Here is a 56,632-nt window from a genome sequence, read left to right on the forward strand (position 1 = left end):
AAGACTGTCATGGCAGCGACCTCGCCTGTCTGGGGTTATCGAAGGCCGGGGCCGTGCCCCGGCGGTAAGTCATTTGCGCGCCAGCACCTGGTCCAGCGGCTCCGGGGTGAACAGCGGCTTGCGCATCACCAGCTTGATCCACAGCACCGCGATCAGCGCCACCAGGCCCAGCACCACGCCGGCACTGGTGAAGATCGACGCGGTCATCTCCGGCGCCGGCGACACGTAGTAGATCGACACCAGCATGCCGGCGATGCCGAGCAGCTGTGGCAACGGGTAGAAGGGCGTCTTGAACGGCCGCGCCAGCTCGGGATAGCGCCGGCGCAGGGCGATCACGTCCAGGTGGCAGATGATGTAGGCCAGCAGCCAGGCGATCGCCGCGGCCAGCAGCAGCAGGTTGATCGCGTCCGGCCGGTCGCCCATCAGCAGCACCGGCGCGCCGGTGATCAGGGCGACGAACAGCACCGCCACCCAGGGCGTGTTGGTGCGCTGGCTGAGGCGCTTGAACTGCGGGAAGGCCTGGCCGTTGACCGCCATGCCGTAGAGCATGCGCGGGATCGCCGCCAGGGAGGTGTTCAGCGTGCTGCAGGTGGCGGCAGTCGCGGCGATCACCAGAAAGACCTTGCCGCCCTCGCCGAGCAGGGCGGTGGCGAACAGGTAGTGCGGCAGCGCCGCGCCGGCCAGCTCGTCCTGCGGTACATAGAACAGCGCGCCGATGGCATACAGGGCGATGGTGATGAAGATCACCCCGGCGCCGAGCATCATCGACCAGGGAATGCTGCGCTCCGGCTCGCGCGCCTCCTCCACCAGCGGGCAGACGAACTCGGCGCCGACGAAGCCCCAGATGGCCAGCGCCACCAGGGTCAGCACCCCGGCGCCGAGCGGGTTCCAGTCGTGGGTCAGGGCCTGGGTCAGCGCCGGCTGGCTGCCGCTCTCGGTCATGGCGGTCAGGCCCAGGGCCAGCAGCACCACCACCATCACCAGGGCCAGCACCGATTGCAGGCGGGCGAAGATGTCGATGCCCAGCAGGTTGAGCAGGGTGAACAGGACCAGCACGCCGAAGGCGACGCTCATCGGCGGGAACAGCCCCGGATAGACCTCGCCGACGATCAGGTCGAGCAGCAGCAGCTCGGCGGACAGGGCGAACATCGCCACCACCACGTAGCCGGAGAAGGTGGCGAGGATCGCCGGGAAGTGTCCCAGGGCCACCTCGGTGTAGCTGCTCAGGCTGCCGGCGCGGGGGATCATCAGCGCCAGCTCGGAGAAGGAACAGATATAGGTCAGCGCCAGCAGGAAGGCCAGCGCCAGCGGGATGAGGAAGCCCAGGCCGGCGATGCCGGCGCCCTGCAGCATCAGCACCATGACGCCCTGCGACACCACCAGGCCGATGGCCACGGCGAGCAGGGCGCCCAGGCCCAAGCTGGGTTTGCGCCGGGCGGCGAGCGGAGCGCCGTCGGCGAGCGGTGGGGAGAGGCTGATATCGGGATCGTACATGGGGAGTTCTCCTGCGATCTTGTTGTTGTGCCAGGGGGAACGCAAAGGGTCCGTGCGCGGCTCAGCCGCGCAGCTGGACCCAGGTGGTTTTCAGGTGGCTGTACTTGTCGAAGGCCTGCAGCGACAGGTCGCGGCCGAAGCCGGACTGCCTGCAGCCGCCGAACGGCACGCAGACGTCGAGGGCGTCCACCGTGTTCACCGACACGGTGCCGACCCGCAGGCGGCGGGCCACACGGTGGGCGCGGTTGAGGTCGTCGCTCCACAGCGAGGCGGCCAGGCCGTAGACGCTGTCGTTGGCCAGACGCACGGCCTGCTCCTCGCTGTCGAAGGTGCTGACCGCCAGCACCGGGCCGAACACCTCCTCGCGAGCCAGGCGCATGTCCGCGCGCACGCCGGTAAAGATGGTCGGCTGGATGAAGTTGTCGCAGCCGTTGATCGACACCCGCTGGCCGCCGCAGGCCAGGCGCGCGCCCTCACCCTGGGCCTGGTCGATGAAGGCCATGATGCGTTCGCTCTGCCGCGCCTCGACGATGGCGCCCATGGCGCTGGCCGGATCCAGCGGGTCGCCCGGCTGCCAGTCGCGGGCCTTGGCCAGCAGGCGCTCGACGAACGCGTCGTGGATCGAGCGCTCGACCAGCAGCCGCGAGTTGGCCGAGCAGACCTCGCCCTGATTGAAGAAGATGGCGAAGGCGGCCTTCTCCGCCGCCAGGTCCAGGTCCTGGCAGTCGGCGAACACCAGGTTGGGGCTCTTGCCGCCACACTCCAGCCACACCTGCTTCAAGTTCGACTGGGCGGCATAGGCCATAAAGTACTTGCCCACCTCGGTGGAGCCGGTGAAGGCCAGGCAGTCGACGTCCATATGCAGGCCCAGGGCCTTGCCGGCGGTCTCACCCAGGCCCGGCACCACGTTCAGCACCCCGGGCGGCAGGCCGGCCTCCAGGGCCAGCTGGCCCAGGCGCAGGGCGGAGAACGGCGACTGCTCGGCGGGCTTGAGCACCACCGAGTTGCCGGCCGCCAGGGCCGGCGCCAGCTTCCAGGCGGCCAGGTCCAGGGGGAAGTTCCAGGGCACCACCGCGCCGATCACCCCCAGGGGCTCGCGGCGGATGGTCGCCAGGGCGCTGTCGGCGGTGGGCGCCACCTGGTCGTAGAGCTTGTCCAGGCTCTCGGCGTACCAGGCGAACACCTGCGCCGCGCCGGGTACATCGAGGTCGTAGGCGTCACGCACCGGCTTGCCCATGTTCAGCGAGTCGAGCAGGGCCAGCTCCTCACGGTGGGCCAGGACCAGCTCGGCCAGGCGCAGCAGCACCGCCTTGCGCTCACGTGGCGCCATGCGCGGCCAAGGGCCCTGTTCGAAGGCGCGGCGGGCGCTGCGCACTGCTGCGTCGATTTCGAGCTCGCCACAGGCGGCCACCTCGGCCAGGCGCCGGTTGGTGGCCGGATCGATCGCGGCGAAGGTGACGCCGGAGGCCGCCGGGCGCAGCTGGCCGTCGATCAGTGCCTGGGTGATAAAGCCTTGTTGGGCAGCCCGCTGCTGCCAGTCGCTCAGTTGCAACATCGTTCCTCGTCCCGACCGACGCGGCGGTCTCAGTGGTGATCGAGGTCGATGGTGGCCCAGCATCGGGTTCAGGAAAATTAGTAAATATATGCTCGCAGGCCATGAAAAAACTGGGCTGCCCCACGGCCGGCCTGGGGTATGTTGGGGCCTCGAATTCCATGACAAGACGGCTTTGCAGAGCCGCGACCAGAGGTAGCCATGGCGACCTATACCCTGCGCCAGCTCAAGTATTTCGTGACCACGGTGGAGTGCGGCAGCGTGGCCGAGGCCTCGCGCAAGCTGTACATCGCCCAACCGTCGATCTCCACGGCAATCAAGGGCCTGGAGGAAAGCTTCGGCGTGCAGCTGTTCATCCGCCACCATGCCCAGGGCGTATCCCTGACCCCAAGCGGCGCACGCTTCTACCGCAAGGCCCAGGAGCTGCTGCGCATGGCCCACGAGTTCGAGCAGAACGCCCTGGCCGACAACGACGTGGTGGCCGGGCAGATCGACATCGGCTGCTTCGAGACCGTCGCCCCGCTCTACCTGCCGCGGCTGATCGCCGGCTTCAACGCCCTCTACCCCGGGGTGGAGATCCGCCTGCGCGACGGCGAGCAGCAGGAACTGGTGCAGGGCCTGACCGCCGGGCGCTTCGACCTGGCGATCCTCTACGCCCACGACCTCGACGGCACCATCGAGTGCGAGCCGCTGATGACGCCGGCCAAGCCCTACGCCCTGCTGCCCGAGGGCCATCGCTTCACCGGCCAGGCCCAGGTGTCGCTGCGCGACCTGTGCCTGGAGCCGATGATCCTGCTCGACGTGCAGCCCAGTCGCACCTACTTCGTCAGCCTGTTCGAGGAGCTGGGCCTGACGCCGAACATCGTCTTCAGCTCGCCGTCCATCGAGATGGTGCGCGGCATGGTCGGCCAGGGTTTCGGCTTCTCCCTGCTGGTGACCCGCCCGCACTCGGAGTGCACCTACGACGGCAAGAAGGTGGTGGCGGTGGAAGTCGCGGAAGAGGTCACCGGCTCCGGCCTGGTGGCCGCCTGGCTCAAACGCGCCCAGCTGACCAAGCCGGCGCAGCTGTTCGTCGAGTTCTGCAAGGAGCAGTTGGCACCGGCAAGCGCGGGCGGGGCATAGGCGCTGGGGTCAGGCCGTTCCACCCGAGCGGGCTGCCCTCGGCGACTGGCGGATATGGCCCAAGAGCTGCCGGTGGACAACCAAGGGTTGTCCACCTTACATAGCTGGCAAAAAGCCCTGTTCTAAGGGTGATTGAAAGCATTGATCCCGAATTACACTACTCCGGGGCTCTCCCGGTATCAGGATAGTTGTCGCCTGGTCGGATTCATCACTTGGCCGGATCAAGGCCAATAGCTGTTACCCAGGCGTTGACGATTCGAGCGTATTGCCAAGTGGCTCCACTCCCCCTTGCGCACCCGTTCACAAGGCATTCATTTCAGCAATATCACGCACCACCTGATCTGCAGAGCGGTCGAACATCGCCTGCTCCTGCGCATCCAGAGGCAACTCGATCACCCGCGCAACCCCCTCCTCTGCCAGCACACAGGGGACACCCATGGCGATGCCAGTTCGCCCGTACTCGCCCTCGAGAATCGCGACCGCCGGCAGAATGCGGCTTCGCCCATTGGCGATAGCATCCACCATCTGCGCAATGGCCACGCCCGGCGCATCGCAGGCGCTCCCCAGCTTCTTCAAACCCAGAATCTCGCCGCCACCCTGACGGGTGCGCTGCACAATTTGCTCTATCTGCTGGCTGGACAGGAAGTGGGACAGCGGCACCGAACCGACCGTGCAGTAGCGCATCAGCGGCACCATGCTATCGCCATGCCCGCCCAGCACCAGCGCCGAGATATCCCGAGCAGAAAACCCCGTCGCCTCGGCAATGAAAGTCTTCATGCGCGCGGTATCCAGCACCCCCGCCTGCCCGAACACCTTGTCGCGTCCCAGCCCGCTGAGAGACCAGGCCCGATAGGTCAGCACGTCGACCGGGTTCGACACCACCAACACGGTGGCAGCCGGAGCATGCCGCTTAATATCCAGCATGATGCCATCGAGAATTGGCAGATTGGTACTCAGTACATCCTGGCGCGACTGACCGGGCTTGCGCGGCACACCCGCCGTGATCACCACCAGGTCGGAACCCTGCAGCAATTCGGCATTGGACCCGCCGGTAACCCGGGTATCAGAGCCTGACTCAACTGCCGCCTGCCAGACGTCCAGCGCCTTGCCCTGCGCCAACTCGCCCTGCACATCGATCAACGTCAACTCACGACAGAACTCTTCCCGGGCGATGATCTGAGCCGCCGCCTCACCCACCATACCGGCACCCACAATTGATAGCTTGTTCACAAGCACCTCCTCGCGGCGCGAGCCACCAGCACCGCGCCACCTATAGAGAGAAGTATTACCCGCTAATGCAAAAAGGCCACCCGACGGTGGCCCGTAGTTATTCTCTGCCTGTGTTTGAGCGACGTCGTTCGACTCCCGGTGCCTCTGATACTGGCGGGTTCTCCCTTCGCCCGCTGCTCATTTTCGTCTTCGTTCAGGGCGGCGCCCTGGGCTTCGATAGCCTCCGCGAAACCTTGGCCCCTGGTCTTCTTCTGGCCCGGGCCGTGTAAAAGCGTCGGCATCGACCGTGCGGTGATGGATTCGAGATCCGCACGGGGCGCCAATGAAGCGCTCTATCCAGAGCGGACAGCGAGGCCAAGGCGCGCTGCTTCCAGAGAGCCTCGGTGACTACGTGGCGGACACCAGCTCGGTGCCTGTGGTCGATGTTTTCGTCGATGAACCCGACCTTGGTCAGCCGGGTTTCGACGGTGTCGTGCCAGGTGAAGCCGGCAGGCCAGCCTAGCTGCTGACGGTTATCAAGAACTCAAGCCCGATAACAACTGATGGCAGGCCGAAAGAAACAGCACTGCTCAGCCGGGGCGCGGCATCACCAGCAGGCGCAGCGCCAAGCCGCCGAGGACGCCCGCCAGCCCCCAGCGCTGCAGGCTCCGGGCCCGACGCCAACCGCCGAGGGCGCGGCCGAAGGTGCCGCCGAGCAGGCCCAGAGCCAGGTGAAAGAGCAGGGCCAGCAGCGTCAACAGAGCGCCCAGCAACAGGAGTTGTGCGGCCAGCGCTCCGTTTGCCGGGGCCACGAACTGCGGGAGGAACAGGATGAAGAACAGCAGCGCCTTGGGATTGAGCAGGCTGTTGAACATGGCGCGCAGCATCACCGCCCGCAGAGGCGTCCGCTCACCGGCCTGCCCTGCCCCCGATCCTTCGCTACGCAGGGCCCGGTAGGCCATCCATAACAGGTAGGCGGCGCCGCAGTAGCGGATCAGGTCGAAGGATGGCGGCCAGGCCGCCACCAGGCCGGTCACCCCGGCGGCTGTGAGCAGCGAGAGGATCAGGTCGGCCAGGGCGATGCCCAACGCGGCCGCCACTCCGCCACGCCAGCCGTAGTGCATGCCGTGGCTCATGACGAACAACATGTTGGGCCCCGGCACCAGCAACAGCAGGGTCACCGCGCCAACGAACAGCCCCAGTGTGTGCGCTTCCAGCATCGTCCTGTGCTCCCGTCGCTCACCGCCAGCCACCGTGGCTGCGCGTCGAGTTCGACAGTAGCCAATCGAACGGATCTTGGGCCCGCTACAGCTGGGTTGTTTAACGTCGGCACACTTTGCCGCCTGTAAAAAACCTCCTGGCCGAAAGCGGTGGAAAACGCTTTGCGGTTTTCCACCCTACGCCTATTGGCGTCGCGCTATAGGGTGACATGGGTTCAGCGCTGCAACCACTCGGCCAGCCGCACCAGCATGGCATCGCAGCCATCCAGCTGGGCCTGAGTGACGAACTCGTCCGGCTTGTGGCCCTGCTCCATGCTGCCGGGGCCGCAGACCACCGTGGCGATGCCGGCCTCGGCGAACAGGCCGCCCTCGGTGCCGAAAGCCACGGTGCCGAAGTCGCGACGGCCGCTGAGCAGCGCCAGCAGCTCGGCCGCCTCGCCGTCCGGCGCGGTGGCCAGGGACGGGTAGGCGGACAGCGGCTGCAGGTCGATGGCGCTGGCGTCGCTGCGCGCGCGCATCTGCGGCAGCAACTCGGTCTCGGCGTAGTCGCGCAGCGCGTCGGCGACCTCCCGCGGATCGTCCTCCGGCAGGGCGCGCACCTCGAAGTCGAACTGGCAGTCGGCCGGCACTATATTCAGCGCCCGGCCGCCCTGGATCAGCCCGGTCTGCACGGTCGAGAACGGCGGGTCGAAGCGCGCATCCTGACGCTCGGGGGCGGCCAGGCGCTGGCCGATCTCACCCAGCTTGCCGATCAGCCGCGCGGCGTACTCGATGGCGTTGACCCCCAGGGGGGCGTAGGCCGAATGGCAGGCAGCGCCGTGTACCTGGCAGCGCATGGCCAGCTTGCCCTTGTGGCCGAGCACGGGGCGCAGTTCGGTGGGCTCGCCGATCAGGCACAACGCCGGTTTGTCCGGCCGCGCGGCCAGCGCCGCGACCAGGCTACGCACGCCCAGGCAGCCGACCTCCTCGTCGTAGGAGATAGCGATATGCAGCGGCCGGCGCAACGGCCGGGCGAGAAAGCGCGGCAGGCTGGCCAGCACGCAGGCGATGAAACCCTTCATGTCCGCCGTGCCGCGGCCGTACAGGCGGCCGTCGCGCTCGCTCAGGCGGAACGGCTCGACCGTCCAGGCCTGGCCGTCCACCGGCACCACGTCGCTGTGCCCGGACAGCATCACCCCGCTGGGGCCCTCCGGGCCGAGGCGGGCATAGAGGTTGGCCTTGGTCCGCTCGGCGTTGTAGTCCAGCTTGCAGGCCAGCCCCAGGCCCTCGAGGTAGGCGCGAATGAAGGCGATCAACGCCAGGTTGGAGTCGCGGCTGACCGTGGGGAAGGCCACCAGCTCGGCCAGCAGCTCGCGGCTGCTCAGCTCACTCATCCCCGGGCACCCCGTAGCTCGGCGCGCGGGTCGGGTCCAGGGCACGGGTCACGTAGTCGCGCATCTGCGGCCGGTAGGCGCGCCACAGCCTGTCCAGCTCGCCGATGGGATCCTGCTCGGCCCAGTCCACCCGCAGGTCGACCAGCGGCCAGGTCAGGTCGTCGACCACCTGCAGCGCCGCCGAATGCACCGGGCCGGCCTCGCCGCCGGCGGCCATGGCCGCCTGCAGGGCGGCCAGCAGGCGCTCGGCCAGCGGCCCGGAGCCCTGTTCGAAGGCGTGCACCATGGCCTCGACCACCCCGCGCTCGGCCAGCAGGTTGCCGGCGGCCACGCACTGTTCGCCGGCCCGGGCGTTGTGCACGCCCAGGGCCTGGCTGCCGGTGAACAGGGCGCTGCGGCCCTGGCTGTCGAGCAGCGCCACCTGGCGGTACTGGCTGTAGCCGTTACGGGTCAGCGCCTTGTCCAGGGCCGCGGCCGGTTCCAGGCCGCTCTCCAGCGCATCGAGGATCTGCGGGCCGAGGGCCGGCAGGGTGATGTTCTGGCTGGCCACCGCGCCGACCCCGGCGCGCAGCCAGGGACAGCGCGCGCCCACGGCGATGCTCGAGGAGCTGATGGCGATGCCCAACTGGCCGGTTTCGGCGCAGCGGCCGACGATGGAGAAGGTCATGGCGCGCGCCTCATCGTTGCCAGTGGTCGGGAATGACGGCGATCACGTCGATCTCCATCAGCCACTGCGGCTGGCCCAAGGCGCTCACCACCAGGCCGGTGGAGATGGGGAACACGCCCTTGAGCCATTTGCCGACCTCCTGGTAGACCGCCTCGCGGTAGCGCGGGTCGATCAGGTAGGTGGTGGTCTTGACGATATGGCTGAGGTCGCTGCCGGCCTCCTCCAGCAGTTGCTTGACGTTCTTCATGGCCTGCTCGGCCTGGGCCCGGGCATCGCCCAGGCCGACCAGGCGGCCGTCGAAGTCGGTGCCCACCTGGCCGCGTACATAGACGGTGTTGCCGGCGCGCACGGCCTGGCACAGGTCGTTGTCCAGGCTCTGGTTGGGGTAGGTGTCTTGGGTGTTGAACATGCGGATGCGGGTATGGGTCGGCATGGCGGTGCGTCCTTCAAACTGTGGGTGGAGTCAGGCGTTCTGGCGCTGCTCGGCATCGCGGTAGGCGAGGTAACTGCGCTGCGTGGCGATATGCCCGGCGATGTGCTTGGCGTCGTGCCACACGCCCCAGATAAACGAGGAGCCGCGGCGCGACAGCCAGGGCAGACCGAGGAAGTACACCCCCGGCTCGCGGGACACGCCGCGCTGGTGCTGGGGCTTGCCCTGGGCGTCGAAGGCGTCGACCTGCAGCCAGCCGAAGTCCACGGCATAGCCGGTGGCCCAGATGACCGAGCGGATGCCGGCCTCGGCCAGGTGCAACTGGCGAATCGGCTCGCGCACGCATTCGGCATCCGGGTAGCGGCGGCGCGCCTCCGGTTCCTCCGGCAGGTCCAGGCCGTTGCGGGCGACATAGGCGTCGGCCGCATCCAGCAGGGCCAGGTAGTTCTCATCGCCCGCGGCCAGGTTGCCGACCAGGTCGTCCCGGAATGTCACCACGCCGCCCTCGAAGGACTGGGTCAGGCCGACCAGGGTCATGCCCTCGCCCGCCAGGCGGCGGAAGTCGATGGTCTCGCCGCCGCGGGCGCCGCTGACGGCGATGGTCACGTGCTCGCGGCCAGGCTGCACTTCCTCGGCGTCCCACAGGCCGAGCACGCCCAGCCACCAGCAGAAGTCGCGGCCCCGGTAGGTGCGCGGCGGGCGGTCGTGGGGGCCGACCGAGAGGTAGACCCTGCGCCCGGCCCGCATCAGCTCGTCGGCGATCTGCACGCCCGAGGAGCCGGCCCCCACCACCAGCACCGCGCCCTCGGGCAGCTGCTGCGGGTTGAAGTAGGCGGCGGAGTGGATCTGGTACAGCCCCTCATCCTGCGGTGCGATGGCCGGAATCACCGGGCGCTGGAAGGGGCCGGTGGCGGCGACCACCCGCTGGGCGCGGATCACGCCCTGGGAGGTCTCGATGGTGAAACCCGGGCGGTCGGCATTGCGCACCACCCTCCTCACCTCGACGCCGGTGCGAATGGGCGCGGCGAACTTCTCGGCATATGCCTCGAAGTAGGCCGCCACTCGCTCCTTGGAGGCGAAGGCATCGGGGTCGAGGTCGTCGAACTCCAGCCCCGGGAAGCGGTCGTGCCAGGCCGGGCCGTTGGCCACCAGCGAGTCCCAGCGCCCCGTCCGCCAGGCCTCGGCGATGCGGTTCCTCTCCAGCACCAGATGGGGCACGCCGAGCGCACTGAGGTGCTCGCTCATGGCCACGCCGGCCTGGCCGGCGCCGACCACTAGGGTGTCGATATCCAGGGTTTCCAGGGCCTGGCCGGCACACGGCGGCCAGGCTTGGTTGAGATCGGTCATGGCTTGCTTCCTCTGATCCTGATCGGTTGCGGCTATCTGTGGGTGATGGCCGCATTCTGGTCAGGCTCAGGGGTTCGCGAAATTATGATTTTTGTCGTCGCTGGCGAGGAAAAAGCTGCCTGTACTGCAAACTCGGGGCCTGCGGGGCAGAAGACAGTGGCTATAGGTTTTTTAGTTTCAGGGGAGATGATTAAACGAGCTTCGCCGACGGCGCGTCGGGCGCTGAGCCTGAAAAACAAAAGCCCCGGCACTGGGCCAGGGCTTTGGCGTTGCTAAGTGCCGCTTAGAACTGCGACGCGTCCAGCAGGTACAGGCTCTCGCTGCCGGCCTTGACCGAAGCGCTGAGCGAGTGGATGCGCGGCAGCAGGCGGGCGAAGTAGAAGCGCGCGGTGCCGAGCTTGCTGGCGTAGAAGTCGTCCTCGCTCTCCTTGCCCAGGGAAGCCTTGGCCATCAGCGCCCACATGTAGGCGTAGGCGGTGTAGCCGAACACGTGCAGGTACTCCACCGAGGCGGCGCCGATTTCGTTGGCGTTGACCTTGGCCCGCTCCAGCAGGTCGGCGGTCATCTGCTCGAGGTTGGCGATGGCGCCCTTGAGCGGCTCGGTGAACTCGGCCAGGCTGCTGTCGGCCGAGTCGGTGAAGGCCTTGATCTCTTCGGCGAAGTGCTTGTAGAAGGCGCCGCCGCTGCCGATCACCTTGCGCCCGACCAGGTCGAGGGCCTGAATACCGTTGGTGCCCTCGTATATCTGGGTGATGCGGCAATCGCGCACCAGCTGCTCCTGGCCCCACTCGCGGATGAAGCCGTGGCCGCCGAACACCTGCTGGCCGTGGACGGTGGTCTCCAGGCCCATGTCGGTGAGGAAGGCCTTGGCCACCGGGGTCAGCAGGGCCACCAGCTCCTCGGCGCGCTTGCGGGTCGCCGGGTCCTCGCTGAACTTGGCGGTGTCCAGTTGCATGGCCACGTAGCTGGAGAAGGCGCGACCGCCCTCGTTCAGCGCCTTCATGGTCAGCAGCATGCGCCGTACGTCCGGATGGACGATGATCGGGTCGGCAACCTTGTCCTTCTCCTGCGGGCCGGTCGGGGCGCGGCTCTGGATGCGCTCACGGGCGTACTCGATGGCGCTCTGGTAGGAGCGCTCGCCGGTGGCCAGGCCCTGGATGCCGACGCCCAGGCGCTCGTAGTTCATCATGGTGAACATGGCCGCCAGGCCCTTGTTCGGCGCATCGATGATCCAGCCGGTGGCGCCGTCGAAGTTCATCACGCAGGTACTCGAGGCCTTGATGCCCATCTTGTGTTCGATCGAGCCGCAAGACAGGGCGTTCCGCTCGCCCAGGCTGCCATCGGCATTGACCAGGAACTTGGGCACCAGGAACAGCGAGATGCCCTTGGGCCCTGCCGGGGCGTCCGGCAGCTTGGCCAGCACCAGGTGGATGATGTTCTCGGTGAGGTCGTGCTCGCCGCCGGTGATGAAGATCTTGGTGCCGCTGACCTTGTAGCTGCCGTCGGCCTGGGGCTCGGCCTTGGTGCGGATGATGCCCAGGTCGGTGCCGGCGTGCGGCTCGGTCAGGCACATGGAGCCCGCCCAGGTGCCTTCGTACATCTTCGGCAGGTACTGCTGCTTGAGCTCTTCGCTGGCATGGGCATGGATCGACAGGCAGGCGCCCGCGGTCAGCATCGGGTAGAGGCCGAAGGACAGGTTGGCCGAGTTGACCATCTCCTCGACCTGGGCCGAGATCACCTTGGGCATGCCCATGCCGCCGAATACCGGATCGCCGCCGACGCCGACCCAGCCGCCTTCGGCATAGGCCCGGTAGGCTGCGGGGAAGCCGGTCGGGGTGCGCACGGCGCCGTTGTCCCAGGAGCAACCTTCCTCGTCGCCGCTGCGGTTCAGCGGGGCAATCAGCCCGGCGGTGACCTTGCCGGCCTCCTCGAGGATCGCACTAGCGGTGTCTTCATCCACCACCTCGGCCAAGGCCGGCAGTTCGGCCCACAGCTTGGATACTTCGAACACTTCGTTGAGCACGAAGCGCATGTCGCGCAGGGGAGCTTGGTAATCAGCCATGGGAAATCCTCGAACATACCAACGGACTTACAACAGGATTGAGAGCCTACCAAGGATACATTCGATACGCATAAGGTCTTTTTGTGACCAATCGTAATGATCGCGTCACCAGCCCACTTCCACGCCGCCAGATCCAGCCGCTCGACAGTTCGCCCGGATCACAACCAGGCCACCCCCTCCACCCGGCTCAATCGGCACTGTGACTGGCCAGCCAGTCCCATAACTTCTGCGCCGGTTCGCGCAGCTGGCGCCGGCGCGGGCGCACCAGCCAGAAGCGCTCCGGGGTGGCCACGAACAGGTCGAAGACCGGCACCAGGCCGAGGCGCACTTCCCGCTGCCAGCGCATGAACAGGTTGCGGTGCGCCAGGGCGATGCCCATTCCCTGGCGCGCCAGCTCCAGCGCCATCACCTGGGTGTCGCAACTGACCCGATGGGTACGCCGCTCCAACTCCGGGACCCCGGCCGCCGTCAGCCAGGCGCGCCAGCCGACGGCGAAACCCACCGAATGCAGCAGCGTCTCGCCGGCCAGATCCTGGGGACTTTGCAGGCGGGCCGCCAGTTCCGGCGCGGCCAGGGCCATCATCTGCTCTTCGCCTTGGCCCAACGCGATGCACTCGAACTCCTCCCAGTCGCCGCGCCCGTAGCGGATCTCCATGTCGGCGCCCTCGCTGCCGAAGTCATTGATCCAGAAGCCGCTGGCCAGGTGCAGGGCCACCTCGGGATGGGCACGGTGAAAGCCGATCAGCCGCGGCGCCAGCCAGGCCTGCTGGGCCAGGGGCGTGGCGCGCAGCGTGACCGGGGCATCCCGCGACAGGCCGAACACCTCGGCCGTGCTGTCACGCAGACGGGCGAAGGCCGCCTGGATCGACGGCAGCCAGGCCTGCCCGGCCAGGGTCAGGCTCAGGCTGCGCGGATGGCGCACGAACAGTTGCTGGCCGAGGCGGTCCTCCAGCAGACGGATGCGCTGGCTAACGGCCGACTGGGTAATGTTCAGCTCGCGCCCTGCCGCGGTGAAGCTCAGGGTGCGGGCCGCCACCTCGAACGCCTCCAGCCACAACAGTGGCGGCAACTCCTGGGTCGAGCCCGGCAAGCCCGGGAGCAGGCCGCTCGTGACCGAGGCATAGACCAGATCGGAACGATGGGCATCTGGCATGACGAAGACTCCGGGGATACAGACAATGCCGCCAGCATAGCCGCATAAGGCAAAGATAGGTATTAGCTCAGCTTGGCCTTAGTGCACGAATTGATCGTTTGTCAGGCTACCTGGCAAGCCCCACTCTAGAGCCGCACCTGGCCTTGGCCGCAGCGCAATTCCTCGGCTGGCCCAGTTCCCTTTACACGCGATGCGCTCTAGCGGAGACACCCGATGACTGCCAGCCTCACCCCCCCAGCCGCAGCCGCCAATTCACTGAGCAGCCCGGTCGACATGAAGGAGTATGGCCACTACGCCAGCTCGCTGCCGATCATCGCGGCTCGCTACCAGGAGTCGGCCGTCCAGGTCGACTGGCAGGTGCTGGAAACCATCGAGAGTGCGGAGTTCCCGCTGCTGTGGCTGCGCGACCATTGCGCCTGCGATGCCTGCCGCCACCCGCAGACCTACGAGCGTACCCAGTTCATCCTCGACCTCCACCCCAGCGTCGTCGAAGTTGCCCCCGGTATCTGCGTAGCGGACGGTCACCTGACGCTGACCTGGAGCGACGGCCACCTGAGCCGCTTCGACGCCGGCTGGCTGTACCAGCTGCGTCCGCACCAGCAGGCCTGGCAGCCATGCATCGTGCCGGCGAACGTCGCCTGGGCCGAGGACTTCATCCCCCATCGAACCGACTTCGCCGACTACATGGCCGGTGGCAGAGCGCGCCTGGATTGGCTGCATGCGCTGTGCCGCGATGGCTTTGCCATATTGCAGGACGGCCCGCACGAAGGCGGCGAGATCGACCAGGTGGCGGCCACCATAGGTCCGATTCGCGCCACCAACTTCGGCGGTCGCTTCGAGGTCTACAGCAAGCCCAAGCCGAACAACGCGGCCTACACCGCCCTGGGGCTGGAGCTGCACACCGACCTGACCAACTGGAAGAATCCGCCGGACATCCAGATGCTCTACTGCTTGGCCAATAGCGCCCAGGGCGGCGAGTCGATCTTCGCCGACGGCGTCGCCGTGGCCGAGGCCCTGCGCGCCCAGGACCCGGAGGCCTTCCGCCTGCTGGCCGAGACGGCGATCGATTGCCGCTTCGCCGACGAGGAGACCGACATCGTCACCCGCGCGACCGTCATCCATCTCGACGAGAACGACCAGGTCATCGAGGTACGCTTCAATAACTGGCTGCGCGACAGCCTGCGCCTGCCTCCGGCACAGATCATGCCGTGGTACCGCGCCTATCTGGCCTTCTGGAAGATCCTGCGCTCGCCGCGCTACCGCCTCGACCTGCGCCTGGCCGCCGGCGAGATGGTCGCCTTCGACAACCGCCGGGTCATGCACGGGCGCAAGAGCTTCGACCCGCAGACCGGCCATCGCCACCTGCAGGGTTGCTATGTCGATTACGACATGGTCGAGTCGGCCCTGCGGGTCACCGCTCGCCAGTCCGCCGGGGTCCGCGCCGAGTAGGCTGACATGGGCTGAACGACGCCCGCTCCGACAGACAAAGCCCGCCAAATGGCGGGCTTTGTTTTGGGCTGGAGCTATTCAGGGCTCGCTTAGCCAGTCGACACGCCACTGGCCGGACGCGGCCGGCTCAGGCACCCGTCCCGCGCAACCTGACCGCGCCACGCCGTTGACCGTGGCTGCGGATGCAGTTGCGCCCGGCGCCCTTGGCGCTGTACAGGGCCTGATCGGCCGCCTTGATCACCTCTTCCGGGTTGCCTTGCTGCGCGCCGCGCTCGGCCACCCCCATGCTCAGCGTCACCGACACCTCGCCGGCGCCGGTCCGGCCGCGGCGCCGCCGACCCTGCTGGTCATCCTCCGGGCGGCTCTGCTTGTCACGCAGCTGCAGGCGATAGTTTTCCACCGCCTGGCGCACCGCCTCCAGGTGGGGCAGGCACTCATCGAGCGTCCGGCCCGGGAACACCAGGGTGAACTCCTCGCCGCCGTAGCGGTAGGCCTTGCCCCCACCACCGACCTTGCGCAGCTGGCTGGCGACCAGACGCAACACTTGATCGCCGACATCATGACCATGGCTGTCGTTGAATTTCTTGAAGTGATCGACGTCGGCCATGGCGATCACATAGTTGCGACCCAGGCGTTGCAACCGCTCGTTCAGCGCGCGCCGGCCCGGCAAGCCAGTGAGCTCATCGCGAAAGGCCATCTGATAGGCCTCATGGGCCACCGCTGCGACCAGCATCAGCATCACCTGGCTGCTCATCACATTCAGCGCATGGGGCTGGGTGAAGATATTGGGCAACATCCACAACAGTCCGCCCAACCCCAGCAACTGCGCCGCATGCAGCGGGCGCGGAGCGCGCAGGTACTGCACCAGCAGGAGGACGAAGCCCATCAGAAACAACGGGTAAGCCAGCTGGACCAGGCTCATCCACTCGCCGTGCAGGGCCGGCCAGCGGATCACCGCCAGCCACTGCAGCAGCGCCTGCGGATAGCGCTGCGCCAGCGCCAGGGCGACGCTCCCGAGCGCCAGCAACACAGCGGCACGGGCGACCAGGTCCTGCAGCAGATGGGTACGCTCGCGCCACGCCGCGTACAGGCCGTAGAGCAGCGGCAGCAGCACGCTGCAAAGGTGGAAGACCAACGCCGCATCGCCGCGCACCCGGCCCTCGGCGCGGTAGTAGTCGAGCTGGATATCCAGGAGGAAGTAGCCCAGGTAAAGCACCAGCAGCAGGAACAGCTCGCGCTGGCGGCCGTAGACCAGGCAGAAGGTACCGCCCAACAGCAGCAGCAGGGTCGGCAGCACATTGAACAGGGAGGTGAAGAATTCGCTCAGGCTCGGCAGGCCGCCCGCCAGCATGCCGCCACTGAGCAGCAGCAGCGAGGGCAGAAAATGGCTGAGGCGCACGGCAGCGAGGCGCGACAAGGCAAACTCCAGAGACAACACCGACAGCGCTGAGAAGCTGGCATTTTGCCAGATGGCCACGAGCAAATACCTGGCCTGGCGCACAAATTGCGCATTCGGCCGCGCAGGACCTCGTTCGACTCGCGCCTGCGGAGCGCCCAAAAAAAACCGCCACCTTTCGGCAGCGGTTCTTCAGATGAGCTCGCGACCGGCCTCAGTAGCCCAGGGCGAAATCCTCTTCGCTCATGTCCATCAGGTTGCTGGCACCGGACAGCATGGCCTCGACGTGAGTACGGGTCCGCGGCAGGATGCGCGCGAAGTAGAAGCGCGCGGTCTGCAGCTTGGCCTTGTAGAACGCCGCGTCTTCAGTGCCGGCAGCCAGCTTCTCGGCAGCCAGGCGAGCCATGTCGGCCCAGAAGTAGGCCAGGCAGGCATAACCGGAGTACATCAGGTAGTCCACCGATGCGGCGCCAACTTCTTCGCGATCCTTCATCGCGGCCATGCCGACCTTCATGGTCAGCTCGCCCCACTCCTTGTTGAGCTTGGCCAGGGGCTCGACGAACTCCTTGACCGCGTCGTTGCCTTCGTTGCTCTGGCAGAACTTGTGGACGATCTTGGTGAAGCCCTTCAGCGCCTCGCCCTGGGTCATGAGGATCTTGCGACCCAGCAGATCGAGGGCCTGAACGCCGGTGGTGCCTTCGTACATCATGGAGATGCGGCAGTCACGCAGGTTCTGCTCCATGCCCCACTCGCTGATGAAACCGTGGCCACCGTAGATCTGCATGCCGTGGGAGGCGGACTCGAAGCCCACTTCGGTCATGAAGGCCTTGGCGATCGGGGTGAGGAAGGCCAGCAACGCGTCGGCCTGCTTCTTCTCGGCCTCGTCCTGGCTGTACTTGACGATGTCGACCTGCTTGGCGGTGAAGTAGACCATGGCGCGGTTGCCTTCGGCGAACGCCTTCATGGTCAACAGCATGCGGCGCACGTCCGGATGCACGATGATCGGGTCGGCGGCCTTGTCCGGCGCCTTCGGGCCGGTCAGGGAACGCATCTGCAGACGCTCGCGGGCATACTTCAGGCCACCCTGGAAGGCCAGCTCGGCATGGGCCACGCCCTGCAGCGCGGTACCCAGGCGGGCGGTGTTCATGAAGGTGAACATGCAGTTCAGGCCCTTGTTGGCCGGGCCGATCAGGTAGCCAGTAGCGCCGTCGAAGTTCATCACGCAGGTGGCGTTGCCGTGGATACCCATCTTGTGTTCGATCGAGCCGCAGGTCACTGCGTTGCGCTCGCCTACGCCGCCTTCGGCAGTCGGCAGGAACTTCGGCACGATGAACAGGGAAATACCCTTGGTGCCGGCCGGTGCATCGGGCAGGCGGGCCAGGACGATATGGACGATGTTATCGGCCATGTCGTGCTCACCGGCGGAGATGAAGATCTTGGTGCCGCTGACCTTGTAGCTGCCGTCGGCCTGAGGCTCGGCCTTGGTGCGCAGCATGCCCAGGTCGGTGCCGCAGTGCGGCTCGGTCAGGCACATGGTGCCGGTCCACTCGCCGGACACCAGCTTGGTCAGGTAGGTGTGCTTCTGCTCGTCGGTGCCGTGGGCGTCCAGAGTGTTCATCGCACCGTGGGACAGGCCCGGGTACATGCCCCAGGACCAGTTGGCGGTGCCGACCATCTCGCTCAGTACCAGGCCGAGCGACTCCGGCAGGCCCTGGCCGCCATGGTTGACGTCATGGGCCAGGCTCGGCCAGCCACCTTCTACGTACTGCTTGTAGGCTTCCTTGAAACCGGTCGGGGTCTTCACGCCCGACTCGCTCCAGGTGCAGCCCTCGGTATCACCCACACGGTTCAGCGGCGACAGCACCTGCTCGCAGAACTTGGCGCCCTCTTCGAGGATGGCGTCGACCATGTCCGGAGTAGCGTCTTGGCAGCCAGGCAGGCTCTGATAGTGCGCTTCGTAGCCGAGCAGTTCGTCGCGAACGAAACGAATATCACGCAAGGGGGCCTTGTAATCAGGCATAGCGGTTAACCTCTGCGGTGGACTCTGAGTGTGTGGGTGACCGTCAAGACGGTCGCTGCGGGGTCATTCCCGACTGCTTGAGCGACTATAGGTCGGCAAGCAATCAAACGCATGTTTGAAACATACGTTTACCCCCCCCCCTTGTCAAGCACCTGCGCAGCACAGACTACGCCCTGGGCACGACAAACTGCCCCAGCCTCGATGGTTGGTCTTGCTGACGATAGGACCGCAACTCGGCGACTGAGCGGACCCTCTGCAGATGCACCACACGGGTACTGGGCGCATCCAGGAGGGCACAGCGTTCCGCGCAGGGACGTCGTCGACAGCGCTGGAGTCGTGGGAGTGGGTGGGCGAAGCGGGAAGGAGCGGCAGCGGTGCGACTGCGGACAAGAAAGACGCCATTGCGCCGTCGACCTGCATCAGCCTTTCCTCACCACTGGTCGGCTTCAGGACTGCATTGCCGGATCAAGCGGGGGCTGGACGCAACAGGGCCGCGCCCGCCCTGGCGAAAAGGCGCTCAGGCCTTGGTATCGATCAGGGTGCCCAGCACTTCATCGGCGGTCTTCACCAGCCGCGCGCCGACCTGCGCCTCATGCTGGCCGACGCGCAAGGCCACTAGGCTTTCGCTCAGATCGGCGGGAGCGTCGGCACGCGATTCGGGCGTTGCATCGACGCGGCTTTGTTGCGGCGGTGGAGCGGCAAACGCTGCGCCGGCGATCTCGGTCGCCGCCTGATCGATGCGCCGCTGGCCAGACTGAATGGTGCTGATGCCCGCGCTGAAGGCGCTGCCGGAGATTTCCATGAGTTAGCTCCCCTGGGGGAAAGACGCCGTAGACCTGCATTGAAGCAGAAAACATCCGGCCGCCCTACTGGCATTTGGTAATGGCAAAAGGCCGCTTTATAACGCAACCCCGAGCCGGGCGAGGTCGAGATACGCGGCCACGGCCGCCGGCAGCGGCTGGTCCAGGCGCGGCACCCGCCCCAGGCAGGGCGCCGGCAGGCGTTCGGCCAGGGTCGCCAGGTTTTCCTCGAGGCGCGAGGTCTGCGGATCGACCACGTTGGCCACCCAACCGGCCAGCGGCAAGCCGTCACGGGCGATCGCCTCGGCGGTCAGCACCGCCTGGTTGATGCACCCCAGGCGCACGCCCACCACCAGGATCACCGGCAGCTGCAGGCTGATCACCAGATCCGACAGGGACGCCTGGCCATCCAGCGGCACGCGCCAGCCCCCTGCTCCCTCGACCAGGGTGAAGTCGGCGCCCTTGTCCAGGATCCGCTGCACCGGCCCGCGCAAGCTCGCCACGTCCAGCACCGCGCCGACCTCGCGGGCAGCCAGGTGGGGCGCGATGGCCGGCTCGAATGGCAGCGGATTGACCTCCTCGTAGCGCAGATCGAGGCTGCATTCACCCAGCAGGGCCAGGGCATCCTCGTTGCGCAGCCCGTCCGGCGTGCTTACGCAGCCGGAGGCCACCGGCTTGGCCGCTGCGGTGCTGAGCCCGGCGCACTGCGCCGCATGCAGCAGGCCGGCGGCGATGGTGGTCTTGCCGATCTCGGTATCGGTGCCGGTGACGAAGTAGGCGTAGGTCATGTCGATTGTTCCTCTCCGGCCAGCCGTCTGGCGGCGTTCATTTCAAGGCTGTTTCTGCAGCACGCCGTAGACCACCTGATAGGTGGCCGGCAGGCCCTGGGGCTGGCGAAAGCGCTCGTAGGCCTCGACCAGCGCGAGGATGCGCGCGCGGCCGGTCAATCCGCCCGGGCGTCCCGGGTTGAGGTTGTGCGCGCCCAGCGCTTTCAACTCATGGGTGAGACTGCGCAGGTCGGCGTAGTGCAGCGCTTCGGCGCGGGTTTCCAGGGTCGATAGCCGCATGCCGCTGGCGGCGCACAACTGCTGGTAGTCGGCGAAGCGACGGAAGCGGTTGACGTGGACGAAGCCGTCCACCGCCTGCCAGCTGTCGCGCAGTTCCTGCAGGGTGCCCACGCACAGGCTGCTGAACGCCAGCACGCCGCCGGGGCGCAACACCCGCCGGGCCTCGTCCAGCACCGCGCGGAAGTCCGCACACCACTGCAGCGCCAGGCTGGAAAACAGCAGGTCGCAGCATTCGTCGCGCAACGGCAGGCGCTCGGCGTCACCGGCGATGAAGCGCTGCGCGCCCCCCAGTGGCCGAGCATGGCGCAACATGCCTTCGGCGATATCCAGGGCGACGCCCTCGGCCGCCGTGAAGCGTTCGCCGAGGGTGCGACTGAAATGCCCGGTGCCGCAGCCCAGGTCGAGCCAGCGCTGCGGCTCGAGCCGCGCCGGTAGCCGCGCCAGCAACTGATTGCCGACGCTGCGCTGCAGTGCCGCGACGCTGTCGTAGCTGTCGGCGGCGCGGGAAAAGGATGCGGCGACCTGCCGTTTGTCCGGCAGGCCGCTGGCGGATTGGCTCAGGCGCTCAATCATCGCCGGCCTCGTGCAGGAACGCCTGAATCGCCGCCGCCACTTCATGGGGGCGCTCGAGGACGAAGGCGTGGCTGGCCGTGTCGATCAGACCGACCTCGACATCCGGCAACAACTCGAGCAGGGCCGCCGGCGCCTCGGCCGGCACCAGCGCATCGAGGCCGGCGAACAGGTGCAGCTGCGGGCCGACGAAGGCCTGTAGGGCGGCGCGGGTGTCCAGCGCCGCAAGCAGGTCGAGGCCGCTCAGCAAGCGCTGCGCGGACTCTTGCGGGGCTGCACCGAGCAGCTGACGGGACAGCCCGCGGGCATCGCCTGCCCCTTGGGCGCAGAGCAGGGCGAAGCGCTTCAGGGTCGCCGTCGCATCGCGGGCGCAGCCCTGGCGGAACGCGGCGAAGGTTTCCGCCGGCATCGCCGCGGGCCAGCCCACCTCGGCGACGAAACGCAGATTGCTGGCCAGGCAGAGCAGGCCGCTGCAGCGCTCGCCACGCCGCGCCGCCAGTTCCGCCGCGAGCATGCCGCCGAGGGACCAGCCACCCAGCCAGGCGTCCTCGGGCAGGTTGGCATCCAGCTCGTCGAGCCAGGCCTCGGCGTCGCCGCTATCCAGCCGTGGCAGCGGCTCGACCTGCACCCGCAGGCGCGCATCCAGGCCGCGCAGGGCCTCGGCCAGGGGCTCGAGGGGCGCCGTACCCAGGCCCCAGCCGGGCAGCAGGATCAGCCGGTCACGCATCACCGCCCTCCTCTTCCCCGCCAGCCAGTTGCGGCCAGCACTCGGCCAGGGCCTCGAGCAGCAGGTCCAGCTGCTCCACGCTGTGGGCCGCGGACAGGGTCACGCGCAGGCGCGCACTGCCGGCCGGCACGGTCGGCGGGCGGATCGCGGTGACCAGCAGGCCGCGCTCTCGGAGCATCTGCGACAGGCGCAGGGCGCGGGCGCTGTCGCCGACCAGGATCGGCTGAATCGGCGTGGCGCTGTCCATCAGCTGCAGGCCGATGGCCGCGGCGCCAGCGCGAAAGCGCGCGACCAACAGGTCCAGGTGTTCGCGCCGCCAGTGCTCGCTGCGCAACAGCTCCAGGCTCTTCAGGGTGGCGCAGGCCAGCGCCGGTGGCTGGCTGGTGGTGTAGATGTAGGGGCGGGCGAACTGCACCAGGGTCTCGATCAGTTCCTCACTGCCGGCGACGAAGGCGCCGGCGGTGCCGAAGGCCTTGCCCAGGGTGCCGACCAGCACCTGCACATCCTCCGCGCCCAGGCCGAAGTGCTCGACGATGCCGCCGCCGCTGGCGCCGAGCGGGCCGAAGCCGTGGGCATCATCGACCATCACCCAGGCCCCTTTGCGCCGCGCCTCGGCACAGATGGCCGGCAGGTCGGCGAGGTCACCGTCCATGCTGAACACCCCGTCGCTCACCACCAGGGTGTTGCCGGCGGCCTTGTCCAGGCGCGTGGCCAGGCTGGCGGCATCGTTGTGCAGGTAGCGCGAGAAGCGCGCGCCGCTGAGCAGGCCGGCGTCCAGCAGGGAGGCGTGGTTGAGCCGATCCTCCAGCACCGTGTCGCCCTGGCCGAGCAGCGCGGTCACGGCGCCCAGGTTGGCCATGTAGCCGGTGGAGAACAGCAAAGCCCGCGGGCGCCCGCAGAATTCGGCCAGCGCCTCCTCCAGCTCATGGTGCGGCGTGCTGTGGCCGATCACCAGGTGCGAGGCGCCGCCACCGACGCCCCAGCGCCGGGCACCGGCCTGCCAGGCTTCGATCACCTGGGGATGATTGGCCAGGCCGAGGTAGTCGTTGGAACAGAAGGCCAGCAGCTCGCGGCCATCGACCCGCACCTGCGGGCCTTGCGGCGAACCCAGCAGGGGCCGCTGGCGGTAGAGATTGGCCGCCCGGCGTTCGGCGAGGCGTGAGGCGAGATCGAAGCTCATGGCAAAACCCGGTGGATAACCGCAAGCGGGTTATCCACCCTGCAGAGGACTACGTAGGGTGGAGCGCGGCGCGCAGCAGGCGCGTCCCGCTCCACCGCGCGACTTCAGCTTGCGGCGTTGTAGAACAGCTTGGCGTCGCGCTGCTCGACCAGCGCCTGCTCGATGGCCGCCTGGTGCACCTCGTCGCCGTGTTCCTCGCGTTCCTCGGGCTTGATGCCGAGGCGGGCGAACAGCTGCATGTCCTTGTCCGCCTGGGGGTTGGCGGTGGTCAGCAGCTTCTCGCCGTAGAAGATCGAGTTGGCGCCGGCGAAGAAGGCCAGGGCCTGCATCTGCTCGTTCATCTGCTCACGGCCGGCGGACAGGCGCACGTGGGACTGCGGCATCATGATCCGCGCCACCGCGAGCATGCGGATGAAGTCGAAGGGGTCGACGTCCTGCTCGTCGGCCAGCGGCGTGCCCTGGACCTTGACCAGCATGTTGATCGGCACCGACTCCGGGTGCTCCGGCAGGTTGGCCAGCTGGATCAGCAGGCCGGCGCGGTCGTCCAGCGACTCGCCCATGCCGAGGATGCCGCCCGAGCAGATTTTCATCCCCGACTCGCGCACATGGGCCAGGGTCTCCAGGCGCTCGGAATAGGTGCGGGTGGTGATGATGTTGCCGTAGAACTCCGGCGAGGTATCCAGGTTGTGGTTGTAGTAGTCGAGGCCGGCTTCGGCCAGGGCCTGGGTCTGCTCCTTGCTCAGCTTGCCCAGGGTCATGCAGGTTTCCAGGCCCAGGGCCTTGACCCCTTCGACCATCTTCAGCACGTAGGGCATGTCCTTGGCCGAAGGATGTTTCCAGGCCGCGCCCATGCAGAAGCGGGTGGAACCGATGGCCTTGGCCTCGGCCGCCGCCTCCAGCACCTTCTGCACCTCCATCAGCTTTTCCTTGTCCAGGCCGGTGTTGTAGTGGCCGGACTGCGGGCAGTACTTGCAGTCTTCCGGGCAGGCGCCGGTCTTGATCGACAGCAGGGTCGAGACCTGCACGCGGTTGGCATCGAAATGCGCGCGGTGCACGGTTTGCGCCTGGAACAGCAGGTCGTTGAAGGGTTGCTGGAAGAGCGCCTTGACCTCGGCGAGGGTCCAGTCGTGACGCAGTTCGGCGGCTGTAGTAGCGCTCATGATCGATTCCTTGTGGGCGGCAACGGCCTGCTAGAGTCAGCAGGCACGACACGGATGTCCGGCATATTTATGGAAGGCCCATGCGCTGTCAACCTGGCAACAGGCCACCGGTTTACCGATGGTTAGAAAACAAACAGCCCTGCATGCTCTGCGATGAGCCCGCGGACCTGAAACACGCCCTGTGCAGCGACTGCGAGGGCGAGCTGCCCTGGCTGGGCGAGCACTGCCAGGTCTGCGCCCTGCCGCTGCCCGGCGCCGGGCTGACCTGCGGCGACTGCCTGCGCCGGCCGCCGGCGTTCGATCGGGTCACGGCGCCGTGGCGCTACGGCTTCCCGGTGGACAGCCTGATCACCCGCTTCAAGCACCAGGCCCGGTGGCCTCTGGGACGTCTGCTCGGCGAGCTTTTGTCACATCATCTGCGCCACGCCTTCGATGAAGGGCTGCCGCGCCCCGACCTGCTGCTGGCGGTCCCGCTGGCAGCCGCACGCCAGCGCCGACGCGGCTTCAACCAGGCACAGCTGCTCTGCCAATGGCTCAGCCACAGCCTGCAACTGCCGCAGCAGCCACACTGGCTGCTGCGCACCAGCGACACCCAGGCCCAGCAACAACTGGATGCCAGCGCACGCCGGCGCAACCTGCGCCGGGCCTTTGCCCTGGCGCCTGCGAGTCGGGTGCAAGGCTTGCACCTAGCCCTGGTCGACGACGTGCTGACCACCGGCGCCACCGCCGAGAGCCTGGCGCGCCTGTTGAAGCGCGCCGGTGCGGCGCGGGTCGATGTCTACTGCCTGGCCCGCACGCCCAAGCCGGGCGAGCGCTGAACGCGCGCCGCCCCGGTGGCCGCAAGGGGGTACACTGGGCGATCACCGCCGCGGAGTCGCCCATGTCCCATCCCTTTGACGCCCTCACCCCCGACCTGGTCCTGGATGCCGTGGAAAGCCTCGGCTACCTCAGCGATGCACGGATCCTGGCGCTCAACAGCTACGAGAACCGCGTCTACCAGGTGGGCATCGAAGACCAGACGCCGCTGATTGCCAAGTTCTACCGCCCGCAACGCTGGAGCGATGCGGCGATCCGCGAGGAGCACAGCTTCAGCTTCGAGCTGGCCGAGTGCGAAGTGCCGGTGGTGGCGCCCCTGGCCCGCGATGGCGAAACCCTGTTCGAGCACGCCGGCTTTCGCTTCGCCCTGTTCCCCCGGCGCGGCGGCCGCGCCCCGGAGCCGGGCAATCTGGATCAGCTGTACCGCCTCGGCCAGCTGCTCGGCCGCCTGCACGCGGTCGGCTCGACCCGGCCGTTCAGCCACCGCGAGCACCTCGGCGTGGACAACTACGGCCACGCGTCGCTCGCCACCCTGCTGGACGGCGGCTTCATCCCGCGCAGCCTGCTGCCGGCCTACGAGTCGGTGGCCCGCGACCTGCTCAAGCGGCTCGACGGCCTGTTCGCCAACACCCCGGTGCAGGCGATTCGCCTGCACGGCGACTGCCACCCCGGCAACCTGCTGTGCCGCGACGAGACCTTCCACATGGTCGACCTCGACGACTGCCGCATGGGCCCGGCGGTGCAGGACCTGTGGATGATGCTGGCAGGCGAGCGCCACGAGCGCCTCGGCCAGCTGTCCGAGCTGATGGACGGCTACCAGGAGTTCCACGACTTCAACCCACGCGAGTTGCCCCTGATCGAAGGCCTGCGCGCTCTGCGCCTGATGCACTACAGCGCCTGGCTGGCGCGCCGCTGGGACGACCCGGCCTTCCCCCACAGTTTCCCCTGGTTCGGCACGGAGCGTTACTGGGGCGAGCAGGTGCTGATGCTGCGTGAGCAGCTGGCGGCGCTGGACGAGGAGCCGCTTAAGCTGTTTTGAGCCCCCCGATCACGGACGAGCGAGGAACCCTCCGAGCATTTAATCGATCAGTTGCAGAAGAGCGCTGCAAGCCGAGGCGCCAGCAACCGGGCCGTACAGCTAAACAGCACTACAGTTGCGGCCAAGCCGTAAAGCCTGGCTTACACTAATTGCTCGGCAGGCAGCGCCGGCGAAGCTGAACGACCAGACAAGTGCCGGTGCGGCCAACTAGAATCCCTGGCCTTTAGTTAGTAGCCTAAGCAAGGACTCTGCATGGCCACCGTCGACCCGCGCCGCGGGTATATTCTGGGCCTCACCGCCTACATCATCTGGGGCCTGTTCCCCCTCTACTTCAAAGCCATCCAGAGCGTCCCGGCACTGGAGATCATCGTCCACCGGGTGCTCTGGTCGGCGCTGTTCGGCGCCGCCCTGCTGCTGGCCTGGAAGCACCCAGGCTGGTTGCGCGAATTGCGCGAGCACCCCAGGCGCCTCGCGGTGCTGGCCGCCTGCGGCTCACTGATCGCCTGCAACTGGCTGGTGTACGTGTGGGCAGTGAACAACGAACGGATGCTCGAGGCCAGCCTGGGCTACTACATCAACCCGCTGATCAATGTCCTGCTCGGCCTGCTGCTGCTCGGCGAGCGCCTGCGCCGCCTGCAGTGGCTGGCCGTGGGCCTGGCCGCCCTGGGCGTGGCGCAACAGGTGTGGCAACTGGGCAGCCTGCCCTGGGTATCCCTGGTGCTGGCGCTGACGTTCGGTTTCTACGGCTTGATCCGCAAGCAGGCGCCGGTCGCCGCGTTGCCGGGCCTGGTGGTGGAAACCTGGATGCTGCTGCCGGTCGCCCTGGCCTGGCTGCTGCTGCACCCCGCCGCGATGAGCAGCCAGGCCCCCTTCTGGGGCACCAGCGAAGCCCTCTGGCTGATGGCCGCCGGGCCGATCACCCTGGTGCCGCTGGTCTGCTTCAACGCCGCCGCGCGTCATCTGCCCTATACCACCCTGGGTTTTCTGCAATACATCGCCCCGACCCTGGTGCTGCTGCTGGCGGTGCTGGTGTACGGCGAACACTTCGACCCGGCCAAGCTACTGGCCTTCGTCTGCATCTGGGCCGGCCTGGCGCTCTACAGCCTGGACGCCTGGCTGACCCTGCGGCGCCGCGGCCGGGCCTGATCGCCCGGGCTGAACCCTGCGCCTGGGTGAGGACAACCCTCAGCCAGCCGCAGGCATCCATGGGGCGATGTCCGGCGGTCAACTGGACAATAAACGAGCAGCCCGGCGCAACCCGCGCCGGACCTGGCCTGCAGCCAGTCATCCCGACCTTATCCACAGAACGATCCCCGATCTCTGTGCACAAGCCATTGAAATTGCTGGTTTTTTAATCAGAACTCGGCAGACCCCGGGGCACTAGCGCGCGCACCGCCGCCCCCCAGGTTATCCACAGCCCTACGCACATCAGCCGTGGATATCCGCTCTCGGTCACCCCCTCAGTTCTCGGTGCGCAGATTGAGCTCGACCATCAGGTCATCGGCCAGTGCCTCCAGTTTGCCCTGCAACATCTCCAGGGACAGCTCCAGCGGCACCGCCAGCAACGCCTCGGCGTGGAACAACGGCTCGCTGCTCATGGGCGCCGGCATCACCTCGGTGACCAGGCTCTCCAGGTTGACCCCCTGGGCGGTGAGCAGGCTGGTGATGTCACGGACGATGCCCGGCCGGTCGTTGCCGACCAGGTCGAGGAGTATCGGCTTCCAGCTGCACACCGGCTCCGCGCCGCTGTCGGCCAGCAGCACGCGGATGCCCTGGGCACCGAGGCCTTGCAACTCCTCGACCAGTCCGGCTCGCGCCTCGGCCGGCACGGCGATGCGCAGTATCCCGGCGAATTGCCCGGCCATGCGCGACATGCGGCTCTCCAGCCAGTTGCCGCCGTGGTTGGCCACGCATTGGGCGACGCGCTCGACCAGCCCCGGCTGATCCTGGGCGATTACGGTAAGTACCAGGTGCTCCATGGAATGCCTCTCATCGTTTCAGGTGAAGACAGCGCCGGCAGCGTCCGCGCCAGTGGCATCAAGGGTTGCGGCGAGACAGCTGCAGCCAGTAGGTAAAGAACACTTCATCACGTACATAACCGAGGCGCTCGTACAGCGCCTGGGCCTCCAGATTGCCCTTCCCCGTCTCCAGCTGCAATCCGCAGGCGCCGCTCGCCTCGGCCTGCACCCGTGCGGCATTCATCAGCGCGCTGCCGACGCCGCGCCGACGCGCCGCCGGTGCCACGTAGAGATCGCTCAACAGCCAGGCCGGGCGCAGTGCCAGGGACGCGAAGTAGGGATAGAGCTGCACGAAACCGAGGACGGCGCCGGTCGCGTCACGCCCGACCAGCAGGGTCGAGTCGCCGCGGCTCAGGCGCTCGACGAGAAAGGCGCGGACCGCGGCCAGGGATCTGTCCACCTGATAGAAACGCAGATAGGCGGCGAAGAGCTCGGCCAATTCGTCGAGATCCTCTGTAGTGGCCGCGGCTATACGCATCGCTCGGCTCCTTCGGGTGATGATCGCAGTATAGGCAGGCGTCGCTCACGTCGGCCGACGGGCGCCGCACAATAAGTCGTATACCGTTTAGCTAGCTTTATGAAACAATAAACACAGATATTTAAGACAAAGCGCTCATCGCGTGACTGCAAAGCACTTTACGGTCGCAGAACGACGCGACCCCCGCTGATTTTCCGATAATCTTGATGTAGTATGCCGCGCCTCGGACTACAAGACGTAACCCCCGGGTTCCACGCGGCTATTAAGTAGAGCTGAAGAGCTGAGCAGAGTGAGGCAAGTGATGACTGAACGCGTTCAAGTCGGTGGCCTGCAGGTCGCCAAAGTGCTGTTCGACTTCGTTAACAACGAAGCCATCCCCGGGACCGGCATCACCGCCGACAAGTTCTGGAGCGGTGTCGAGGCCGTGATCAACGAACTGGCGCCGAAGAACCGCGCCCTGCTGGCCAAGCGCGACCAGCTGCAGGCGCAGATCGACGCCTGGCACCAGGCCCGCGCTGGCCAGGCCCACGATGCCGCGGCCTACAAGGCCTTCCTCGAGGAGATCGGCTACCTGCTGCCGCAACCGGCCGACTTCAAGATCAGCACGCAGAACGTCGACGACGAGATCGCCCACCTGGCCGGCCCGCAGCTGGTGGTGCCGGTGATGAACGCGCGCTTCGCCCTGAACGCCTCCAACGCCCGCTGGGGCTCGCTGTACGACGCACTGTACGGCACCGACGTGATCAGCGAAGACGGCGGCGCCGAGAAGGGCAAGGGCTACAACAAGGTCCGCGGCGACAAGGTCATTGCCTTCGCCCGCGCCTTCCTCGACCAGGCCGCGCCCCTGGCAGCCGGCTCCCATGTCGACGCCACCGGCTATCGCATCGAAGGCGCCCGCCTGCTGGTCAGCCTCAAGGGCGGCAGCAACACCGGCCTGCGCGACGACGCCCAGCTGGTCGGCTTCCAGGGCGACACCCATGCGCCGTTCGCCATCCTGCTCAAGCACAACGGCCTGCACTTCGAGATCCAGATCGACGCCGACAGCCCGATCGGCAGCACCGATGCGGCCGGGGTCAAGGACGTGCTGATGGAAGCCGCCCTGACCACCATCATGGACTGCGAAGACTCGGTCGCCGCGGTCGACGCCGACGACAAGGTGGTGGTCTACCGCAACTGGCTGGGCCTGATGAAGGGCGACCTCGCCGAGCAGGTGTCCAAGGGCGGCCAGACCTTCACCCGCACCATGAACCCGGACCGCGTCTACACCCAGCCGGACGGCAGCGAGCTGACCCTGCATGGCCGCTCCCTGCTGTTCGTGCGCAACGTCGGCCACCTGATGACCATCGACGCCATCGTCGACAGCCAGGGTTTCGAGGTGCCGGAAGGCATGATGGACGGCCTGATCACCAGCCTGATCGCCATCCACAACCTCAATGGCAACACCAGCCGCCACAACACCCGCACCGGCAGCGTATATATCGTCAAGCCGAAGATGCACGGTCCGGAAGAAGTCGCCTTCACCAACGAGCTGTTCGCCCGCGTCGAGGACGTCCTCGGCCTGCCGCGCAATACCCTCAAGGTCGGCATCATGGACGAGGAGCGCCGCACCACGGTTAACCTCAAGGCCTGCATCCAGGCCGCCAGCGAGCGCGTGGTGTTCATCAACACCGGCTTCCTCGACCGCACCGGTGACGAAATCCACACCTCCATGGAGGCCGGCGCCATGGTGCGCAAGGCGGCCATGAAGGCCGAGAAGTGGATCGGCGCCTACGAGAACAACAACGTCGACGTCGGCCTGGCCTGCGGCCTGCAGGGCCGCGCGCAGATCGGCAAGGGCATGTGGGCCATGCCCGACCTGATGGCCGGCATGCTCGAGCAGAAGGTCGCCCATCCGCTGTCCGGCGCCAACACCGCCTGGGTTCCCTCGCCGACCGCCGCCACCCTGCACGCCCTGCACTACCACCAGGTCGACGTGTTCGCCCGCCAGGCCGAACTGGCCCAGCGTACCCCGGCTTCGGTCGACGATATCCTGAGCATCCCGCTGGCCGCCGACACCAACTGGTCGGCCGAGGAAATCCAGAACGAACTGGACAACAATGCCCAGGGCATCCTCGGCTACGTGGTGCGCTGGGTCGACCAGGGCGTCGGCTGCTCCAAGGTGCCGGACATCAGCGACGTCGGCCTGATGGAAGACCGTGCCACCCTGCGCATCTCCAGCCAGCTGCTGGCCAACTGGCTGCGCCACGGCATCGCCAGCGAGGAGCAGATCGTCGCCAGCCTCAAGCGCATGGCGCCGGTGGTCGACCGGCAGAACGCTAGCGACCCGCTGTACCGGCCAATGGCGCCGGACTTCGACAACAACATCGCCTTCCAGGCCGCCCTGGAACTGGTGGTCGAAGGCGCCAAGCAGCCCAATGGCTACACCGAGCCGGTGCTGCACCGCCGGCGCCGCGAGTTCAAGGCCAGGAACGGCCTGTAACCTGCAGCTGCTGCAATAAGAACCGCCCTCCGGGGCGGTTTTTTTATGCTCTAGACTTACGTCCAATGTGCAGACGGCCGTCCGCGGACGACCATACCCCCTCAGTGAATCGTCGAGACCGGCCATGAGCAAAGCGGACGCCTTCGCCCAGGCGGGCAAGACCGCCGTCATGCAGAACATCCACGGCACCATGGAGTTTCTGCAGAAGTTCCCGCCCTTCAATCAGATGGATACGGCCCACTTGGCCTACCTGGTGGAACACTGCCAGCTGCGCTTCTACGGCGAAGGCGAAACCATCATCAAGCCGGCCGATGGCCCGGTCGAACACTTCTACATCGTCAAGCAGGGCCGCGTGCACGGCGAACGCCCGCACTCGGCGCGGCGCGGCACCGAGACCACCTTCGAGATCACCAGCGGCGAGTGCTTTCCCCTGGCCGCGCTGATCGGCGAGCGCGCCACCCGTACCGAGCACCTGGCCGCCGAAGACACCTTTTGCCTGCTGCTGGGCAAGGCGGCGTTCACCAAGCTGTTCAACGTATCCAACCCGCTGCGCGACTTCGCCCTGCGCGGGGTCAGCAGCCTGCTCGAGCAGGTCAACCAGCAGGTGCAGCTACGCGCGGTGGAGACCCTCGGCGCGCAGTATTCCCTGGATACCCGCCTGGGCGAGCTGGCCATGCGCCAGCCGATCAGCTGCGCGCCGGATACGCCGCTGCGCGAGGCGGTCAAGCTGATGCACGAGCAGCACGTCGGCAGCATCGTCATCGTCGACCCGGCGCTCAAGCCCCTCGGCATCTTCACCCTGCGCGACCTGCGGCGGGTGATCGCCGACGGCGAGTCGCTGGAGCAGCCGATCGAGCGCCTGATGACCGCGAAGCCCTTCCACCTGGCGCCGGATGCCAGCGCCTTCGACGCGGCGATCGCCATGACCGAGCGGCACATCGCCCACGTCTGCCTGGTGGAGCACGAGCGCCTGTGCGGCGTGGTCTCCGAGCGCGACCTGTTCTCCCTGCAGCGGGTCGACCTGGTCCACCTGGCGCGCACCATCCGCCACGCCGGGCGGATCGAGACCCTGAGCGCGCTGCGCGAGGACATCCGCCAGCTGGTCGACCGCATGCTCGCCCACGGCGCCAGCTCGACCCAGATCACCCACATCATCACCCTGCTCAACGATCACACGGTGTGCCGGGTGATCGAGCTGACCCTGGAGGACCTCGGCGATCCCGGGGTGCCCTTCACCTGGCTGTGCTTCGGCAGCGAAGGGCGGCGCGAGCAGACCCTGCACACCGACCAGGACAACGGCATCCTGTTCGAGGCCGCGGACAAGACCGAGGCCGCCGACATGCGCCGGCGCCTGCTGCCGCTGGCCGGCGAGATCAACCAGCGCCTGGCGCAGTGTGGCTTCACCCTGTGCAAGGGCAATATCATGGCCGGCAATCCCGAGCTGTGCCTGTCGCGCCAGGAGTGGACACGGCGCTTCGCCGGCTTCATCGACGAGGCCACCCCGGAGAACCTGCTGGCCTCGAGCATCTATTTCGACATGCGCGTGGTCTGGGGGCCGGACGAGGGCTGCGAGCGGGTTCGCGAGGAGCTGCTGCGGCGGATCGCCGACAACAGCCTGTTCCAGCGCATGATGGCCGAGAACGCCCTGCGCCAGCGCCCGCCGGTCGGGCGTTTCCGCGATTTCGTGGTGGCCCGCAAGGGGGCCGAGAAGGACACCCTGGACCTCAAGGTGCAGGGCCTGACGCCCTTCGTCGACGGCGCCCGCCTGCTCGCCCTGGCCCACGGCATCGAGACCTGCAACACCCTGGAACGCCTGCGCGAGCTGATCGCCAGGCAGGTCATCGCCCCCCTCGACGGTGCCGCCTACGAGGAGGCCTACCACTTCATCCAGCAGACCCGCATGCAGCAGCACCAGCTGCAGGCCCGCGAGCACCAGGCGTACTCCAACCGCCTCGACCCGGACAGCCTCAACCACCTGGACCGGCGCATCCTGCGCGAGTCCTTCCGCCAGGCCAAGCGCCTGCAGAGCAGCCTGGCACTGCGTTATCAACTATGAGTCAGTTCACCTGGCTGACCGGCCGCGGGCCGGCCCTGCTCGAGACACAACTGGATCGCCGGGCGCGCCTCGCGGCCCCGGCGCCACTGGATGAGCGAGCGCTGAACGAACAGCGCCTGGTGGTGCTCGACCTGGAAACCAGCGGCCTGGATCTGCGCCGCGATCAGGTGCTGTCGATCGGCGCGGTGGTGATCGAGGGCGGCGCCATCGACCTGGGCCAGCAGTTCGAGCGCACCCTGCGCTGCCCGGATCGACAGCTGGGCGCCAGCGTGCTGATCCATGGCCTGGCCCCCAGCGCTATCGCCGCCGGCAGCGAGCGCGCCGAGGCGCTACTGGACTTCATGGAGTTTCTCGGCGACAGCCCGCTGCTGGCGTTTCATGCCGGCTTCGACCGACGCATGCTCGGCCGTGCCCTCAAGCAGGCCCTCGGCCACCGCCTGCGCCACCGCTTCTTCGACCTCGCCGAGCTGGCGCCGCTGCTCTGCCCACAGGCGCACATCGCCCGCGGCGGCCTCGACGACTGGGCCCGGCACTTCGGCCTGCAGGCGCAGCAGCGCCACCACGCCAGCGCCGACGCCCTGGTCACCGCCGAGTTGGCGCTGATCCTGTTCAGCCGCGCCCGCCGCCAGCAGCTGGACAGCCTGCAGGCCCTCGAGCAACGCCTGCAGGGCTGGCGCCGACGCCAGCGGGTGCAGGCATTCTGAGGCATCCTCAGACGCCAGTGCCCCCCTTATCCCCCCAGCGCCCCGCGCTCAATATATTTCGCAATATCGGGCCTCCCAGCACCCTGACGGCCATTATAAAAACAACCACATTCCATATAAATCAGTTATTTATTCCAACAAATAGACGATAGATAGCAATTTGCCGTTAAATTGACACGTCGTCACCAGCCAGCTTTATTTATACGGCGAGCACGTGTTAGTTGTCCCCACGCGCCATGCTGGAGGGGCCGCAGCGCAGTTTCGTTCCACAGCCATTCTCCAACGACCTACTCGCCAATGTTCCGCCGCTTCGGTAACCGGGATACAGAGGCTCTATTCATGAAAGAGAATGGCAAACGATCGACTCCGACTCGAGCGGAAGACAACCCTGAGGGCCCGGACAGGCGCTCGTTCCTCAAGCTGTCCGCGACGGCGATGGCGGCCCCCCTGCTGTTGCGCAGCCGAGCGGGCGATGCTGCCGAGTGGGTGACCACGCCCCAACCGGTGTTCCCGCCCAGCCCGCCGACCCGGCCCTGGCAGGAAGAACTGCCCAGAGCAATCGTCCCCGTAAGGCCCTCCGACACCTTGGTCCCGACTGCCGAGGCACAGCCGAAGTTCGACGACAAGGAGGCCGGGCGCGAGCCGCACCAGCGCTACGACGAGATAGTCGCCGCCCTCGGTGCCCCGACCCTCTATGAGCTGACCGCCAAGGAGATCCCCTGGAGTTTTCATCCAGACCTACCCTGGCAGACCGCCTGGACCTACGTCAGCGCAGGCCGCGAGGCAACCCTGCCATCCACCATCCTGGCCCGCTACGGCAAGCCGGTGGTCTGCCGCTTCCACAACGATCTACCCAAGGATCATGTGGGCTTCGGCAGCCCAGAGATCTCCACCCACCTGCACAACCTGCACATGTCCTCCGGCTGCGACGGCTACCCCAGCGACTACTACCGCAAGGACAAGGCCGGGCCGACGCTGAAGGAGCTGGGACCAAACGAAGGCAAAGGCACCTTCAAGGATCACTTCTATCCCAATGTCTACGCCGGCTACGAAGACTGGCGGGCCAAATACGGCGGGGGCTTCGGCGACCCCAAGGAGGCCCTGGGAACCCTATGGTTCCACGATCACACCGAGGACTTCACCGCACCGAACGTCTACCGCGGCCTGGCGGGGTTCTACCTGTTGTTCGACGATCTCGACTCGGGCAATGAGACCGACGCAAGCTCGTCAGCCTTGCGCCTGCCGAGCGGCCGCTACGACTATCCTCTGGCCTTCGGCGACAAGCGCTTCGACCCCGACGGTTACCTGTTCTGGGATGAATTTCATGTCGAGGGCGTGCTCGGCGACAAGGTCACGGTCAACGGCAAGATCGAGCCGGTGCTGCGCGTGGACGCGCGCAAGTACCGCCTGCGCCTGCTCAACAGCGGGCCCAGCCGCTTCTACGAGTTCTACCTGGTCGACGGTCGGGACCGCGAGCAGTCCTTCACCTATATCGCCAACGACGGCAACCTGCTGCCGACGCCGCTGCTCAACCAGCGCAAGGTGCGTATCGCCGTGGCCGAGCGCGCCGACATCGTGGTGGACTTCTCCCGCTATCCGATCAACACCGAACTGTACCTGGTCAACCGCCTGCGCCAGGACAGCACGCGCAAGCCCAAGGACGTCAGGAAGCCGGGCGACCGGGTGCTGAAGTTCATCGTCGACCGCTACCCACCACAACAGGACCTTAGCCAGGTGCCCGCGGCCCTGCGCCCGCTGCCTGAACTGCCCACGGCGGAAGAGCTCGCCACGCTGAAGGTGCGGCGCTGGGAGTTCGACCGCAAGAACGGCCTGTGGATGGTCAACGGTCGGCTGTTCGACCGGGACAACCCCAGGGCCCGGATCGACAAGGGCAGCGCGGAGATCTGGGAGCTGGTGGGCAAGTCCGGTGGCTGGTCCCACCCGATCCACCTGCACCTGGAGGAAGGCCGCATCCTCAGCAAGAGCATCGATGGCGTCGAGGTGCCGATCCCACCCCATGAGCGCGGGCGCAAGGACGTCTTCGAGCTGCACCAGACCATGACCATCAAGGTGCTGGTGCGCTTTCGCGACTTTACCGGCAAGTACGTCATGCACTGCCACAACGTGATCCATGAGGACCACGCGATGATGGTGCGCTGGGATGTCGAGAGCAAGGACGCCTGACCCCCCCTCAGCCAGGAGGTGAACGGCAGATGAACACACGCAGAGAGTTATTGCTGGGCCTGGGTGCCCTAGGTGTCACGGCGCTCGGCTGCCACGCCGGCGCCCGGGGCGGCGACCGGCGCATCCCCAATACCCGGTTGCAGACCCACACGGGCCAGACGGTGCGCTTCTACGACGACCTGGTGCGCGACAAGCTGGTGGTCATCAACATGATGTACGCCGCCTGCACCGGCATCTGCCCCACGGCCACGGCCAATCTGCGCCAGGTGTACAGGCTGCTGGGCGATCGCGCCGGCCGCGAGGTGTTTCTCTATTCGCTGAGCCTGCAACCGCAGCTGGACAGCCCAGAGGTGCTCGGGGAATACGCCAGGCAGCAGCGCATCGGCCCCGGCTGGCTGTTCCTCACCGGCGCCCCCGAGGAGGTGGAGCAGCTGCGCTACAGCCTCGGCTTCTATGACCCCGATCCGGCGCTCGACGCCGACAAGAACAGCCACACCGGCATGCTGCGCATCGGCAACGAGCGCTACCGGCGCTGGACCATGGCCCCTGCCCTGGCCACGCCCCGGCAGATCATGGGCACTATCGAGCACGTCGACATCTGAGCGCGCCACGACACGGGCCTCCTGGGCAAGCCGGACACTGCAGCCCGTTGCCCACAGAAGCGGTGGATAGCGCTGTGGATAAGCTGTACGAACAGGCGCCCGGCCCAGGCGCCGCAACGGCTCCCGGGCCTTGGCTATTTATTGAGCCATTTCAACAAGATAGGTAGGCAGTTAGACACAGTATCTGTGCATCGGCCTGTGGATAAGCTGTGCCCCGAGCGCCACGATCCAGCAGCCGCGGGGCATTGCCAGGGCTGGCTGTTTTTCGTCCAGCACTGCAGCAGCAGATCGGCCGCCGACTGGACGCACCGCGCGGAAACGACAACGCCCCGTTTCCGGGGCGTTGGTGAGTGCGCGCTAGCGCTTAGTGGTCGATGGCGGCTCCGGCACCACGGGGGATGCGGATGTCCTCGATGATGTGCTGGATATGATCCGGTGGCGCGGCGGTGACCTTGGAAACCACCAGCGATACCGCGAAGTTGAACAGCATGCCCAGGGTACCGATGCCCTCAGGAGAGATACCGAACCACCACTCGTTCGGGCCCGCGGTCGGGTTGATGAACTTGTAGTAGACGATATAGCTGAAGGTGAAGGCCAGGCCGACCACCATGCCGGCGATCGCCCCTTCCTTGTTCATCTTCTTGGAGAAGATGCCCATGACGATGGCCGGGAAGAACGAGGCCGCCGCCAGGCCGAAGGCGAACGCCACCACCTGGGCCACGAAGGCCGGCGGGTAGATGCCGAACAGGCCGGCCACCACCACCGCCACACCGGCGGCGATACGCGCGGCGAGCAGTTCACCCTTTTCGCTGATGTTGGGCTTGATCGCGCTCTTCAGCAGGTCGTGGGAGATCGAGGTGGAGATCACCAGCAGCAGGCCGGCCGCGGTCGACAGCGCCGCCGCCAGACCACCGGCAGCGATCAGGGCGATCACCCAGCCCGGCAGGTTGGCGATTTCCGGGTTGGCCAGAACCATGATGTCGCGGTCCACGTACAGCTCGGTGGCGGCATCGGTCGGGGCGTTGGTCACCAGGCGCTGGCCATGCTCGCCGCGTTCCTCGGCGAAGGTCGGCGCACCGGCGAACGGCGCGCCCGGGCCGTACTGGATCTTGCCGTCGCCGTTCTTGTCCAGCCAGGCGATCAGACCGGATTTCTCCCAGTTGCTGATCCACTGCGGCGCCTCCTCGTAGCTGATCCCCGGAATGGTGGTCAGCAGGTTGGTGCGGGCGAACGCGGCCACGGCCGGCGCGGTGGTGTAGAGGATGGCGATGAACAGCAGCGCATAACCGGCGGACTGACGGGCCGCGCGCACGGTCGGGGTGGTGAAGAAGCGCACGATCACGTGGGGCAGGCCGGCGGTACCGACCATCAGCGCCATGGTGATGAAGAACACGTCGATGGTCGACTTGCTGCCGTCGGTGTAGGTGCCGAAGCCCAGCTCGGTGCCCAGGCCGTTGAGGCGCTCGAGCACCGACTGACCGGTACCGGTGACCTCGCTGCCGAAGCCCAGCTGCGGGATCGGGTTGCCGGTGATCAGCATGGAGATGTAAATCGCCGGCACCATGTAGGCGAAGATCATCACGCAGTACTGCGCCACCTGGGTGTAGGTGATGCCCTTCATGCCACCGAGTACCGAGTAGAAGAACACGATACACATGCCGATGACCACGCCGGTGTTGATGTCCACTTCCAGGTAGCGGGAGAAGACGATACCGACGCCGCGCATCTGCCCGGCCACGTAGGTGAAGGAGATGAAGATCACGCACACCACCGCCACCAGGCGCGCGGTCTGCGAGTAGTAACGCTCACCGATAAAGTCCGGCACGGTGAACTTGCCGAACTTGCGCAGGTAGGGCGCCAGGCACATGGCCAGGAGCACGTAGCCACCGGTCCAGCCCATCAGGTAGACGCTACCGTCGAGGCCGACGAAGGAGATGATCCCGGCCATGGAAATGAACGATGCCGCACTCATCCAGTCGGCGCCGGTGGCCATGCCGTTGAGCACCGGGTGTACGCCCTTGCTGGCGACGTAGTACTCGCTGGTGGAGCCGGCACGGGTCCACAGCGCGATGCCGATATAGAGCGCGAATGTCGCGCCGACGAACAGGTAGATCAGGGTTTGGGTATCCATGCTCGGCGCCTTTAGTCTTCGTGGACGTCGTGTTTGCGGTCGTACTGATTCATCTTCCACACGTAGAAGAAGATCATCACCACGAACACGTAGATGGAACCCTGCTGGGCGAACCAGAAGCCCAGGGGGAAGCCGAAGAACTGGATGGCGTTGAGCTGTTCGACGAACAGGATCCCGCAGCCGAACGACACCGTGAACCAGATGGCCAGCAGTATCAGCATCAGCCGCAGGTTGTCTTTCCAATAGGCTTTGGCAGCCTCTTCTTTGCTAGCGGACATGAGGTGCTCCTCAAGGGTTTTTGTTGTTTTACGCATTCAACATAGCAGTCCCCGCGATGACCGATAACGCGACTTTGGTCGAAGGCCATACCGCCGCTCGCTGCACCGGTCACGCCGGTGCCCGGCGCGCCGCCACGGCGCCATGCCCGGCGCAGTCCAAGCTGGGCCGCCGCCGCCCAGGCTGCTAGGCTGGGCCGGCTAGCGAATCGAGGAGCGCCTATGGCCACGCCCAGCATGACCCTGTTCCACTCCCCCGCCTCGCCCTTCGTGCGCAAGGTCCTGGTGCTGCTGCACGAGACCGGCCAGCGCGAACGGGTGCAACTGGAGGAGGTGCAGCTGACCCCGGTCAGCCCCAGCGCGACGCTCAACGCGCACAACCCGGCCGGCAAGATTCCCGCCCTGCGCCTGGCCGACGGCAACGTGCTGTTCGACAGCCGGGTGATCCTCGAGTACCTCGACCAGCAGCACGTCGGCGAGCCGCTGATCCCGCCGTGCGGGGCCGCGCGCTGGCGCCGCCTGACCCTGGCAGCGCTGGCCGATGCCATCCTCGATGCCGCCGTGGGCATGCGCTACGAGAGCTTCCTGCGCCCGGAGGACAAGCGCTGGCCGCAATGGCTCGCGGCCCAGGGCGAGAAGATCGAGCGTTCCCTGCGGCAGTTCGAGGAACAGGGCATCGCCGAGCTGAGCAGCCGCTTCGACATCGCTGCCATCGGCCTGGCCTGCGCCCTCGGCTACCTGGACTTACGCCAGCCCGAGCTGGACTGGCGCCAGCGCTTTCCGCAGCTGGCCGCCTGGTTCGCCGAGGTCAGCCTGCGCCCCTCGATGCAGGCGACCCTGCCGCCGGCCTGAATCGGCAGCCGCACCCCGGCGGCACAAACAGCCGGGCGATGCGCCGCGCCAGCAGGCGTCCCAGCCGCACGTCCTCGCGCAGGCCGACATGCCCGCTCATGGCCGATACCACAGGTGGAAGAAACCCAGGGCCATCAGCAGGGCGCACTGGCCCAGGACGAAGCAGGCGGTAAATTGCAGTACGACACGCATGGCGATTCCCTCCAGCAAGGGCGCGACCTGGGCCGCGCCCGGCTCCTCAGGCCTGGTTGAGCGGACTGCTGCCGACGTTGCGCCCCACGCCGTACCAGTCCAGCTTGCGGGTCAGCACCATCACCCCGCCGAGCACGCCGAACACCAGCAGCGAGCCCATCAGCAGGGCATAGTCCTCGCTGCTGAGCAGCCCGTAGAGCAGGGCATAGAGCGCCGCAAGCAGCGCGCCGAAACCTGTCCCGCGCAGGCGGCTGTGCAGCACATGGCTGACGTAGAAGGCGTTCAGGGCCACGCAGGCCAGCGCCGACAGGCCGTAGGCCAGGGCGAAGCCCAGGTGCTCGGACAGCGACAGCAGCAGCAGGTAGAACAGCGCCAGGGACAGGCCGACCAGGGCGTACTGCACCGGATGCACGGCCAAACGCTTGAGCACCTCGAACAGGAAGAACATCGCGAAGGTCAGGGCGATGAACAGCAGCGCATACTTGATCGCCCGGTCGGTCTTCAGGTAGTGGTCCACCGGATCGACGAAGCTGACCCCGAAGCTGCGGCCGGACAGCGCCTGGCAGTCGCCCTTGCGCACGCAGTCCTGCAGGCCCTGCTCCAGGTTGGTGGCGAAGAAGCTGGTCTGCCACTGCGCCAGGAAGCCCTCGGCGGTCACCTCGCGCCGGCTTGGCAGGTACTCGCCGACGAAGCTCGGATGGGGCCAGTCGGCGCGCAGCTCGACCCGGCTGTCGCGGCCCACCGGGGTGATGTCCAGCTGCTCGGTGCCCTGCAGCTCGAGGTTGAAGGCGAACTCCAGCAGCTGGCCGCCCTGGCTGTCCAGGGCCGGCAAGGGCGCGTGCACGCCGGGGCCGAAGCGCTCGTCGCCGCTGCCCGGCGCGAAGCCAAGGCTCTGGCCATTGAGGCGCAGCTGCAGGTCATTGCCGATACCACGCACATCGCTGATGCCCACCGCGAGAAACGGCCGGGCGAAACTGTACAGGCCCAGATCGTCGCCCAGCCCCAGGCGCGCCGGCAGCTTGAAGGCGCCGCTGATGCGGTTGTCGCTGCGGTACAGCAACGCCTCGTAGATGCCCCGCGCACGTCGCTCGGTGGTCACCTCGCCGTTGAGCACGAAGCGCTCCGGCAGGAAGTACAGACGCCCGCGGGACTGCTGCTGCTCCTGATAGCGCTCCCCGCTTTGTTTGTGGGTTTTCCACTCCAGCCAGGTCTTGGTGTAGGGCAGCACCAGGATCGGCCCGCTGATCCGCTGGCGGTAGCTGGAGCTGCGGGCGATGTCCTGCAGCACGCCGGCGCGCTGGTATTGGCGATCGCCGACCAGGCCATCGATCATCGACAGGGGGATCAGCAACAACAGGATCAGCAGGGCAATGGTGCCCAGTTTGAAAGCCAGGATTCGGTTCATGGCGCAGCGCTCCGCAGTGACTAAGGTAGGCGGAGTCTGGCCAGGCCATGGGGTGGTTTTATGCTGGCACGGTGGAGATTGCGTGGAGATTGTGCGTGCGCCGGGTTACGTGCCCAGGCGCTATTCGCCGCGGATGTACTGCTCCAGCTGCTGGATCAGGCGGGCTTGCTCGGCGATGGTTTCCTTGACCAGGTCGCCGATCGACAGCAGGCCGATCAGCTCGCCCTCGGCCATCACCGGCAGGTGGCGCAGGTGGCGGTCGGTCATCAGCTGCATGCACTCCTGGGCCGTCTGGCTCGGGCCGACGGTGATCACCTCGGCAGTCATGATCTCGCTGACCTGGGCGGAGAAGGCCGAGCGCTCGAGCAGGGCCACCTTGCGCGCGTAATCGCGCTCACTGACGATGCCCGCCAGGCGCCCGTTGTGCAGCACCACCAGGGCGCCGATGCCCTTCTCGGCCATCAGCTTGATGGCGTCGAGCACCGTTGTAGTGGGGCTGACGCTATGGACCGCGGCGGACTGCTTGCTGCGAAGAATCTCGGCGACTGTTTTCATACGTGACTTCCCGGGGCTGTGGAGGGGCGCGCCACGAGGCATGGGCCGCGGTGCGCCGCCTTCAATGATAGCCAATGCAGTGGGCCCTCGAGGTCCTGTTCGCCCGCGCAGAAACTCGGTAGTCTGCCCCCGCCAACGCGCGGGCGGCACGGCGCACAGGCGGCGTTGCCCGCAACCGCCGCAGCCGGGCCATACTTGCAGCGGCGCATGCCGCCCCGCGCCGCACGGGCGGCACCGACCGCCCCCCGGTCTCGGGGCACGAACCTTCTTATGTTTCTAGCGCGAACCTGGGCCTTATGAAGTCGACCGAACCTGACGCTCGCCACAGCAAAGACAGCCGCAGCGACAGCGAACAGATCATCCAGGCGCTGGAGAGCGGCAAGAACAAGCGCGTGCGCAAGCTGCTGGGGCGCATGCACCCGGCCAAGGTAGCCGCCATGCTCGAGTTGCTCGAGGACGAGCCGCGCCTGGCCCTGTGGCAGCAGATCGACCCGGCGCGCGAAGGGCGGGTGCTGCCGCACCTGAGCATCAAGCTGCGCCGGCAGCTGGCCGGGGAGTCGGCCGATGCGCAGCAGGCCAAGCAGGACGCGACCCTGGACAGCGGCCAAGGCGAGATCAACCACCTGGAGGCCATCCGCGACGCCCTGGGCCTGAAGAAGCTCAAGCGGGTCGGCAAGATCCTCCACCGCATGCACCCGGCCAAGGTCGCCGGCCTGCTCGAGGCGCTGCCGCCGGAGGAACGGCGCAGCGTCTGGAGCATGGTCGAGACGGAACGGGCCGGCAAGGTGCTGACCTACCTGCACGACGAGATCCGCATCGCCCTGGCCCTGGAGCTCGACCTCGACGACCTGATCGCCTCGGCCAGTCACCTGGAGCTCGACGATCGCGTCGACCTGATCCAGACCCTGCCCTCCGAGCTGGGCGCCAAGCTGCTGCACGCCAGCAGTGCCAGCCAGCGCAGCCAGCTCGAGTCGATGCTGGCCTACCCGGAGGACTCGGCCGGCGGCCTGATGAACGCCGACGCGATCCAGATCCGCGCCGACGTCAGGGTCAGCACCGTGCTGCGCTACCTGCGCCTACTGGAAACCCTGCCGCCGCAGACCGACCTGCTGATGGTGGTCGACCGCAAGGGCCACTACCAGGGCGGGCTGCGCCTGAGCGTGCTGGTCACCGCGGACCTCGACCGGGCCGTGGCGGAGTTGCTGGACAGCGCCATCGTCGGCATCGCCGCCGACGCCAGTGGCAGCGAGGTCGACCAGGTCTTCAAGGAGCTCAACCTGCTGTCCGCCCCGGTGGTGGACGAACACAACCGGGTGATCGGCCGAATCACCCTGGACGACGTGGCCGACCTTATGCGCGAGGACTCCGAGCGCACCCTGATGCAGATGGCCGGTCTGGACGATGAGGCCGACATCTTCGCCCCGGTGCTGGTCAGCTCGCGCCGCCGCGCGGTCTGGCTGGGCATCAACCTGATCACCGCCTTCAGCGCCGCCTGGGTGATCGGCCTGTTCCAGGCCACCCTCGAACAACTGGTCGCGCTCGCCGTGCTGATGCCCATAGTGGCGAGCATGGGCGGCATCGCCGGCAGCCAGACCCTGACCCTGGTGATCCGCGGCCTGGCCCTGGGCCAGGTGCAGAAGGGCAACTTCCGCATCCTGCTCAACCGCGAGCTGGGCATCTCCATCCTCAATGGCGTGCTCTGGGCCGTGGTCATCGCCCTGCTGGCGGTCGCCTGGTTCGGCCACTGGGGCCTGGGGGCGGTGCTCGGCAGCGCCATCCTGATCAACCTGCTGTGCGCGGCGCTGGCGGGCTGGGGAATCCCCCTGCTGCTCGAGCGCATGGGCATCGACCCGGCCCTGGCCGGCAGCGTAATCCTCACCACCGTGACCGACATCGTCGGCTTCTTCGCCTTCCTCGGCCTGGCCAGCCTGCTGCTGTTGTAAGGCGGAGCTCAGACGCGCGGCAGGCTCAACATGACCTCGACCCCGCCCTCGACATTGCCGATCTGCAGCGCGCCGCCGTGCAGCGTCGCCACCTCCTGCACGAAGTTCAGCCCCAGGCCGCTGCTCTTGCGCCCGCCGCCGGGGCGCGGCAGGGAGTAGAAACGCTCGCACAGGCGCGCCAGGGCGTAGGAAGGAATGGCCTCGGCCTGATTGAACAGGCGCAGTTCGACCTGCCCGTCGCGAACCTCGGCACTGCAACGGATCAAGCCGCCCTCGGGGGTGAAGTCCAGGGCGTTGTCCAGCAGGTTGGCCAGGGCCTGGCGCAGCAGGAAGCGCTCGCCGCGCACCGCCAGGTCGGCCGCAATCCGCTGTTCGATGCGCAGGCCGGCGCGCTGGATACGGGCCTGCTGGGCCTGCAGCAACGCCGCGAACAGCTCGCCCAGCGGCACCCTGACCCGCTCCTCCAGGCCCTGGCGCTGCTCCACCTGAGCCAGGTGCAGCAGGCGCTCGATCAGCTGCTGCATGCGCCCGGCTTCCTGGTCGATGTTGCCGACGAAGCGGCGCCGCTGTTCGGCCGGCATCTCGCCGTCGAGCAGCTCGGCGGCGCCGCGAATCGCCGCCAGCGGGCTCTTCAGCTCGTGGGTCAGGGTGTGCACATAGCGCTCGACGTAGGCCTTGCCCTCCAGTTCGGTGCGCATGCGTTCGAGGGCCTGGGCCAGTTGCGCCAGTTCGCCGCCGTGCAGACTCGGCAGCTCGGCGCGCTGGCCGGCGCTGACGGCCTGGGCGTAGCGGGTCAGCTGGCGCAGCGAGCCGCTCAGCCACCAGGACAGCAACGCGCCGACCAGCAGGCCAAGGCCGATCAGGCCGGCGCCGAGCCAGCCCAGCCGCTGCTGGGAACGGTCGATATAGGGCTGCAGGCTGCGGTTCGGCTTGGCCACCGAGACCACCCCGATGATCCGCTCGCCGTCCCTGATCGGCGCCGCCACGTACATCACCGAGGAGTCCGGGTCGCTCGGGTCCTCGCGGCTGGAGCGGGCGCCGTACTGGCCACGCAGGGTGAGGAACACGTCGTTCCAGCGCGAATAGTCCTGGCCCACGGCGACGCCGCTGGAGTCGAGCAGGACGATGCCGGCGGCGTCGGTGACATAGATGCGGTGATTGACCTGGCTCTTCTCCACGCCCCAGATCTGCGCCTGCGGCCGGCGCCGACCGTAGGCCTCGAGCAGCGCCGGCAGGCGGCTCTGCGCCAGGCTGCCGGCCTTGACCTCGTGGCGCAGGATCTCCGCCAGCAGGTTGGCGGTATCCACCAAGGTCTCCTCGGTGGACTGGCGCACCCCGGGGCGGATCTCGTCCATCACGGTACTGAGCACGAACCAGCCGGCCAGGCCGACGAACAGGAAGTAGACCAGGAAGATGCGCACGCCCAGGGGCATCTCAGCGCTCCGGGCTGCAGCTGTAGCCCAGGCCGCGATGGGTCTGGATCGGTTCGCGGTCGGCGGCGACCTGGCGCAGCTTGGCGCGCAGGCTCTTGATATGGCTGTCGATGCTGCGCTCGTAGCCGGCCTCGCTGGCCACGCCCAGGGCGTCGAGCAGCTGCTCGCGGGAAAACACCCGCTCGGGCTGCGCCAGCAGGGCCTGCAGCAGGCGGAACTCGTGGCGGGTCAGGGCCAGCACCTGGCCCAGGTAGTGGATCTGAAAGCGCTGGGTATCGACCCGAAAGGCACCCTCTGCGAGCGGCGCCGGCTCGACCGCACGCGGCCCGACCGAATGCGGCCCAACCGATCGCGGCCCGACCCGCTTGAGGATGGCCTTGACCCTTGCCGCCACCTCGCGCGGGCTGAAGGGCTTGACCACATAGTCGTCGGCGCCGATCTCCAGCCCCACCACCCGGTCGATCTCGGCGTCGCGCGCGGTGAGGAAGATCACCGGCACCTCGGAGAAGCGCCGCAGGCGCTTGCACGCCTCGAAACCGCTGATGTCCGGCAGGCCGACATCGAGAATCACCAGGTCGAAGGGCTCACAGGCCAGCCGCTCGAGCGCCTCGCCGGCCAGGCTCAGCCAGCTGGTGGCGAAGCCCTCGGCCTGCAGGGCATAGACCAGGGTGTCGGCGATCGCGGCTTCGTCTTCGACGATCAGAATATGCGGCATGGCGTCCTGCTCTCGGGCAACTCGGCGAGGAGCCTGCGGCAGCCGGGCGCAGGCGTCAACCTCGGAACATGCCGGTAGGGTGCGCCGTGCGCACCAGGGCCTAGGCTGCCTGGGTGCGGTTCAGGCGGTGCGCAGGGCGCACCCTACTGATGGCGGCGCGCCGGCTAATCGAGTTTGAAGCGCCCGGTATTCTGCGCCAGCTCCTGGCTGCCGCGGCGCAGCTGCTCGGCGGCACTGCTAACCGCCTGGGCACCATCGAGCAGGGCACTGGCGGCCTGGTCGACCTGCTGAATACTGCCGCTGACCTCGTCGGCGGTGGCCGCCTGCTGCTCGGCGGCGGTGGCGATCTGCGCCAGGCGGTCGCTGACCCGCTGCACCGACTGGACGATGCCGTCGAGGTCCTCGCCCATGGCCAGCACGCTGCCGACATCGCCCTCGGCCTGGCGCACGGCTTCCTCCATCAGGCCCACCGACTGACCGACCACCCGGTGCAGGTCGGCGACGGTCTGGGCGATTTCCGCGGTGGAGTTCTGCGTGCGCTGCGACAGCGAGCGCACCTCGTCGGCGACCACGGCGAAACCGCGGCCCTGATCGCCCGCCCGCGCCGCCTCGATGGCAGCGTTGAGCGCCAGCAGGTTGGTCTGCTCGGCGATGCCCTTGATCACATCCACCACCCGAGTGATCTGCTCGGTCTGCTCGCGCAGCTGCTGCAACGCCGCCGCGCTGTCGCCCAGGCGGCTGCTCAGCTGGCGCATGCTGGCACTGGTGCGGGCGCTGCGCTGGTTGCTCTGATTGGCGATCTCGCGGGTGTGGCCGGCCTCGACCGCCGCCTCCTCGCAGCTCTGCGCGACGCTCTGGGCGGTGGCGGCCATCTGCGTGGCGGCAGTGGCGATCTGGCTCATCTGCCCCTGCTGCTGCTCCACCGCGCTCAGGGCGTTCTGCGCCTGACCGCTGAGCGCCTGCACCGTGCCACCGAGCTGCTCGCTCTCCCGGTTGACCCCCTGCAGCGAACCGCGCAATTGCGCTACCGCGGTGTTCAAGGCCATCGCGATGCCGGCCAGGTCGTCGGCGCCGTGCACCTGCATCTGCACGCGCAGGTCGCCGTCGCGCAGGCCTTGGGCAGCCTGGATGATGCCGGCGGTGCTACGGCGGATCGAGGCGTTCAGGCACAGCAGCACATAGAGCGCCAGCAGGGTCAGCCCGACGAACAGGCCGACCACCTGGAGCATGGCCGCCTGCGCGTCACGCCGATAGTCGCCCAGGCTCGCGGCGAACTGCCGATAGAGCGCCTGCTGCAGCGCCTGCAGGGGCTGGTGCAGTGCCTCGGTGCGCTGCACCAGCTGCTCGGGGCTGAGGCTCATGGGACTGGCTTCGAACATGTCGCGATCGACCTCGGCGAGAAACCGCTCGAGGCCGCTCAGGGCCTGGGCGAAAGGCTCATGAAGCGTGCGCATCAGTTCCGGGGCGCTCTGTTCCAGGGCCTGCTGCGCCTTGACCAGCTGGCTCTGCGACTCCTCCAGGCCACGGCGCAGCTCGCCGATCAGCAGGCGGTTCTGCAGGGTGAAGCGCTGCGACAGCACCGCGCCATAGCCATGGGCGACGAAACTGCCGAGGCGCTCCAGCACGAGCGGCAGGGTCAGGGTCAGCTGCTCGGTGAGCAGCGCCGTGTCGAGGTCAGCGGCGAGAATCAGGCCGCTGTCGGTGGCCAGTTGCTCACGCAGCACGGCCAGTTGCATCAGGGTGCTTTGGTAACGCTCCAGGGCGTCCGGTAACGCCATCTTGCCCAAGGCCTCGGCGCTCAGCTGCGGCCGCGCGCCCTGCACCGCCTTCAACTGGCTGGCCGCCATCTGGCTCGGCCGGCCGGCGGCCTGGGCCCGGGCCGCCTGCTCCAGCGCCTGGTCGAGCGCGCTGGCGTGCTGCCGCAGCAACGGCTCGGCCGACGCGTCGGTGCCCTTCCAGCGCGACAACAGGGTCTGCTGCTCGATCAGTGCCTGCTGCACCGCGGCCAGCCCCTGTACCCCCTGCATGCCCTCGAGCTTGCGGTCGAGCAGCTCCAGGCGCGCCAGATGGTCGCTGCTGATGCCCCATAGCGCATAGGCCAGCGGCAGCACGAACAGGACGAACAACAGCTGAAACTTGCGCGCAAAGCTGAAACGCTCCAGCAGGCGCACACCTGGCTTCAGTACTCCGGTCATAGCGATTTCTCTCCGAATCCAGGCCGCGACCGGCAAGGGCGGCGGCAAAGGCCGACAACGAAGCAATAATTACGCCGGACCGCCGCAACCGACCGCTGTAGAGCCCCGGCCGCGCAGGCGGTCACTAGACATGTCGGAAAACCGGCGGTGGTCACCCGGCTGGGCATCGGCGGGAGGGTCAGCGGCCCGGCAACCCCGTCCACAGCTCGTCCAGGTTGCGAAAGCCCCACTCGGCCGCCGACTCGCGACCGATGATGCGCTCGCGACCGGCCAGCTTGCTCAGGTCGATGACCTCCTGGGGGATCGGCTGCTTGCTCTTGGCCGAGAAGAACACCTTGACCATCGGCGTCAGCAGGGAATGCTCATGCTGCTCCAGCACCACCCCCAGGCGTCCGCTCTGCAGCCGCACCAGCGACCCGGTGGGGTAGATGCCCACGGTCCTGACGAAGGCCTGGAACACCCGCTCGTCGAAGTGACCTTTCCAGCCGGCCATCTTGCGGATCGACTCGGCCGGCTCCCAGCCAGCCTTGTAGGGACGGTCCGAGGTGATCGCATCGTACACGTCGCAGACCGCCCCCATCCGCGCGAGCAGGCTGATCTGCTCGCCCTCCAGGCGGTGCGGGTAGCCACTGCCGTCGACCTTCTCGTGGTGGTGCAGGCAGACGTCGAGCACCAGGGAACCGACCTGCTGGCTGTCCTGCAGGATGCGCGCGCCAGCCTCGGGGTGAGCGCGCACGGTGGCGAACTCGCTGTCGCTCAGCTTGCCCGGTTTGTTTAGCACCTCCGGGGGCAGGCGCATCTTGCCGATATCATGCAGCAGCCCAGCCATGCCGGCCTCGCGCACCTGCTCCTCCGCCAGCTTGAGCTCGCGCGCCAGGGCGATCATCAGCGCACACACCGCCACCGAGTGCATGTAGGTGTACTCGTCGGCGTGCTTGAGCCGCGCCAGGCTGATCAACGCGCTGGGCTGACGCAGGATCGAGGCGGAAATCTCGTCGACCAGCTCGCCCACCTGATCGACCTCCACGGCCCGCCCCATGCGCGCGTCTCCGAACATCGCCATCACCGCGGCCTTGGAGCTGTCGCACAGTTTGGCAGCGCGCTGGATCTCCTCCTCCAGGGCACGTTTGCCGGCTGGCGGCGCCGCCTCGGGTGTGGGCGCGGCGGCCAGCAATACCGCCTCGGTCTCGTCCTGATCCTGCTCCAGCGTCTTACCGCTCGGTAGGTCCAGGCCCCGTCCGGTGTCGATCCACACCTCGCGGATGCCACTGTCGAGGATGCGCTGCAGATCCTTGCCGCTGTTGAGCAGGAACCTGGTCTTCCAGAATGGATGCTCCATCCAGGAGCCGCATAGCTCATGGATGAACATGCCTTGGAGCAATTCGGTGACTGGAATGCGTTTGAGCACGGCAAGATTCCACTGCACGGACCGATGAACGGGGTAAGCATAAGCCATAGATGTGGATGCCTGGCGCCGCGCCGGGGATTTTCTGCCGCCGTTGCCCCGGGCGACTTGGTGGCCGCGCGCGGTCTGCTTATCATGACCTGTCCCAAGCCGCGCACCACAAGGAGTAGCCATGCGCCGCCTGCTGACCGGTCTGAGCGTCACCCTGCTGCTCGTGCTCAATACCCTGGTCCTGATCGGCCCGCTGCTGCTGATCGCCCTGGGCAAGTTCGCCCTGCCCGGCCGCCGGTTGAAGGCCGCCAGTTCGCGCGGGGTGATGTGGGTCGCCGAAACCTGGGCCGAGTTCAACAAGCTGATCTTCGCCAGCCTGCTGCCCACCGTCTGGGATATCCGCGGCGGTGCCGAGCTGCGCCAGGACACCTCCTACCTGGTGATCAGCAACCACCAGTCCTGGGTCGACATTCCCGCCCTGGTGCAGGCGTTCAACCGCAAGACGCCCTATTTCAAGTTCTTCCTCAAGCAGCAGCTGATCTGGGTTCCGCTGCTCGGCCTGGCTTTCTGGGCGCTCGACTATCCCTTCATGAGACGCTACTCCAAGGCCTTCCTGGCCAAGCACCCGGAACTCAAGGGGCAGGACCTGGCCATCACCAGGCGCGCCTGCGAGAAGTTCCGCGAGCTGCCGGTGACCGTGGTCAATTACCTGGAAGGCACCCGCTTCACTCCGGCCAAGCATGCCCAGCAGGGTTCGCCCTACCGCTACCTGCTCAAACCCAAGGCCGGCGGCGTGGCCTTCGTCCTGGCGGCCCTGGGCGAACAGCTGGACGCGGTGCTGGACGTCACCCTGGTCTACCCCGGGCCGCGCATTCCGGGCTTCTGGCAGCTGATCAGCGGCCAGGTGCCCAGGGTCATCGTCGACATCCACATCCGCGCCCTCGACCCGGCGCTGTGGCAGGGCGACTACGAGAACGACGCGGCGTTTCGCCGCCAGGTGCAGGACTGGGTGAGCCTGCTGTGGCGCGAGAAGGACCAGCGCATCGCGCGCCTGCGCGGCGAGACGCTGGACGAGGCGATAGACGCCGTCGAAGCCTAGGGACACCGGGCTTCACGCTGGCCGGGCATTATCGCCAGGCACAAAAAAGGGCGGCCCAAGGCCGCCCTTCCTATCTAGCGCACCTGGACTCAGGCGGCGCTGAACAGCTTGTGCGGGTCGATGACGAATTTCTTCGGCACGCCGGCATCGAACTCGTGGTAGCCGTTCGGTGCCTGATCCAGGCTGATCACCTGCACACCGACGACTTCGGCGATGTTGATGCGGTCCCACATGATCGCCTGCATCAGCTGGCGGTTGTACTTCATCACCGGGGTCTGGCCGGTGTGGAAGCTGTGCGACTTGGCCCAGCCCAGGCCGAAGCGGATGCTCAGGGCACCCTTCTTCGCCGCGGCATCCACCGCGCCCGGATCGTCGGTGACGTACAGGCCCGGAATACCGATCTTGCCGGCCACGCGGACCACGCCCATCAGCGAGTTGAGCACGGTGGCCGGAGCCTCGTGCTGCACGCCTTCGTGACCATGGCCACGGGCCTCGAAGCCCACGGCGTCGATGGCGCAATCGACTTCCGGCTCACCCAGCAGGGCGGCGATCTGCTCGTGCAGCGGGGTGTCCTGGGACAGGTCGGCGATCTCGAAGCCCTGGGCCTTGGCATGCACCAGACGCACCGGGTTGACGTCACCGACGATGACCACGGCGGCGCCAAGCAGGCGTGCCGAGGCGGCAGCGGCCAGGCCGACCGGACCGGCACCGGCGATGTAGACGGTGCTGCCCGGGCCGACGCCGGCGGTTACCGCGCCGTGGTAGCCAGTCGGAAGGATGTCGGACAGGCAGGTCAGGTCGCGGATCTTCTCCATCGCCTTGTCGCGATTCGGCAGCTTGAGCAGGTTGAAGTCGGCGTACGGCACCATGGCGTACTCGGCCTGGCCACCGGTCCAGTCGCCCATGTCGACGTAGCCGTAGGCGCCGCCCGGACGGGCCGGGTTGACCGACAGGCAGACGCCGGTGTGCTGTTCCTTACAGCTGCGGCAACGGCCGCAGGCGACGTTGAATGGCACCGAGACCAGGTCGCCGATCTGCAGGTTCTCGACGTCGCGGCCCTTCTCGATCACCTCGCCGGTGATCTCGTGGCCCAGTACCAGGCCGGTTTGCGCCGTGGTACGACCGCGCACCATGTGCTGGTCGGAACCACAGATGTTGGTGGATACCACGCGCAGGATCACCGCGTGATCGATTTTCTTGCCGCGCGGATCCTGCATCTTCGGATAGTCAATTTTCTGTACCTCGACCTTGCCCGCGCCGAGATAGACGACACCACGATTACCAGACATGCGTTGTTCTCCATTGTTGTTGTGGACACAAAGGCGCAGCCAGCGGCCACGCGGCCTTGCATTTGGAGCGTTGTTCAGCTGCTGGAGAGACCGCCGACAGGCCGTGCGGTACTGCTCTCTCCACTGTGTTGCCCTGCCGCCGGGCCTACCCGGCGCCAGTATTCCTCAGGCGTTCAGCACCACGGTGCGGTTGGCGTTGACGAACACCCGCCGCTCGATGTGGTAGCCGATGGCCTTGGCCAGGGTCAGGCACTCGATGTCGCGGCCCTTGGCGATCAGGTCTTCCGGGTAGTGGGCGTGATCCACCGACTCGACGCCCTGGGCGATGATCGGCCCCTCGTCGAGGTCGTTGTTGATGTAGTGGGCGGTGGCCCCGACCATCTTCACGCCCTTCTGGTAGGCCTGATGGTAGGGCTTGGCGCCCTTGAAGCCGGGCAGCAGCGAGTGGTGGATATTGATCGCCCAGCCATCCAGCTTGCGGCACAGCTCCGGCGACAGCACCTGCATGTAGCGGGCGAGCACCACCAGTTCGGCGCCGCTGTCCTCGATCACCTGCCAGACCTTGCGCTCCTGCGCCGGCTTGTCATTGGGGTCGAGGGGGAAATAGTGGTAGGGAATGTCGTGCCAGCGCGCCAAGGGCTCGAGATCCGGGTGGTTGGACACCACGGCGACCACGTCCATGGCCAGGTGGCCGATGCGCTGACGATAGAGCAGGTCGTTGAGGCAGTGGTCGGCCTTGGAGACCATCAGCACCACCTTGGCCCGATAACCCGGCGGGGTCAGCTCGGTCTGCATGTCGAAGGGCGCCAGGCGCTCGTCGAGGCTGGCGCGGAAGTTCGTCTCGTCGAAGCCGGCCGGGGCGCGGAACTCGACGCGGATGAAGAAGCGTGCGGACAGCCGGTCGTCGAACGAATGGTGCTCGGTGACATAGCACTGCTGCTCGTAGAGCAGGCGGGTCACCGCGTCCACGGTGCCGAGCACGCTCGGGCAGTGGGCGGTGAGAATCCAGGTATCGGGGGCACGGCTCATGTTGATCCTTCCCTTCAATTGACCGGCAGGGGCGGCCACGGCCGCCCCGCTGGGAGGCTAGGCGCGGCTCAGGCCTTGATCGCCAGGCCGTACTCGGCGCTGGCATCCTGCAACCATAGCCAGATGTAGTCGGCGAAGCTGCGGCGCACCAGCAGCTCCCAGGTGTCCTCGGCGGTATGGCGGATCACCAGCTGGGACTTGGCGAAGACGGTGCCGACGGCCTTGCCCACCGGGAAGTTGCTCGGGTGCACGTCGTAGGAGCTGGACTTCATCAGCAGCTCGCGGACCTTCGGACCGCTCAGCTCGACGATGGTCTGGCCACCGCTGACGTTGACGATGGAGAAGTGTTGGCCCTCCAGGGCCGCGCGCAGCTTCTGCTCGGTGGCGAACTCCTCGCCGCTCGGCACGATCAGCAGCCACTCGTCCGGCGCCAGCCACTGCAGCGAGGTCTCGCCGCTGGCCACCAGGGTCAGGGCCACCGGCAGCTCCAGGCCGATGGCCTTGTGCACGGCGCCGGCGAAATTGCTGTCGCTGGCTTCGCCGCGCAGGATCAGGTGGCCGAGCAGTTTCTTCTCGCGCAGGGTCACCCCGGCGCTGCTCTTGCCCTTGCGTGCCAGCTCGTCGAGACCGGCGTGGAACAGCGGGGATTCGGCCTTGGCGGCATCGGGGCGCTGCTTGTAGACGTTGATCGCGGTCATGTTGTTAACCTGTCGCTAATGTCTGATTGACCAGGAGGGGCCGGCTCGCCGGCCCCTCGGGTTGGGTGCCGAAGGCTCAGATGTTCTGCCGCTCGCCTTTCGGGTCGTAGAACACCGGGCTGCAGATCTCCGCCTCGATCACGCTGCCATCGACCAGCGGCGCGTAGACCTTCTCGCCCATGCGCTTGAGGCCGCCCTTGACCAGGGCCATGGCGAAGGAATAACCCATCGCCGCGCTCATGTAGCTGGAGGTCACATGACCGACCATGGTCATCGGGATCGGCTGCTTCGCATCGAACACCAGTTGCGCACCCTCCGGCAGCACCTTGTTCGGGTCGACCGGCTTGAGGCCGACCAGCTGCTTGCGGTCTTCACGCAGGCAGTCCTCGCGGTTCATGCCGCGCCAGCCGATCCAGGAGAACGGCTTGGTGCGACCGACACACCAGCCCATGCCCAGGTCGTCCGGGGTGACCGAGCCGTCGGTGTCCTGACCGACGATGATGAAACCCTTCTCGGCGCGCAGCACGTGCATGGTCTCGGTGCCATAAGGCGTCAGGTTGTACTGCTTGCCCGCCTCGACGATCTGCTCGAGCACGCCCATGGCGTAGTCGGCCTGGACGTTGACCTCGTAGCTCAGCTCGCCGGTGAAGGAGATGCGGAACACCCGGGCCGGCACGCCGCCGACATTGCCTTCCTTCCAGGTCATGAACGGGAAGCCGTCCTTGTCCAGGTCGATGTCGGTCACTTCGGCCAGCAGCTTGCGGCTGTTGGGGCCGGACAGGGTCAGGGTGGCCCAGTGGTCGGTGACCGAGGTGAAGTACACCTTCAGCTCCGGCCATTCGGTCTGGTGGTAGATCTCCAGCCATTCCATGATGCGCGCCGCGCCACCGGTGGTGGTGGTCATCAGGAAGTGGTTGTCGGCCAGACAGGCGGTGACACCGTCGTCGGTGACCATGCCGTCTTCCTTGCACATCAGGCCGTAGCGGGCCTTGCCCACGTCCAGCTTGGTCCAGGCGTTGCTGTAGATGCGGTTGAGGAACTCGCGGGCATCCGGGCCCTGGATATCGATCTTGCCCAGGGTCGAGGCGTCGAGCAGACCGACGCTCTCGCGCACGGCCTTGCACTCGCGGGCCACGGCGGCGTGCAGGTCTTCACCATTCTTGGGGAAGTACCAGGGACGCTTCCACTGGCCGACGTCCTCGAACTCGGCGCCGTTCTTCAGGTGCCAGGCATGCAGCGCGGTGTAGCGCTTGGCGTCGAACAGCTCGCCACAGTTGCGCCCGGCCACGGCACCGAAGGTCACCGGGGTGTAGTTCGGGCGGAACATGGTGGTGCCCATCTCCGGAATGCTGATGCCCAGCGAACGGGCGGCGATGGCCAGACCGTTGATGTTGCCCAGCTTGCCCTGGTCGGTACCGAAGCCCAGCGCGGTGTAGCGCTTGACGTGCTCGACCGACTCGAAGCCCTCGCGGGTGGCCAGCTCGATGCCGGCCGCGGTGACGTCGTTCTGCAGGTCGACGAACTGCTTCGGCGCCCGTGCGGTGGATTTGTCGTGGGGCACCTGGAACAGCGCGACGGCCGGCTCCTCGGTGCGCTTCTCGACCTTCGGCAGGCTGCCGCTGACGGCCTTGAAGCCGGCTTCGGCGGCGGCCGAGGCGCCTGCCTCGAAACCGTCGGCCAGGGCGTCGCCGAGGGCGAACACACCGTTGACCGCGCCGGCGCACAGGCGCTTCTGGAAGCCCTCACCCGGAACGAAGGCGAGGATGTCTTCACGCCACACCGGACGACCACCGAGGTGCGAGGCCAGGTGCACCACCGGGCTGTAGCCGCCGGAGCTGACGATCAGGTCGCAGTCGAGCATCTCGCCCGGGCTGGTGACCTTGTGCTTGTTCAGGTCGATGGCGCAGATGCGCGCACCGGTCACCCGCTTGCTGCCGCGGGCTTCGACCACGGCGCTGCCGGTGAGGACCCGGACACCGCGCTTGCGCGCTTCCTCGACCCAGGTGCCGCGCGGGTTGCTGCGCGCATCGGCGACGGCGACCACCTGCTGGCCGGCGTCGAGCCAGTCCAGGACCACGCGGTAGGCGTAGTCGTTGTTGGTCGACAGCACCAGCTTGCGGCCCGGGGCGACGCCGTAGCGGCGCACATAGGTGGAGACCGCGTCGGCCAGCATGTTGCCCGGCACGTCGTTGTTGGCATACACCTGCGGGCGCTCGTGGGCGCCGGTGGCCAGGACCACGCGCTTGGCGCGCACGCGGTGCATGCGCTGACGCACCTGGCCCATCGGCGCGACTTCACCGAGGTGATCGGTGAGGCGCTGGTGGATGGTGAGGAAGTTGTGGTCGTGGTAGCCGTTGACCGTGGCGCGCGGCAGCAGGGTCACTTCCGGCATTTTTTCCAGTTCGGCGAGGGCCGCGGCGACCCACTCGGCGGCAGGCTTGCCATCCAGGGTCTCGCGGGTCGACAGCAGGCTGCCACCGAACTCTTCCTGTTCGTCGGCGAGGATCACCCGCGCGCCGCTGCGGCCGGCGGCCAAGGCGGCGGCCAGGCCGGCGGGGCCGGAGCCGACCACCAGCACGTCGCAGTGCTGGTTCATGTAGTCATAGCTGTCCGGGTCGTTTTCCCGCGGCGCACGACCGAGGCCGGCGGCCTTGCGGATGTACTTCTCGTAGGTCAGCCAGAGGTTCTGCGGGTACATGAAGGTCTTGTAGTAGAACCCGGGCGGCATCATCTTGCCGCCGACCTTGCCGAGGATACCCATCAGGTCGTTGTTGACGTTCGGCCAGCCGTTGGTGCTGGTCGCCACCAGGCCGCTGTACAGCGCCTGCTGGGTGGCGCGCACGTTGGGGATCTGCGCCGCTTCGGTGGAACCGATCTGCAGCACCGCGTTCGGCTCTTCGGCGCCGGCGGCGACGATGCCGCGCGGACGCGAGTACTTGAAGCTGCGGCCGACGATGTCGACGCCGTTGGCCAGAAGCGCGGCGGCCAGGGTGTCGCCGGCATAGCCCTGGTAGGTCTCGCCGTTGAACTTGAAGGTCAGGGGCTGGCTGC

47 protein-coding genes and 1 pseudogene (2 of these 48 running past the window's edge) are annotated in these 56,632 nt (G+C 67.3%); 15 read left to right on the forward strand and 33 right to left on the reverse strand.

All coding sequences use genetic code 11. From position 1 onward, the window contains the following. The 3 genes from ACSX1D_RS19190 to ACSX1D_RS19200 form a co-directional block, all read right to left on the reverse strand. Positions 1 to 11 carry the beginning of an aspartate aminotransferase family protein gene (locus tag ACSX1D_RS19190; protein ID WP_439859981.1) on the reverse strand. Its footprint begins 1,372 nt before the window's first position, so 11 of the gene's 1,383 nt are visible here — the first part of the coding sequence; its start codon is at positions 9 to 11; its stop codon lies beyond the left edge, outside the window. A gap of 58 nt (positions 12 to 69) precedes the next feature. Then, the gene (locus ACSX1D_RS19195; RefSeq protein WP_439859982.1) at positions 70 to 1,494 is read right to left on the reverse strand and encodes an APC family permease; all 1,425 of its coding nucleotides are present in this window, start codon (positions 1,492 to 1,494) and stop codon (positions 70 to 72) included. A gap of 61 nt (positions 1,495 to 1,555) precedes the next feature. Then, on the reverse strand, positions 1,556 to 3,049 hold the full coding sequence (locus ACSX1D_RS19200) for an aldehyde dehydrogenase (protein WP_439859983.1): 1,494 nt from the start codon (positions 3,047 to 3,049) through the stop codon (positions 1,556 to 1,558). 198 nt (positions 3,050 to 3,247) lie between these two features. Between ACSX1D_RS19200 and ACSX1D_RS19205 the strand changes: the two genes are divergently transcribed. Next, a complete protein-coding gene (locus tag ACSX1D_RS19205; protein WP_439859984.1) occupies positions 3,248 to 4,168 on the forward strand; it encodes a LysR family transcriptional regulator in 921 nt (306 codons plus the stop codon). 300 nt (positions 4,169 to 4,468) lie between these two features. On the opposite strand, the gene ACSX1D_RS19210 is transcribed toward ACSX1D_RS19205, so the two are convergent. Continuing rightward, positions 4,469 to 5,398 carry a malate dehydrogenase gene (locus ACSX1D_RS19210; RefSeq protein ID WP_439859985.1) on the reverse strand — a complete coding sequence of 310 codons (930 nt, stop codon included), beginning with the start codon at positions 5,396 to 5,398 and terminating at the stop codon, positions 4,469 to 4,471. 322 nt (positions 5,399 to 5,720) lie between these two features. Between ACSX1D_RS19210 and ACSX1D_RS19215 the strand changes: the two are divergent. Then, positions 5,721 to 5,897, forward strand: a pseudogene (locus tag ACSX1D_RS19215) (IS5/IS1182 family transposase); the annotation flags it as partial. 70 nt (positions 5,898 to 5,967) lie between these two features. Here ACSX1D_RS19215 and ACSX1D_RS19220 read toward each other — a convergent pair. The 5 genes from ACSX1D_RS19220 to ACSX1D_RS19240 form a co-directional block, all read right to left on the reverse strand. After that, positions 5,968 to 6,597 carry a LysE family translocator gene (locus ACSX1D_RS19220; RefSeq protein WP_439859986.1) on the reverse strand — a complete coding sequence of 210 codons (630 nt, stop codon included), beginning with the start codon at positions 6,595 to 6,597 and terminating at the stop codon, positions 5,968 to 5,970. A 215-nt stretch (positions 6,598 to 6,812) separates the two neighbouring features. Beyond that, entirely contained in the window at positions 6,813 to 7,970 is a 1,158-nt protein-coding gene (argE, locus tag ACSX1D_RS19225) for an acetylornithine deacetylase (RefSeq protein WP_439859987.1), read from the reverse strand. Further along, positions 7,963 to 8,637: a DUF1028 domain-containing protein gene (locus ACSX1D_RS19230; protein ID WP_439859988.1), complete on the reverse strand. Its 675-nt coding sequence runs from the start codon at positions 8,635 to 8,637 to the stop codon at positions 7,963 to 7,965. The genes argE and ACSX1D_RS19230 overlap by 8 nt, the downstream gene beginning before the upstream one ends. A gap of 10 nt (positions 8,638 to 8,647) precedes the next feature. Further along, positions 8,648 to 9,070, reverse strand: coding sequence for a RidA family protein (locus tag ACSX1D_RS19235; protein ID WP_439859989.1), 423 nt, complete (start codon positions 9,068 to 9,070; stop codon positions 8,648 to 8,650). 30 nt (positions 9,071 to 9,100) lie between these two features. After that, positions 9,101 to 10,414 (reverse strand): flavin-containing monooxygenase, encoded by a 1,314-nt coding sequence (locus ACSX1D_RS19240; RefSeq protein WP_439859990.1) that lies wholly within the window; start codon positions 10,412 to 10,414, stop codon positions 9,101 to 9,103. Here ACSX1D_RS19240 and ACSX1D_RS19245 point away from each other — a divergent pair. Continuing rightward, positions 10,397 to 10,690, forward strand: coding sequence for a hypothetical protein (locus tag ACSX1D_RS19245; protein WP_439859991.1), 294 nt, complete (start codon positions 10,397 to 10,399; stop codon positions 10,688 to 10,690). The genes ACSX1D_RS19240 and ACSX1D_RS19245 overlap by 18 nt on opposite strands. 7 nt (positions 10,691 to 10,697) lie before the next feature. On the opposite strand, the gene ACSX1D_RS19250 is transcribed toward ACSX1D_RS19245, so the two are convergent. Beyond that, positions 10,698 to 12,476 (reverse strand): acyl-CoA dehydrogenase C-terminal domain-containing protein, encoded by a 1,779-nt coding sequence (locus ACSX1D_RS19250; RefSeq protein WP_439859992.1) that lies wholly within the window; start codon positions 12,474 to 12,476, stop codon positions 10,698 to 10,700. A gap of 187 nt (positions 12,477 to 12,663) precedes the next feature. Further along, positions 12,664 to 13,629, reverse strand: a complete 966-nt coding sequence (locus tag ACSX1D_RS19255) for a LysR substrate-binding domain-containing protein (RefSeq protein WP_439859993.1) — start codon at positions 13,627 to 13,629, stop codon at positions 12,664 to 12,666. Positions 13,630 to 13,842: 213 nt separating this feature from the next. Here ACSX1D_RS19255 and ACSX1D_RS19260 point away from each other — a divergent pair, with 213 nt between their 5' ends. Next, positions 13,843 to 15,078 (forward strand): TauD/TfdA family dioxygenase, encoded by a 1,236-nt coding sequence (locus ACSX1D_RS19260; RefSeq protein WP_439859994.1) that lies wholly within the window; start codon positions 13,843 to 13,845, stop codon positions 15,076 to 15,078. Positions 15,079 to 15,205: 127 nt separating this feature from the next. Here the strand turns inward: ACSX1D_RS19260 and ACSX1D_RS19265 are convergent, their stop codons facing one another. The 8 genes from ACSX1D_RS19265 to bioB all read right to left on the reverse strand — a co-directional run bounded on the left by ACSX1D_RS19265 (position 15,206) and on the right by bioB (position 23,998). Continuing rightward, the gene (locus tag ACSX1D_RS19265; protein ID WP_439862368.1) at positions 15,206 to 16,495 is read right to left on the reverse strand and encodes a diguanylate cyclase; all 1,290 of its coding nucleotides are present in this window, start codon (positions 16,493 to 16,495) and stop codon (positions 15,206 to 15,208) included. Positions 16,496 to 16,688: 193 nt separating this feature from the next. Next, entirely contained in the window at positions 16,689 to 18,494 is a 1,806-nt protein-coding gene (locus tag ACSX1D_RS19270; protein ID WP_439859995.1) for a phenylacyl-CoA dehydrogenase, read from the reverse strand. 517 nt (positions 18,495 to 19,011) lie between these two features. Then, positions 19,012 to 19,296 carry a hypothetical protein gene (locus ACSX1D_RS19275; RefSeq protein ID WP_439859996.1) on the reverse strand — a complete coding sequence of 95 codons (285 nt, stop codon included), beginning with the start codon at positions 19,294 to 19,296 and terminating at the stop codon, positions 19,012 to 19,014. Between the two features lie 96 nt (positions 19,297 to 19,392). Next, positions 19,393 to 20,082, reverse strand: coding sequence for a dethiobiotin synthase (gene bioD, locus ACSX1D_RS19280; protein WP_439859997.1), 690 nt, complete (start codon positions 20,080 to 20,082; stop codon positions 19,393 to 19,395). Positions 20,083 to 20,124: 42 nt separating this feature from the next. Beyond that, positions 20,125 to 20,934: a malonyl-ACP O-methyltransferase BioC gene (gene bioC / locus ACSX1D_RS19285; protein ID WP_439859998.1), complete on the reverse strand. Its 810-nt coding sequence runs from the start codon at positions 20,932 to 20,934 to the stop codon at positions 20,125 to 20,127. Then, positions 20,927 to 21,658, reverse strand: coding sequence for an alpha/beta fold hydrolase (locus ACSX1D_RS19290; protein WP_439859999.1), 732 nt, complete (start codon positions 21,656 to 21,658; stop codon positions 20,927 to 20,929). The genes bioC and ACSX1D_RS19290 overlap by 8 nt, the downstream gene beginning before the upstream one ends. Continuing rightward, positions 21,651 to 22,838 (reverse strand): 8-amino-7-oxononanoate synthase, encoded by a 1,188-nt coding sequence (gene bioF, locus ACSX1D_RS19295; RefSeq protein WP_439860000.1) that lies wholly within the window; start codon positions 22,836 to 22,838, stop codon positions 21,651 to 21,653. The genes ACSX1D_RS19290 and bioF overlap by 8 nt, the downstream gene beginning before the upstream one ends. A 104-nt stretch (positions 22,839 to 22,942) precedes the next feature. Then, positions 22,943 to 23,998, reverse strand: a complete 1,056-nt coding sequence (bioB, locus tag ACSX1D_RS19300; RefSeq protein ID WP_208707196.1) for a biotin synthase BioB — start codon at positions 23,996 to 23,998, stop codon at positions 22,943 to 22,945. A gap of 80 nt (positions 23,999 to 24,078) precedes the next feature. Between bioB and ACSX1D_RS19305 the strand changes: the two genes are divergently transcribed. The 3 genes from ACSX1D_RS19305 (at position 24,079) to rarD (ending at position 26,999) form a co-directional block, all read left to right on the forward strand. Continuing rightward, complete coding sequence (locus ACSX1D_RS19305) at positions 24,079 to 24,816, forward strand: ComF family protein (RefSeq protein WP_439860001.1); 738 nt, start codon at positions 24,079 to 24,081, stop codon at positions 24,814 to 24,816. A gap of 62 nt (positions 24,817 to 24,878) precedes the next feature. Further along, the gene (locus tag ACSX1D_RS19310) at positions 24,879 to 25,853 is read left to right on the forward strand and encodes a serine/threonine protein kinase (protein WP_439860002.1); all 975 of its coding nucleotides are present in this window, start codon (positions 24,879 to 24,881) and stop codon (positions 25,851 to 25,853) included. Positions 25,854 to 26,105: 252 nt separating this feature from the next. Further along, positions 26,106 to 26,999, forward strand: coding sequence for an EamA family transporter RarD (gene rarD, locus ACSX1D_RS19315; RefSeq protein WP_439860003.1), 894 nt, complete (start codon positions 26,106 to 26,108; stop codon positions 26,997 to 26,999). 314 nt (positions 27,000 to 27,313) lie between these two features. Here the strand turns inward: rarD and ACSX1D_RS19320 are convergent, their stop codons facing one another. Next, positions 27,314 to 27,832, reverse strand: a complete 519-nt coding sequence (locus tag ACSX1D_RS19320) for a glycine cleavage system protein R (protein WP_439860004.1) — start codon at positions 27,830 to 27,832, stop codon at positions 27,314 to 27,316. A gap of 58 nt (positions 27,833 to 27,890) precedes the next feature. After that, positions 27,891 to 28,349, reverse strand: coding sequence for a GNAT family N-acetyltransferase (locus tag ACSX1D_RS19325; RefSeq protein WP_439860005.1), 459 nt, complete (start codon positions 28,347 to 28,349; stop codon positions 27,891 to 27,893). Between the two features lie 301 nt (positions 28,350 to 28,650). On the opposite strand from ACSX1D_RS19325, the gene ACSX1D_RS19330 reads away from it, so the two are divergent. The 5 genes from ACSX1D_RS19330 (at position 28,651) to ACSX1D_RS19350 (ending at position 36,374) form a co-directional block, all read left to right on the forward strand. Further along, on the forward strand, positions 28,651 to 30,828 hold the full coding sequence (locus ACSX1D_RS19330) for a malate synthase G (RefSeq protein ID WP_439860006.1): 2,178 nt from the start codon (positions 28,651 to 28,653) through the stop codon (positions 30,826 to 30,828). Positions 30,829 to 30,952: 124 nt separating this feature from the next. Beyond that, the gene (locus tag ACSX1D_RS19335; protein WP_439860007.1) at positions 30,953 to 32,884 is read left to right on the forward strand and encodes a putative nucleotidyltransferase substrate binding domain-containing protein; all 1,932 of its coding nucleotides are present in this window, start codon (positions 30,953 to 30,955) and stop codon (positions 32,882 to 32,884) included. Continuing rightward, positions 32,881 to 33,588 (forward strand): 3'-5' exonuclease, encoded by a 708-nt coding sequence (locus ACSX1D_RS19340; RefSeq protein WP_439860008.1) that lies wholly within the window; start codon positions 32,881 to 32,883, stop codon positions 33,586 to 33,588. The genes ACSX1D_RS19335 and ACSX1D_RS19340 overlap by 4 nt, the downstream gene beginning before the upstream one ends. 339 nt (positions 33,589 to 33,927) lie before the next feature. Then, positions 33,928 to 35,772 (forward strand): multicopper oxidase family protein, encoded by a 1,845-nt coding sequence (locus ACSX1D_RS19345; RefSeq protein ID WP_439860009.1) that lies wholly within the window; start codon positions 33,928 to 33,930, stop codon positions 35,770 to 35,772. A gap of 29 nt (positions 35,773 to 35,801) precedes the next feature. Next, complete coding sequence (locus ACSX1D_RS19350) at positions 35,802 to 36,374, forward strand: SCO family protein (RefSeq protein WP_439860010.1); 573 nt, start codon at positions 35,802 to 35,804, stop codon at positions 36,372 to 36,374. Between the two features lie 364 nt (positions 36,375 to 36,738). Here ACSX1D_RS19350 and ACSX1D_RS19355 read toward each other — a convergent pair whose 3' ends face one another. Together ACSX1D_RS19355 and ACSX1D_RS19360 are read right to left on the reverse strand one after the other, a co-directional pair. Beyond that, positions 36,739 to 38,505, reverse strand: a complete 1,767-nt coding sequence (locus tag ACSX1D_RS19355) for a sodium:solute symporter family protein (protein ID WP_439860011.1) — start codon at positions 38,503 to 38,505, stop codon at positions 36,739 to 36,741. An 11-nt stretch (positions 38,506 to 38,516) separates the two neighbouring features. Further along, positions 38,517 to 38,783 carry a DUF4212 domain-containing protein gene (locus tag ACSX1D_RS19360; protein ID WP_208707209.1) on the reverse strand — a complete coding sequence of 89 codons (267 nt, stop codon included), beginning with the start codon at positions 38,781 to 38,783 and terminating at the stop codon, positions 38,517 to 38,519. 219 nt (positions 38,784 to 39,002) lie between these two features. On the opposite strand from ACSX1D_RS19360, the gene ACSX1D_RS19365 reads away from it, so the two are divergent. Then, positions 39,003 to 39,632 carry a glutathione S-transferase family protein gene (locus ACSX1D_RS19365; protein ID WP_439860012.1) on the forward strand — a complete coding sequence of 210 codons (630 nt, stop codon included), beginning with the start codon at positions 39,003 to 39,005 and terminating at the stop codon, positions 39,630 to 39,632. A gap of 238 nt (positions 39,633 to 39,870) precedes the next feature. Here the strand turns inward: ACSX1D_RS19365 and creD are convergent, their stop codons facing one another. Further along, positions 39,871 to 41,229 carry a cell envelope integrity protein CreD gene (gene creD, locus ACSX1D_RS19370; protein WP_439860013.1) on the reverse strand — a complete coding sequence of 453 codons (1,359 nt, stop codon included), beginning with the start codon at positions 41,227 to 41,229 and terminating at the stop codon, positions 39,871 to 39,873. 120 nt (positions 41,230 to 41,349) lie between these two features. Next, the gene (locus ACSX1D_RS19375; protein ID WP_208707214.1) at positions 41,350 to 41,784 is read right to left on the reverse strand and encodes a CBS domain-containing protein; all 435 of its coding nucleotides are present in this window, start codon (positions 41,782 to 41,784) and stop codon (positions 41,350 to 41,352) included. A gap of 296 nt (positions 41,785 to 42,080) precedes the next feature. Here ACSX1D_RS19375 and mgtE point away from each other — a divergent pair, with 296 nt between their 5' ends. Further along, positions 42,081 to 43,727 carry a magnesium transporter gene (mgtE, locus tag ACSX1D_RS19380; protein WP_439860014.1) on the forward strand — a complete coding sequence of 549 codons (1,647 nt, stop codon included), beginning with the start codon at positions 42,081 to 42,083 and terminating at the stop codon, positions 43,725 to 43,727. Positions 43,728 to 43,735: 8 nt separating this feature from the next. Here the strand turns inward: mgtE and creC are convergent, their stop codons facing one another. The 4 genes from creC to ACSX1D_RS19400 all read right to left on the reverse strand — a co-directional run bounded on the left by creC (position 43,736) and on the right by ACSX1D_RS19400 (position 49,478). Then, a complete protein-coding gene (creC, locus tag ACSX1D_RS19385; protein WP_439860015.1) occupies positions 43,736 to 45,160 on the reverse strand; it encodes a two-component system sensor histidine kinase CreC in 1,425 nt (474 codons plus the stop codon). A 1-nt stretch (position 45,161) separates the two neighbouring features. Next, positions 45,162 to 45,875 carry a two-component system response regulator CreB gene (creB, locus tag ACSX1D_RS19390; RefSeq protein ID WP_439860016.1) on the reverse strand — a complete coding sequence of 238 codons (714 nt, stop codon included), beginning with the start codon at positions 45,873 to 45,875 and terminating at the stop codon, positions 45,162 to 45,164. Positions 45,876 to 46,039: 164 nt separating this feature from the next. Then, on the reverse strand, positions 46,040 to 48,070 hold the full coding sequence (locus ACSX1D_RS19395; protein WP_439860017.1) for a methyl-accepting chemotaxis protein: 2,031 nt from the start codon (positions 48,068 to 48,070) through the stop codon (positions 46,040 to 46,042). Between the two features lie 178 nt (positions 48,071 to 48,248). Beyond that, a complete protein-coding gene (locus ACSX1D_RS19400) occupies positions 48,249 to 49,478 on the reverse strand; it encodes an HD-GYP domain-containing protein (protein WP_439860018.1) in 1,230 nt (409 codons plus the stop codon). Positions 49,479 to 49,647: 169 nt separating this feature from the next. Here ACSX1D_RS19400 and ACSX1D_RS19405 point away from each other — a divergent pair, with 169 nt between their 5' ends. Beyond that, positions 49,648 to 50,565: an acyltransferase gene (locus ACSX1D_RS19405; RefSeq protein WP_439860019.1), complete on the forward strand. Its 918-nt coding sequence runs from the start codon at positions 49,648 to 49,650 to the stop codon at positions 50,563 to 50,565. 89 nt (positions 50,566 to 50,654) lie between these two features. Here ACSX1D_RS19405 and fdhA read toward each other — a convergent pair whose 3' ends face one another. The 4 genes from fdhA to ACSX1D_RS19425 form a co-directional block, all read right to left on the reverse strand. Then, entirely contained in the window at positions 50,655 to 51,854 is a 1,200-nt protein-coding gene (gene fdhA, locus ACSX1D_RS19410; protein ID WP_439860020.1) for a formaldehyde dehydrogenase, glutathione-independent, read from the reverse strand. A gap of 165 nt (positions 51,855 to 52,019) precedes the next feature. Next, positions 52,020 to 52,883, reverse strand: coding sequence for a formyltetrahydrofolate deformylase (gene purU, locus ACSX1D_RS19415; RefSeq protein WP_439860021.1), 864 nt, complete (start codon positions 52,881 to 52,883; stop codon positions 52,020 to 52,022). A gap of 68 nt (positions 52,884 to 52,951) precedes the next feature. Beyond that, on the reverse strand, positions 52,952 to 53,581 hold the full coding sequence (locus ACSX1D_RS19420) for a sarcosine oxidase subunit gamma (protein WP_439860022.1): 630 nt from the start codon (positions 53,579 to 53,581) through the stop codon (positions 52,952 to 52,954). Between the two features lie 76 nt (positions 53,582 to 53,657). Further along, a protein-coding gene (locus tag ACSX1D_RS19425) for a sarcosine oxidase subunit alpha (RefSeq protein ID WP_439860023.1) crosses the window boundary here: on the reverse strand, positions 53,658 to 56,632 show its 3' portion. It continues 43 nt past the right edge of the window; 2,975 of the gene's 3,018 nt are visible here — the last part of the coding sequence; its start codon lies beyond the right edge, outside the window; it ends in the stop codon at positions 53,658 to 53,660.

Origin of the sequence: Pseudomonas sp. MBLB4136 (assembly GCF_051904765.1) — a bacterium.
GTDB lineage: Bacteria > Pseudomonadota > Gammaproteobacteria > Pseudomonadales > Pseudomonadaceae > Aquipseudomonas.

Excerpts from the sequence above, each read along its gene's own strand:
- ACSX1D_RS19305 (WP_439860001.1), top strand. The coding sequence starts at position 24,079 with ATGCGCTGTCAACCTGGCAACAGGCCACCGGTTTACCGATGGTTAGAA.
- ACSX1D_RS19360 (WP_208707209.1), bottom strand. The coding sequence starts at position 38,783 with ATGTCCGCTAGCAAAGAAGAGGCTGCCAAAGCCTATTGGAAAGACAAC.
- ACSX1D_RS19220 (WP_439859986.1), bottom strand. The coding sequence starts at position 6,597 with ATGCTGGAAGCGCACACACTGGGGCTGTTCGTTGGCGCGGTGACCCTG.
- creB (WP_439860016.1), bottom strand. The coding sequence starts at position 45,875 with ATGCCGCATATTCTGATCGTCGAAGACGAAGCCGCGATCGCCGACACC.
- ACSX1D_RS19375 (WP_208707214.1), bottom strand. The coding sequence starts at position 41,784 with ATGAAAACAGTCGCCGAGATTCTTCGCAGCAAGCAGTCCGCCGCGGTC.
- ACSX1D_RS19345 (WP_439860009.1), top strand. The coding sequence starts at position 33,928 with ATGAAAGAGAATGGCAAACGATCGACTCCGACTCGAGCGGAAGACAAC.
- ACSX1D_RS19365 (WP_439860012.1), top strand. The coding sequence starts at position 39,003 with ATGGCCACGCCCAGCATGACCCTGTTCCACTCCCCCGCCTCGCCCTTC.
- bioC (WP_439859998.1), bottom strand. The coding sequence starts at position 20,934 with ATGATTGAGCGCCTGAGCCAATCCGCCAGCGGCCTGCCGGACAAACGG.
- ACSX1D_RS19395 (WP_439860017.1), bottom strand. The coding sequence starts at position 48,070 with ATGACCGGAGTACTGAAGCCAGGTGTGCGCCTGCTGGAGCGTTTCAGC.
- argE (WP_439859987.1), bottom strand. The coding sequence starts at position 7,970 with ATGAGTGAGCTGAGCAGCCGCGAGCTGCTGGCCGAGCTGGTGGCCTTC.
- ACSX1D_RS19320 (WP_439860004.1), bottom strand. The coding sequence starts at position 27,832 with ATGGAGCACCTGGTACTTACCGTAATCGCCCAGGATCAGCCGGGGCTG.
- ACSX1D_RS19290 (WP_439859999.1), bottom strand. The coding sequence starts at position 21,658 with ATGCGTGACCGGCTGATCCTGCTGCCCGGCTGGGGCCTGGGTACGGCG.
- bioF (WP_439860000.1), bottom strand. The coding sequence starts at position 22,838 with ATGAGCTTCGATCTCGCCTCACGCCTCGCCGAACGCCGGGCGGCCAAT.
- bioB (WP_208707196.1), bottom strand. The coding sequence starts at position 23,998 with ATGAGCGCTACTACAGCCGCCGAACTGCGTCACGACTGGACCCTCGCC.
- mgtE (WP_439860014.1), top strand. The coding sequence starts at position 42,081 with ATGAAGTCGACCGAACCTGACGCTCGCCACAGCAAAGACAGCCGCAGC.
- ACSX1D_RS19240 (WP_439859990.1), bottom strand. The coding sequence starts at position 10,414 with ATGACCGATCTCAACCAAGCCTGGCCGCCGTGTGCCGGCCAGGCCCTG.
- bioD (WP_439859997.1), bottom strand. The coding sequence starts at position 20,082 with ATGACCTACGCCTACTTCGTCACCGGCACCGATACCGAGATCGGCAAG.
- ACSX1D_RS19235 (WP_439859989.1), bottom strand. The coding sequence starts at position 9,070 with ATGCCGACCCATACCCGCATCCGCATGTTCAACACCCAAGACACCTAC.
- ACSX1D_RS19195 (WP_439859982.1), bottom strand. The coding sequence starts at position 1,494 with ATGTACGATCCCGATATCAGCCTCTCCCCACCGCTCGCCGACGGCGCT.
- ACSX1D_RS19310 (WP_439860002.1), top strand. The coding sequence starts at position 24,879 with ATGTCCCATCCCTTTGACGCCCTCACCCCCGACCTGGTCCTGGATGCC.
- ACSX1D_RS19355 (WP_439860011.1), bottom strand. The coding sequence starts at position 38,505 with ATGGATACCCAAACCCTGATCTACCTGTTCGTCGGCGCGACATTCGCG.
- ACSX1D_RS19270 (WP_439859995.1), bottom strand. The coding sequence starts at position 18,494 with ATGCCTGATTACAAGGCCCCCTTGCGTGATATTCGTTTCGTTCGCGAC.
- fdhA (WP_439860020.1), bottom strand. The coding sequence starts at position 51,854 with ATGTCTGGTAATCGTGGTGTCGTCTATCTCGGCGCGGGCAAGGTCGAG.
- ACSX1D_RS19330 (WP_439860006.1), top strand. The coding sequence starts at position 28,651 with ATGACTGAACGCGTTCAAGTCGGTGGCCTGCAGGTCGCCAAAGTGCTG.
- ACSX1D_RS19340 (WP_439860008.1), top strand. The coding sequence starts at position 32,881 with ATGAGTCAGTTCACCTGGCTGACCGGCCGCGGGCCGGCCCTGCTCGAG.
- ACSX1D_RS19205 (WP_439859984.1), top strand. The coding sequence starts at position 3,248 with ATGGCGACCTATACCCTGCGCCAGCTCAAGTATTTCGTGACCACGGTG.
- creC (WP_439860015.1), bottom strand. The coding sequence starts at position 45,160 with ATGCCCCTGGGCGTGCGCATCTTCCTGGTCTACTTCCTGTTCGTCGGC.
- ACSX1D_RS19200 (WP_439859983.1), bottom strand. The coding sequence starts at position 3,049 with ATGTTGCAACTGAGCGACTGGCAGCAGCGGGCTGCCCAACAAGGCTTT.
- ACSX1D_RS19250 (WP_439859992.1), bottom strand. The coding sequence starts at position 12,476 with ATGGCTGATTACCAAGCTCCCCTGCGCGACATGCGCTTCGTGCTCAAC.
- ACSX1D_RS19405 (WP_439860019.1), top strand. The coding sequence starts at position 49,648 with ATGCGCCGCCTGCTGACCGGTCTGAGCGTCACCCTGCTGCTCGTGCTC.
- ACSX1D_RS19230 (WP_439859988.1), bottom strand. The coding sequence starts at position 8,637 with ATGACCTTCTCCATCGTCGGCCGCTGCGCCGAAACCGGCCAGTTGGGC.
- ACSX1D_RS19350 (WP_439860010.1), top strand. The coding sequence starts at position 35,802 with ATGAACACACGCAGAGAGTTATTGCTGGGCCTGGGTGCCCTAGGTGTC.
- ACSX1D_RS19260 (WP_439859994.1), top strand. The coding sequence starts at position 13,843 with ATGACTGCCAGCCTCACCCCCCCAGCCGCAGCCGCCAATTCACTGAGC.
- ACSX1D_RS19255 (WP_439859993.1), bottom strand. The coding sequence starts at position 13,629 with ATGCCAGATGCCCATCGTTCCGATCTGGTCTATGCCTCGGTCACGAGC.
- ACSX1D_RS19420 (WP_439860022.1), bottom strand. The coding sequence starts at position 53,581 with ATGACCGCGATCAACGTCTACAAGCAGCGCCCCGATGCCGCCAAGGCC.
- ACSX1D_RS19275 (WP_439859996.1), bottom strand. The coding sequence starts at position 19,296 with ATGGAAATCTCCGGCAGCGCCTTCAGCGCGGGCATCAGCACCATTCAG.
- ACSX1D_RS19335 (WP_439860007.1), top strand. The coding sequence starts at position 30,953 with ATGAGCAAAGCGGACGCCTTCGCCCAGGCGGGCAAGACCGCCGTCATG.
- rarD (WP_439860003.1), top strand. The coding sequence starts at position 26,106 with ATGGCCACCGTCGACCCGCGCCGCGGGTATATTCTGGGCCTCACCGCC.
- ACSX1D_RS19325 (WP_439860005.1), bottom strand. The coding sequence starts at position 28,349 with ATGCGTATAGCCGCGGCCACTACAGAGGATCTCGACGAATTGGCCGAG.
- purU (WP_439860021.1), bottom strand. The coding sequence starts at position 52,883 with ATGAGCCGTGCCCCCGATACCTGGATTCTCACCGCCCACTGCCCGAGC.
- creD (WP_439860013.1), bottom strand. The coding sequence starts at position 41,229 with ATGAACCGAATCCTGGCTTTCAAACTGGGCACCATTGCCCTGCTGATC.